General features: G+C 42.7%; 56 protein-coding genes, 1 tRNA gene and 3 pseudogenes (1 of these 60 running past the window's edge). 39 read left to right on the top strand and 21 right to left on the bottom strand.

The genetic code is table 11. From position 1 onward, the window contains the following. Both AC2VE5_RS09570 and AC2VE5_RS09565 read right to left on the bottom strand, forming a co-directional pair. On the bottom strand, positions 1-196 hold the 5' end (the start) of the coding sequence (locus AC2VE5_RS09570) for an FKBP-type peptidyl-prolyl cis-trans isomerase (RefSeq protein WP_486887521.1). The gene continues 323 nt to the left of window position 1, outside the view; 196 of the gene's 519 nt are visible here — the first part of the coding sequence; the start codon lies at positions 194-196; the stop codon falls past the left edge of the window. 100 nt (positions 197-296) lie between these two features. Beyond that, the gene (locus AC2VE5_RS09565; RefSeq protein WP_486887520.1) at positions 297-620 is read right to left on the bottom strand and encodes a phasin family protein; all 324 of its coding nucleotides are present in this window, start codon (positions 618-620) and stop codon (positions 297-299) included. A gap of 227 nt (positions 621-847) precedes the next feature. Here AC2VE5_RS09565 and cpdA point away from each other — a divergent pair, with 227 nt between their 5' ends. The 3 genes from cpdA (at position 848) to AC2VE5_RS09550 (ending at position 2,507) form a co-directional block, all read left to right on the top strand. After that, complete coding sequence (gene cpdA, locus AC2VE5_RS09560) at positions 848-1,792, top strand: 3',5'-cyclic-AMP phosphodiesterase (protein ID WP_486887519.1); 945 nt, start codon at positions 848-850, stop codon at positions 1,790-1,792. A gap of 2 nt (positions 1,793-1,794) precedes the next feature. Then, positions 1,795-2,088, top strand: a complete 294-nt coding sequence (locus AC2VE5_RS09555; RefSeq protein WP_486887518.1) for a TIGR03792 family protein — start codon at positions 1,795-1,797, stop codon at positions 2,086-2,088. A gap of 62 nt (positions 2,089-2,150) precedes the next feature. Continuing rightward, a complete protein-coding gene (locus AC2VE5_RS09550) occupies positions 2,151-2,507 on the top strand; it encodes a hypothetical protein (RefSeq protein WP_486887517.1) in 357 nt (118 codons plus the stop codon). Positions 2,508-2,513: 6 nt separating this feature from the next. On the opposite strand, the gene nblS is transcribed toward AC2VE5_RS09550, so the two are convergent. The 7 genes and pseudogenes from nblS to folK all read right to left on the bottom strand — a co-directional run bounded on the left by nblS (position 2,514) and on the right by folK (position 9,976). Next, positions 2,514-4,466, bottom strand: coding sequence for a two-component system sensor histidine kinase NblS (nblS, locus tag AC2VE5_RS09545; protein ID WP_486887516.1), 1,953 nt, complete (start codon positions 4,464-4,466; stop codon positions 2,514-2,516). 102 nt (positions 4,467-4,568) lie between these two features. Beyond that, the gene (gene purD / locus AC2VE5_RS09540) at positions 4,569-5,846 is read right to left on the bottom strand and encodes a phosphoribosylamine--glycine ligase (RefSeq protein WP_486887515.1); all 1,278 of its coding nucleotides are present in this window, start codon (positions 5,844-5,846) and stop codon (positions 4,569-4,571) included. Between the two features lie 335 nt (positions 5,847-6,181). After that, a pseudogene (locus AC2VE5_RS09535) lies at positions 6,182-6,730 on the bottom strand (IS200/IS605 family accessory protein TnpB-related protein); the annotation flags it as partial. A gap of 45 nt (positions 6,731-6,775) precedes the next feature. Then, the gene (locus AC2VE5_RS09530; protein ID WP_486887514.1) at positions 6,776-8,206 is read right to left on the bottom strand and encodes a cryptochrome/photolyase family protein; all 1,431 of its coding nucleotides are present in this window, start codon (positions 8,204-8,206) and stop codon (positions 6,776-6,778) included. 33 nt (positions 8,207-8,239) lie between these two features. After that, a complete protein-coding gene (locus AC2VE5_RS09525; RefSeq protein ID WP_486887513.1) occupies positions 8,240-8,926 on the bottom strand; it encodes a Uma2 family endonuclease in 687 nt (228 codons plus the stop codon). A 2-nt stretch (positions 8,927-8,928) separates the two neighbouring features. Continuing rightward, complete coding sequence (locus AC2VE5_RS09520; RefSeq protein ID WP_486887512.1) at positions 8,929-9,477, bottom strand: NUDIX hydrolase; 549 nt, start codon at positions 9,475-9,477, stop codon at positions 8,929-8,931. Positions 9,478-9,481: 4 nt separating this feature from the next. Continuing rightward, positions 9,482-9,976: a 2-amino-4-hydroxy-6-hydroxymethyldihydropteridine diphosphokinase gene (gene folK, locus AC2VE5_RS09515; RefSeq protein ID WP_486887511.1), complete on the bottom strand. Its 495-nt coding sequence runs from the start codon at positions 9,974-9,976 to the stop codon at positions 9,482-9,484. 156 nt (positions 9,977-10,132) lie between these two features. Here folK and AC2VE5_RS09510 point away from each other — a divergent pair, with 156 nt between their 5' ends. Next, complete coding sequence (locus AC2VE5_RS09510) at positions 10,133-12,511, top strand: transglycosylase domain-containing protein (RefSeq protein WP_486887510.1); 2,379 nt, start codon at positions 10,133-10,135, stop codon at positions 12,509-12,511. A 104-nt stretch (positions 12,512-12,615) separates the two neighbouring features. Further along, positions 12,616-12,843 carry a photosystem II assembly protein Psb35 gene (psb35, locus tag AC2VE5_RS09505; RefSeq protein WP_486887509.1) on the top strand — a complete coding sequence of 76 codons (228 nt, stop codon included), beginning with the start codon at positions 12,616-12,618 and terminating at the stop codon, positions 12,841-12,843. Positions 12,844-12,859: 16 nt separating this feature from the next. On the opposite strand, the gene AC2VE5_RS09500 is transcribed toward psb35, so the two are convergent. The 3 genes from AC2VE5_RS09500 to AC2VE5_RS09490 all read right to left on the bottom strand — a co-directional run bounded on the left by AC2VE5_RS09500 (position 12,860) and on the right by AC2VE5_RS09490 (position 17,894). Then, positions 12,860-13,285 carry a tellurite resistance TerB family protein gene (locus tag AC2VE5_RS09500; RefSeq protein ID WP_486887508.1) on the bottom strand — a complete coding sequence of 142 codons (426 nt, stop codon included), beginning with the start codon at positions 13,283-13,285 and terminating at the stop codon, positions 12,860-12,862. A gap of 24 nt (positions 13,286-13,309) precedes the next feature. Beyond that, a complete protein-coding gene (locus tag AC2VE5_RS09495) occupies positions 13,310-14,650 on the bottom strand; it encodes a 16S rRNA (cytosine(967)-C(5))-methyltransferase (protein WP_486887507.1) in 1,341 nt (446 codons plus the stop codon). Between the two features lie 154 nt (positions 14,651-14,804). Continuing rightward, a complete protein-coding gene (locus AC2VE5_RS09490; protein ID WP_486887506.1) occupies positions 14,805-17,894 on the bottom strand; it encodes an MFS transporter in 3,090 nt (1,029 codons plus the stop codon). Positions 17,895-18,404: 510 nt separating this feature from the next. Between AC2VE5_RS09490 and ldpA the strand changes: the two genes are divergently transcribed. Further along, positions 18,405-19,502, top strand: a complete 1,098-nt coding sequence (gene ldpA / locus AC2VE5_RS09485; RefSeq protein ID WP_486887505.1) for a circadian clock protein LdpA — start codon at positions 18,405-18,407, stop codon at positions 19,500-19,502. A 56-nt stretch (positions 19,503-19,558) separates the two neighbouring features. Next, positions 19,559-21,289, top strand: coding sequence for a R3H domain-containing nucleic acid-binding protein (locus tag AC2VE5_RS09480; protein ID WP_486887534.1), 1,731 nt, complete (start codon positions 19,559-19,561; stop codon positions 21,287-21,289). Between the two features lie 136 nt (positions 21,290-21,425). Here the strand turns inward: AC2VE5_RS09480 and AC2VE5_RS09475 are convergent, their stop codons facing one another. Beyond that, positions 21,426-22,304 (bottom strand): class I SAM-dependent methyltransferase, encoded by an 879-nt coding sequence (locus tag AC2VE5_RS09475; RefSeq protein ID WP_486887504.1) that lies wholly within the window; start codon positions 22,302-22,304, stop codon positions 21,426-21,428. Positions 22,305-22,441: 137 nt separating this feature from the next. Between AC2VE5_RS09475 and AC2VE5_RS09470 the strand changes: the two genes are divergently transcribed. The 14 genes from AC2VE5_RS09470 to AC2VE5_RS09405 all read left to right on the top strand — a co-directional run bounded on the left by AC2VE5_RS09470 (position 22,442) and on the right by AC2VE5_RS09405 (position 35,382). Then, complete coding sequence (locus tag AC2VE5_RS09470; protein ID WP_486887503.1) at positions 22,442-22,765, top strand: hypothetical protein; 324 nt, start codon at positions 22,442-22,444, stop codon at positions 22,763-22,765. A gap of 465 nt (positions 22,766-23,230) precedes the next feature. After that, positions 23,231-24,490 carry a DUF4912 domain-containing protein gene (locus tag AC2VE5_RS09465; protein ID WP_486887502.1) on the top strand — a complete coding sequence of 420 codons (1,260 nt, stop codon included), beginning with the start codon at positions 23,231-23,233 and terminating at the stop codon, positions 24,488-24,490. 250 nt (positions 24,491-24,740) lie between these two features. Continuing rightward, on the top strand, positions 24,741-25,304 hold the full coding sequence (locus tag AC2VE5_RS09460) for a hypothetical protein (protein ID WP_486887501.1): 564 nt from the start codon (positions 24,741-24,743) through the stop codon (positions 25,302-25,304). A gap of 6 nt (positions 25,305-25,310) precedes the next feature. Further along, on the top strand, positions 25,311-25,697 hold the full coding sequence (locus AC2VE5_RS09455) for a C6orf136 family protein (protein ID WP_486887500.1): 387 nt from the start codon (positions 25,311-25,313) through the stop codon (positions 25,695-25,697). A gap of 454 nt (positions 25,698-26,151) precedes the next feature. Next, positions 26,152-27,387 carry a sedoheptulose 7-phosphate cyclase gene (locus AC2VE5_RS09450; RefSeq protein WP_486887499.1) on the top strand — a complete coding sequence of 412 codons (1,236 nt, stop codon included), beginning with the start codon at positions 26,152-26,154 and terminating at the stop codon, positions 27,385-27,387. Further along, entirely contained in the window at positions 27,380-28,192 is an 813-nt protein-coding gene (locus tag AC2VE5_RS09445; protein WP_486887498.1) for an O-methyltransferase, read from the top strand. Before AC2VE5_RS09450 ends, AC2VE5_RS09445 begins: the two co-directional genes overlap by 8 nt. Before the next feature lie 47 nt (positions 28,193-28,239). After that, the gene (locus AC2VE5_RS09440; protein WP_486887497.1) at positions 28,240-29,568 is read left to right on the top strand and encodes an ATP-grasp domain-containing protein; all 1,329 of its coding nucleotides are present in this window, start codon (positions 28,240-28,242) and stop codon (positions 29,566-29,568) included. A 160-nt stretch (positions 29,569-29,728) separates the two neighbouring features. Then, positions 29,729-30,856, top strand: coding sequence for a family 43 glycosylhydrolase (locus AC2VE5_RS09435; RefSeq protein WP_486887496.1), 1,128 nt, complete (start codon positions 29,729-29,731; stop codon positions 30,854-30,856). Between the two features lie 62 nt (positions 30,857-30,918). Further along, positions 30,919-32,091: a TRC40/GET3/ArsA family transport-energizing ATPase gene (locus tag AC2VE5_RS09430; RefSeq protein ID WP_486887495.1), complete on the top strand. Its 1,173-nt coding sequence runs from the start codon at positions 30,919-30,921 to the stop codon at positions 32,089-32,091. Between the two features lie 226 nt (positions 32,092-32,317). Further along, positions 32,318-32,605, top strand: coding sequence for a hypothetical protein (locus AC2VE5_RS09425; RefSeq protein ID WP_486887494.1), 288 nt, complete (start codon positions 32,318-32,320; stop codon positions 32,603-32,605). Beyond that, complete coding sequence (locus tag AC2VE5_RS09420) at positions 32,605-33,006, top strand: type II toxin-antitoxin system VapC family toxin (protein ID WP_486887493.1); 402 nt, start codon at positions 32,605-32,607, stop codon at positions 33,004-33,006. The genes AC2VE5_RS09425 and AC2VE5_RS09420 overlap by 1 nt, the downstream gene beginning before the upstream one ends. A gap of 242 nt (positions 33,007-33,248) precedes the next feature. Further along, entirely contained in the window at positions 33,249-34,127 is an 879-nt protein-coding gene (locus AC2VE5_RS09415; RefSeq protein ID WP_486887492.1) for a restriction endonuclease, read from the top strand. A 128-nt stretch (positions 34,128-34,255) separates the two neighbouring features. Beyond that, on the top strand, positions 34,256-34,549 hold the full coding sequence (locus tag AC2VE5_RS09410) for a small RNA NsiR4-regulated ssr1528 family protein (RefSeq protein ID WP_486887491.1): 294 nt from the start codon (positions 34,256-34,258) through the stop codon (positions 34,547-34,549). Between the two features lie 86 nt (positions 34,550-34,635). Beyond that, the gene (locus tag AC2VE5_RS09405; protein ID WP_486887533.1) at positions 34,636-35,382 is read left to right on the top strand and encodes a DUF561 domain-containing protein; all 747 of its coding nucleotides are present in this window, start codon (positions 34,636-34,638) and stop codon (positions 35,380-35,382) included. Between the two features lie 29 nt (positions 35,383-35,411). On the opposite strand, the gene AC2VE5_RS09400 is transcribed toward AC2VE5_RS09405, so the two are convergent. After that, positions 35,412-36,533 carry a DegT/DnrJ/EryC1/StrS family aminotransferase gene (locus tag AC2VE5_RS09400; protein ID WP_486887490.1) on the bottom strand — a complete coding sequence of 374 codons (1,122 nt, stop codon included), beginning with the start codon at positions 36,531-36,533 and terminating at the stop codon, positions 35,412-35,414. 116 nt (positions 36,534-36,649) lie between these two features. Here AC2VE5_RS09400 and AC2VE5_RS09395 point away from each other — a divergent pair, with 116 nt between their 5' ends. The 6 genes and pseudogenes from AC2VE5_RS09395 to AC2VE5_RS09370 all read left to right on the top strand — a co-directional run bounded on the left by AC2VE5_RS09395 (position 36,650) and on the right by AC2VE5_RS09370 (position 41,389). Beyond that, entirely contained in the window at positions 36,650-37,426 is a 777-nt protein-coding gene (locus AC2VE5_RS09395; protein WP_486887489.1) for an ABC transporter permease, read from the top strand. A gap of 2 nt (positions 37,427-37,428) precedes the next feature. Beyond that, positions 37,429-38,334: an SDR family oxidoreductase gene (locus tag AC2VE5_RS09390; protein WP_486887488.1), complete on the top strand. Its 906-nt coding sequence runs from the start codon at positions 37,429-37,431 to the stop codon at positions 38,332-38,334. A gap of 78 nt (positions 38,335-38,412) precedes the next feature. Next, positions 38,413-39,588, top strand: a complete 1,176-nt coding sequence (locus AC2VE5_RS09385; RefSeq protein WP_486887487.1) for an ATP-grasp domain-containing protein — start codon at positions 38,413-38,415, stop codon at positions 39,586-39,588. Continuing rightward, positions 39,585-40,472 (top strand): succinate--CoA ligase subunit alpha, encoded by an 888-nt coding sequence (locus AC2VE5_RS09380; protein ID WP_486887486.1) that lies wholly within the window; start codon positions 39,585-39,587, stop codon positions 40,470-40,472. The genes AC2VE5_RS09385 and AC2VE5_RS09380 overlap by 4 nt, the downstream gene beginning before the upstream one ends. Continuing rightward, positions 40,473-41,047: pseudogene (locus AC2VE5_RS09375) on the top strand (alpha/beta hydrolase). It abuts the gene before it with no gap. Between the two features lie 75 nt (positions 41,048-41,122). After that, a complete protein-coding gene (locus AC2VE5_RS09370) occupies positions 41,123-41,389 on the top strand; it encodes an alpha/beta hydrolase family protein (RefSeq protein WP_486887485.1) in 267 nt (88 codons plus the stop codon). A gap of 100 nt (positions 41,390-41,489) precedes the next feature. Here AC2VE5_RS09370 and AC2VE5_RS09365 read toward each other — a convergent pair whose 3' ends face one another. Together AC2VE5_RS09365 and AC2VE5_RS09360 are read right to left on the bottom strand one after the other, a co-directional pair. Further along, the gene (locus tag AC2VE5_RS09365; protein WP_486887484.1) at positions 41,490-41,699 is read right to left on the bottom strand and encodes a beta-ketoacyl synthase N-terminal-like domain-containing protein; all 210 of its coding nucleotides are present in this window, start codon (positions 41,697-41,699) and stop codon (positions 41,490-41,492) included. Then, positions 41,599-42,021, bottom strand: a complete 423-nt coding sequence (locus AC2VE5_RS09360) for a beta-ketoacyl synthase N-terminal-like domain-containing protein (protein ID WP_486887483.1) — start codon at positions 42,019-42,021, stop codon at positions 41,599-41,601. The genes AC2VE5_RS09365 and AC2VE5_RS09360 overlap by 101 nt, the downstream gene beginning before the upstream one ends. Before the next feature lie 132 nt (positions 42,022-42,153). Between AC2VE5_RS09360 and AC2VE5_RS09355 the strand changes: the two genes are divergently transcribed. The 9 genes and pseudogenes from AC2VE5_RS09355 to AC2VE5_RS09315 all read left to right on the top strand — a co-directional run bounded on the left by AC2VE5_RS09355 (position 42,154) and on the right by AC2VE5_RS09315 (position 51,369). Further along, a tRNA-Pro gene (locus AC2VE5_RS09355) sits at positions 42,154-42,227 on the top strand. Positions 42,228-42,582: 355 nt separating this feature from the next. Then, positions 42,583-43,146 carry a Uma2 family endonuclease gene (locus AC2VE5_RS09350; RefSeq protein ID WP_486887482.1) on the top strand — a complete coding sequence of 188 codons (564 nt, stop codon included), beginning with the start codon at positions 42,583-42,585 and terminating at the stop codon, positions 43,144-43,146. Between the two features lie 130 nt (positions 43,147-43,276). Then, complete coding sequence (locus AC2VE5_RS09345; protein ID WP_486887481.1) at positions 43,277-44,251, top strand: cysteine synthase A; 975 nt, start codon at positions 43,277-43,279, stop codon at positions 44,249-44,251. Positions 44,252-44,515: 264 nt separating this feature from the next. Further along, the gene (gene ybiA / locus AC2VE5_RS09340; RefSeq protein ID WP_486887532.1) at positions 44,516-44,965 is read left to right on the top strand and encodes a riboflavin biosynthesis intermediates N-glycosidase; all 450 of its coding nucleotides are present in this window, start codon (positions 44,516-44,518) and stop codon (positions 44,963-44,965) included. A gap of 392 nt (positions 44,966-45,357) precedes the next feature. Continuing rightward, positions 45,358-46,122 (top strand): hypothetical protein, encoded by a 765-nt coding sequence (locus tag AC2VE5_RS09335; RefSeq protein ID WP_486887480.1) that lies wholly within the window; start codon positions 45,358-45,360, stop codon positions 46,120-46,122. Between the two features lie 39 nt (positions 46,123-46,161). Next, complete coding sequence (locus AC2VE5_RS09330) at positions 46,162-46,353, top strand: hypothetical protein (protein ID WP_486887479.1); 192 nt, start codon at positions 46,162-46,164, stop codon at positions 46,351-46,353. Positions 46,354-46,437: 84 nt separating this feature from the next. Beyond that, a pseudogene (locus tag AC2VE5_RS09325) lies at positions 46,438-47,442 on the top strand (substrate-binding domain-containing protein). A 73-nt stretch (positions 47,443-47,515) separates the two neighbouring features. Then, the gene (locus tag AC2VE5_RS09320) at positions 47,516-49,834 is read left to right on the top strand and encodes a putative bifunctional diguanylate cyclase/phosphodiesterase (RefSeq protein ID WP_486887478.1); all 2,319 of its coding nucleotides are present in this window, start codon (positions 47,516-47,518) and stop codon (positions 49,832-49,834) included. A 77-nt stretch (positions 49,835-49,911) separates the two neighbouring features. Beyond that, the gene (locus AC2VE5_RS09315) at positions 49,912-51,369 is read left to right on the top strand and encodes a site-2 protease family protein (protein ID WP_486887477.1); all 1,458 of its coding nucleotides are present in this window, start codon (positions 49,912-49,914) and stop codon (positions 51,367-51,369) included. Positions 51,370-51,372: 3 nt separating this feature from the next. Here the strand turns inward: AC2VE5_RS09315 and AC2VE5_RS09310 are convergent, their stop codons facing one another. Then, on the bottom strand, positions 51,373-51,951 hold the full coding sequence (locus AC2VE5_RS09310; RefSeq protein WP_486887531.1) for a hypothetical protein: 579 nt from the start codon (positions 51,949-51,951) through the stop codon (positions 51,373-51,375). Between the two features lie 151 nt (positions 51,952-52,102). On the opposite strand from AC2VE5_RS09310, the gene AC2VE5_RS09305 reads away from it, so the two are divergent. After that, on the top strand, positions 52,103-52,534 hold the full coding sequence (locus tag AC2VE5_RS09305) for a hypothetical protein (protein WP_486887530.1): 432 nt from the start codon (positions 52,103-52,105) through the stop codon (positions 52,532-52,534). A 76-nt stretch (positions 52,535-52,610) separates the two neighbouring features. Here the strand turns inward: AC2VE5_RS09305 and AC2VE5_RS09300 are convergent, their stop codons facing one another. The 3 genes from AC2VE5_RS09300 to upp all read right to left on the bottom strand — a co-directional run bounded on the left by AC2VE5_RS09300 (position 52,611) and on the right by upp (position 54,049). Next, positions 52,611-52,883 carry a YggT family protein gene (locus AC2VE5_RS09300; RefSeq protein WP_486887476.1) on the bottom strand — a complete coding sequence of 91 codons (273 nt, stop codon included), beginning with the start codon at positions 52,881-52,883 and terminating at the stop codon, positions 52,611-52,613. Between the two features lie 113 nt (positions 52,884-52,996). Beyond that, the gene (locus AC2VE5_RS09295) at positions 52,997-53,338 is read right to left on the bottom strand and encodes a ssl2009 family thylakoid membrane protein (RefSeq protein ID WP_486887475.1); all 342 of its coding nucleotides are present in this window, start codon (positions 53,336-53,338) and stop codon (positions 52,997-52,999) included. Positions 53,339-53,398: 60 nt separating this feature from the next. Then, complete coding sequence (gene upp, locus AC2VE5_RS09290; RefSeq protein ID WP_486887529.1) at positions 53,399-54,049, bottom strand: uracil phosphoribosyltransferase; 651 nt, start codon at positions 54,047-54,049, stop codon at positions 53,399-53,401. A 319-nt stretch (positions 54,050-54,368) separates the two neighbouring features. Between upp and crtH the strand changes: the two genes are divergently transcribed. Both crtH and AC2VE5_RS09280 read left to right on the top strand, forming a co-directional pair. Further along, entirely contained in the window at positions 54,369-55,862 is a 1,494-nt protein-coding gene (gene crtH, locus AC2VE5_RS09285; protein ID WP_486887474.1) for a carotenoid isomerase, read from the top strand. Positions 55,863-55,899: 37 nt separating this feature from the next. Further along, positions 55,900-56,793, top strand: coding sequence for an alpha/beta fold hydrolase (locus tag AC2VE5_RS09280; RefSeq protein WP_486887528.1), 894 nt, complete (start codon positions 55,900-55,902; stop codon positions 56,791-56,793). A gap of 81 nt (positions 56,794-56,874) precedes the next feature. Here AC2VE5_RS09280 and AC2VE5_RS09275 read toward each other — a convergent pair whose 3' ends face one another. After that, positions 56,875-57,498 carry a Crp/Fnr family transcriptional regulator gene (locus tag AC2VE5_RS09275; RefSeq protein WP_486887473.1) on the bottom strand — a complete coding sequence of 208 codons (624 nt, stop codon included), beginning with the start codon at positions 57,496-57,498 and terminating at the stop codon, positions 56,875-56,877. Positions 57,499-57,671: the final 173 nt, after the last annotated feature.

Below are 57,671 nucleotides of genomic sequence, written 5' to 3'. Positions count from 1 at the left end.
AATCGGTAGTTACAGCTTTGTTATCGTCATCAGACATAGTATTACTGGTTGGTTTTTTTTCAGTTACTTGAGCAATCTGTGGTTGGTTTTGCGTAAGTCTATCCGCACTAGCGTTGGGCTGATTTGTAAATTGACTCACAACCAAAACTACAACACAAACTACTATGACACCAAAATTGATGATAATTTCTCTCAAAATTCTTCCTCCTTAAAATTTAAGGAATAGTAGAAAGTGTTACAAACACAACAGATTTTAGTTCACTTGCCCCAAAAAATGCAAATTACTGGCATAAAGTTCAACGCCAGAGCTTATTTTCTAAGTCTCGCACTTGACGCTCTAAACGATCGATCCGTCCCCGCAATTCATCGGTTTCTGACTGACGCGGTACGCCTAATTCTTGCATTACGTTGCGAATTTGCTTTTGCATTTGGGTTTCCCAGTTTCCCTGTTCCGATTTCAATTTATGCATCATGTCATCGACAAAAACCTTGGCTTGCTCTGGGTTTAGCTTGCCATCTTTAACCAATTCGTCGCTTGCTTCGCGTAATTTTTCCGCAACTAAAGATGTTGTCCCCACACCAAGCATTACGAGTTGCTGAAGCCAGTTATTGTTTTCCATGTTTGTACCTTTTTTAATAAACCTTGCAATTAAACTATTCCAATGATGTACGAAGTCTCTTGCTACAATTCTATCAAGCGAAAAGTTTGGGGGATGGATTCTCCATCCCTAAACCTTTTTAAGACAGCGAAAAGTTTGGGGGTAGGTGTATGCTTTCCCTAAACTTTTCCAGAAATAGTCGGTAATACCTACTTGCACTAATTAACTTAACAACTCAACTTTTTGTTATGAATACGGTGTCTTCGTTGCTAGTTGCTCAGATTACTGACACGCATTTATTTGCAGAGGTTGAACCTAAGGTTTTTGGCGTAACAACTCATAACTCATTGCAAGCAGTTGTCGAAAAATTGTGTGCATTGCAACCGCAGCCAGATATTTTGTTACTAACAGGCGATCTTTCTCAAACGGTGTCTTCGTTGCTAGTTGCTCAGATTACTGACACGCATTTATTTGCAGAGGTTGAACCTAAGGTTTTTGGCGTAACAACTCATAACTCATTGCAAGCAGTTGTCGAAAAATTGAGTGCATTGCAACCGCAGCCAGATATTTTGTTACTAACAGGCGATCTTTCTCAAGATGAAAGCAGTCAATCTTACGATTTCTTAACTGGCTTGATTGCACCGCTAAATATTCCTGCTTACTGGCTACCAGGAAATCACGACAATTTACAAGTTATAGAGCAAGCATTACAACAGCCTCCGATTGATGCTACCAAATCTTTTCAAACTGGCGGCTGGAATTTTTTACTTTTAAGCTCTTTAATTCCAGGGTGCGTATATGGGGAGATTTCTAAGCAAAGTTTGGATTGGCTAGAACTTCAACTAGAGCAAATTACTAATCTTCCTACCTTAGTTGCTTTGCACCATCCACCATGCTTAATTGATTCTGAGTGGATGGATAACATTAACTTACGCAACTATGAGGAGTTTTTGGCGGTAGTCGATCGCTATCCACAGGTAAAATTAGTTTTATTCGGTCACATTCACCAAGAGTTTGATACTCAGCGTCAGGGAGTAAGTTATCTAGGTTCTCCATCTACCTGCGTTCAGTTTCAATCCAAAAGTAAAGAATTTACCATTGATAAGCAAGCTCAACCAGGGTTTAGATTGATAAATCTCTTTGTTGATGGCACTTACAATACAGAGATTGTCCGGGCAGAGAGTGCTAAATAATTGTGGTAATCGAGTTACTCAAAGTTGAAGTGGCGGATCGGGAAAAATACCTGCAAAAAGATCGGCAAATTTGGACAAAGGCGATCGCGCAGTTTCCTGGCTTTATAAGTAAAGAAGTTTGGCTAAATCCCCACGTACCTACTGAAGTTGTGTTAATTATTCGTTGGCGCAGTCGCCAGGAATGGAAATCAATCTCCGTACAAGTATTAGAGGAAATTGAGCGCCAGTTTGCCTTAGAAATGGGTAGTAGCAGCTATAAAATTCTGGAATCGGTAGAGTATCAAGTAGCAAAATAGAGGTGCGATCGCCCTTCAAAGCTCGATAAAATTAAATTAGTTCCTTATTTTATCTAGGCGACTTGAAAACTGCCCTTTGTCCACGCTGCCATCAAAGCATTGATTCTCAAGCAGTAGTTTGTCCTTATTGCCGTACTGCAATTAAGGCTTTCGGTCATCCTGGTATGCCTTTGCACCGCGCGGAGGGAACGAGCTTTTTATGCGAAAGTTGTACCTACCATGCCGATGATACCTGCAATTTTCCTCAGCGCCCTTATGCTCAAGAATGTACTTTGTACCAAGATATGAACAAACTTAGCCGCTCTGCAAAACCCCAACTAAATAACTTTAGCTGGAATCTTAAAAGTTGGCTAAGAAGGCATCAAGGGTTATTACTGCTCGTAATTTTGTTATTAATCAGTTTAGCGATCGCTTTATAGAGGCTGTTAAGCCTTGTTTATTACATCCATCAGTGACAGATTATCTGTTGGTAATGGTTGTTCGACAAATACCGCCAAGTCAAACCAAAAAGTTGTCCCAACACCAACCTCGCTAACTAAATGGACGGCGCTGTGATGTTTGTCAACAATGTTGCGGACAATTGACAACCCTAAACCTGTACCTTCTAAAGTATGCACGCGGTTTTCTACCCGAAAAAAGCGCTCGAAGATGGCTTGTTGATCTTCCGCATCGATGCCGATTCCTGTATCCGAAACTTCGATGCGTACTCGTTCGCCTAAAGTATGAGAATGCTCGTTTGTAGCTGCTGTTGGCAGTAAATAAGCCCGGAGTGCTACTTTTCCACCTTGCTGAGTAAATTTAAGCGCATTACCGACTAAATTTGTAAAAACTTGCAAAAGTAAATCGTAATTCCCTACTACGGCGGGTAAATCGGGGGAGATTTCTTGAACTAGCTCAATCCCTTTATCTCTAGCATTTAGCTGATAGATGCGTATAGTTTGCTCCACAGCTTGCGCTAAGTCTACGCCATCAAATTGATAAATTCGGCACGATTCTAGCCGTGACAAGTCCAAAACATCATTGACTAAACGAGCCAGCCTGTCGGTTTCGTGATTAGCAGTCTCCAGAAACTCCCGGCGCTCGGCTTCTGTTAATTCTTCCCCGTAATCGTGCAAAGTTTCAATGTGGGTTTTGATATTAAATAAGGGTGTTCGCAGTTCATGGGAGACATTACTAATAAACTGACTTTTTGCCTCGTTTAGCTCCACTTCGCGGGTAATATCTTGAACAGTAATCGCAATTCCTTTGATACTTTCCCGTTGCTGATTGACAACGGTAGTTAAAAGAATGCGTACCGTGCGAACGCTCGGTTCGGAAAGAGTTAAGCGAAATTCTGCACTATCGCGCTCTCCGGTGGCTATTTGATACAAGGAGCGCGACAAATCTGCTTGTACGGCAGAAGGTAACTGATGGAGTATGTTGGCTCCTACAACTTCCGCATTTTCCCAGCCAAAAATTCGTCGGGCTGTAGGGTTAACTAAAATCACCTGCAAATCGGCATCTAGTAGCACCGCACCATCGGCAATAGTCGAAACCAAAGTTTCTAACTTCGCTTTTTCTGCCGTCAATTCGTCAATATTTTGCTCGTCATAGCTTTCTAGCTTTTCTGCCATTTCATTGAAGCTAAAAATCAATTCTCCCAATTCGCCACTTAGAGGTAAATCTATCCGTTGCTTAAAGTTGCCCGCCGCGATATTTTTTACCCCCGTTGATAACTCTTTAATTGGTTGAGTAATCATCAAAGCATTAGAAACCGCTCCCAGTATCACCATTACCCAAATAGAGACAAACACCGCGATCGTTACATCGCGCGTTAGGTTTGAAGAAGTGACTACCGTTGGATTAGGGTTAGTACCGATCGCTAAAACTCCTAAGTATCTGCCTTCATGCAGCAAAGGAATAAATACATCCGTAACTTCGCCATCGGGGGAGAGATGCTGGCGTACCATTGGGATTTCAGAATTGGCAGCATAATTTTCGGGTAAATTAATTCGTCTGGCAATACTCAAAGAAGTTTGCACTTCTGGTTGCCAAAAAGGAATACCAAAAAATATTTTTCCCGATTCATCCGCGTAAAGCATATAGCGGACGCTAGAAGTATTGCTATAAAAGCGTTGAGAGAATTGGGCAACTTCTGTAAGATTGTTTTCCGCCACTAGCGGCGCAACGTTGGAAGCAAGTAGCAGCCCCAAGTCGCTACCAAAACGGGTATCGCTTAGCCGCGCATCTTGTTGAATCGTATTGACAGCCCAAAAGGTAAGCCCGCTCATAATTAAGGAAACAACCAAAGTTGCCGCCGCCAGCAGCTTTGTCTGGAGCGTAAAATCCGCCCACCAATGGGCGATCGCTTCTCGAAGTGTTTTTAACCAAGTAACCATTTTTTAAATTTATATTAGCTTTTGTAATAAATCCTTACAATTAAAAACTAACAGTTAATTGGTAAATAGGTGGTAAAGAAATTTCAAAATCCATTTTTTTACCTATTTTTGCACTCGATACCCAATATCTCGCCGATAATACATCCCTTCAAAATGGATGCTGTTAAGCGCAGCGTAAGCACGAGAAATTGCTCCAGCAAAATCCGCTCCTATACCTGTCACACCCAAAACTCTGCCGCCATCTGTAACTAATTGGTTATCTAATTGCTTTGTGCCAGCTTGAAACACATAAGTATTTGCCAACCCTTCAGCACCTTTGATGCCCGTAATCGCTTCACCCTGGCGATAATCTCCCGGATAACCGCCAACTGATGCAACTACACAACAAGCTGCTCCAGATTTCCAGGCAATAGCAGGCATTTCTCCTAATCTTTTCTCTACGCAAGCCAGTAGCAATTCTTCTAAAGGTGTTTCTAGTAAAGGTAAAATGGCTTGAGTTTCAGGATCGCCAAACCGACAGTTAAATTCCAAAACTTTAAATTCGCCATCCGGTGACACCATCAAGCCAGCATAAAGTACGCCTCGGTAGTCTATATTGCGTTTGCGTAAAGTTGCGATCGCTTTTTGCAATACTTCTACTTCTATTTTTGCCATCAATTCTGGGGTAACTAAAGGCGCAGGCGCATAAGCTCCCATTCCACCTGTATTAGCTCCCGTATCCCCTTCACCGATGCGTTTGTGATCTTGGGCGGGTAGTAAAGGGCGAATTGTTATCCCATCTGTCAAAGCCAATACAGAGACTTCTTGCCCAGTTAAACATTCTTCTACTAGAACAAATTTACCCGCACTGCCAAATTGCCCTTGAAATATACTATCAATTGCTCTATGGGCTTCCTCAATAGAGGCAGCAACTATAACTCCCTTTCCCGCCGCCAAACCATCAGCTTTGACAACAATAGGCACAGATCCCGCTTCTACATAGCCTCTAGCGGCGGCTGCCTCAGTAAACACAGCAGCTTTGGCGGTAGGAATGTTGGCTTCTGCCATTAAGGCTTTTGCCCACGCCTTGCTTGCCTCAATTTGCGCTCCCGCACGGGATGGTCCAAACACTTTCAGCCCCTTATCCTGGAGGTAGTCAGCAATCCCCAAAGCGAGAGGGATTTCCGGACCAATTACAACCAAATCGATGTTGTTATCTTGAGCAAATTGTCCGATTCCTGCAAAATCATCTACATTCAACGGCAAGTTTTGACAACGTGCGGTTGTGGCTGTACCGCCATTACCAGGAGCGCAGAAAACTTGCTCAACATTGCTCGATTGTAGTAGTTTTAGCGCGATCGCGTGTTCTCTACCCCCGTTACCAACAACCAAAACTTTCACTAATATCCTCGCTCCAAGTACCAATAGTTTTTTATACTTACTGACGATTATGCAACCTTCTAGGGTAGCAAGGAGCAGTTGGATGTTGCTTTTTATGATTTGGGCAGAGGTCCAGCAGTTTGTCTGCTAAAAATATTTTGAATTGACAAATAGATCAAAATTACTAAAGGAGCTACCAAGATAAAAATAATGTACCAAGGCATACCTGCATAACTAAAAGAGTTGTACCAAACATTGATGGTGCTGCTTGCATACTCATTTGCTGGGGAATAACTATTTTCAATTACGATTTCTGGTTTGACACTCCCCGCCTTGAAAGAGCGGGGATTCTTGCATCAGGTAGACCAAAGTCTAATCCGAATGGGCGCTGTCAAAACGCCTCTAGTAAGTCCGCTTAGATCGAAACCAAGCTTTCCCTTTGCTTTTCTCAAAATATTCGCTGCACCGTTACAATCAGCATTTATATAACCAAAGTTTGCAGTGCGAAATAAACCACGTTTTACACGCTTTCCAGTTGATTGCCACTGTTCGGGTTTTTCACCAAATTTAGGTAGCTCATCATTATCTAAAAAACTTGCTTTACTTGTATAATTTTCCTCGGTTTCTACAAACACAATTCCATAATGTTCGCACAAAGACGCTATCCTATCCTTGAGTTTCGCAGTGGGAACCCTTACAAACTTTTGGTTATTAACTCTCCCCATATTTGAACTGTCTTTTTGTCCTTTATTCCATCCAAAAACAATACTACCAATTTTGTTTTTTAAGCAATGATTAATAACAATTCTGGCTGCTTTGTTAACTGCATCTCGCATCTGGCGGTTGCGTTTTTCAGTGATAGCCGCAAGCCTGTTAGACCAAAAACCTTGTGGTTTTTTCTCTTGCCTAAGCCCCAAATAAATACCTCATCGTTGAGTAAATTTAACGTACTAGCTTTTTTGCTGTTGATATAGCTGTTTAAATAAACGCTGCTGAAGCTGATGATCGACAATGGGCAATGGATAGCCGAGCGCGTCGCGTTCAACAGATGAAATATTCCCACTAATTAAAAATTCTGTATCCACAGACCTTAATTCCGGTAGCCATTCTCTGATATATTCACCTTCTGGATCAAATTTTTGCGCTTGACTTGCAGGGTTAAAAATTCTGACTGGTTTGGGGTCCATACCACTAGAGGCGCTCCATTGCCAGCCACCATTATTTGCCGAAAGATCGCCATCTATTAGGCGTTGATAAAAGTATTTTTCTCCTAATTGCGGGTTAATTAATAAGTCTTTAGTCAAAAAACTAGCTACAATCATTCGACAACGGTTGTGCATCCAGCCAAGTTCGTTCATTTGCCGCATTGCCGCATCGACAATCGGATAGCCAGTTTTCCCTTCACACCAAGCTTGGAAATGTTCTTCGTTATTGTTGTAGGGGAAATTTTTAAAAACTTCTCGATACGCGCCAGTTTCCAATTCCGGAAAATTATACATGGCGTGTTGATAAAATTCCCGCCAAGCAAGTTCTTGTTGCCAGCCAATAATGCTGGTATTGGTTTCATCGCTGCGACTATTTTCTAATGCCTCTTTCGTTGCTGCCCATACGGTGCGAATACCAATCACGCCAAACTTTAGCGCCGCGCTCAGTTGAGATGTGCCATTAACTGCGGGAAAATTGCGCTGCTCTTTGTATTCGTTAATCGCCGAATAAGTAAATTCTTCTAGCTTTTCTTGGGCGGCGGCTTCCCCTGGGGCAATTACTAATTCATTTTCCCAATTGAAGCCTAAATTTTTAGCTGTAGGTAAAGCAATAGCTCCAGCAGCAACAGCAAGGTTTTTTTCGTCGGCTGTAAGCCCTGTAACATCTTGTAAGGCTGCTACGGGTTCCGCCTTGGGTTTACTTATCCAGTTGCGCCAAAAAGGGCTGTAGACAGTGTAAGGCTGACCAGAACCTGTGCGGATATCTTCGGGAGAATGGAGTAATTGATCCCAGTGTTTTTCTTTAAACTCAATGCCTTTTTCTTGCAAAGCATCCATTACCGCGCGATCGCGTTCTTGAGAATACGGCTCAACGTCCCAGTTCCAAAACACCCCACGAGCATTCAAAGCACTGGCTAGAGCGGGTATTGCTTGAGTCGGATTACCTTTGATAATTAATAATTCGCTACCTGCTTGGGCGTAGCGCTGTTGTAGGTGCTGCAAACACCCGATCATATAAGTAACTCGCACTGGCGCAACATCGTCGCGTTCTAAAATATTGGGATCGAGGCAAAATACCCCTACGACCTTTCGACTATGCTCCCGTGCGATCGCAAGTCCGGTATTATCAGAGATCCGCAGGTCGCGGCGATGCCAAAATAAGATTAAGTCAGACATTAAATACTGTTTTAGTACAATTGTACTAATATTTTAAGATAAACGATTGGACAAAAGCTCGATAAATTGACCGTGTTCGGGGGAATTTAATCCTAACTGTAAAACTGCGATCGCGTTTACCATTTCTCCCGCCAGTAGTAGGGGTAGAGCTAACCACAAACCAGGAAAAACAAGACTTCGCACTACTCCATTGTCATCGGGCTGTAAAAGCACATATTCACCTGCTTGGAGGCTAAACCAGTCAAGTTTGCGATCGAAAACCTGCCAGACAACGTACTCTTGAACGCCATTACGGCGATATACCTGTTTTTTATCGTACAAATCGTAAGCGGCGCTACTAGCAGCGATTTCTACAATTAATTCCGGCGCACCTTCCAGATAATCATCATCGCTAACAATACTTCGCCCTCCTGAATCGATTCTTAGTAGAGCATCCGGCTGGGGTTCGTTGTCTAAATCTAGGCGCACGGTGCTATTGTCACCAATATCTACTCCTGGCGTGGCAATCCAATAAGCTGACAACAGCGCCATAATTGCCGCGTGAGGCTGACCATGACTTCTAGCTCTTACTGGCGATCCTATGTATACTACTCCCTCAATTAGTTCAGCTTTCTTTACTTTTGGCATCGCTGTATAGCGTCGCTCAAATTCAATTCGCGACAAGCGATCGCCATTTTCTAGAGAGAGGATTTGAGTAGCCGTTTGTGTTGAGGCGTTCATAACTAATTTAAAAACGGTTTAGCTAAAAGAAAGCTAGAAATAGATTTGGCATCTACAGGCTCACCTTCTAAAATAGCTTGTTCTAATTCCTGGGGAGTTAGTAAAACTGTTTCAATGTCTTCGTCGTCATCTTGTACGGGCGGTTTGTCTAAAACTTCCAATTCTTGGGCGAGAAAAGCGTAAATAATTTCATCAGAGTAACCCGGCGCTAAAAAAAATTCACCGAGTTTTTGCCATTTATGAGCGCGATAGCCTGTTTCTTCCTCAATTTCGCGCCGGATTGTCTCGGCGGGGGACTCGTTTAGTTCTACAGTTCCCGCCGGAAACTCTAATAATCTGCCTTGTACCGCAAAGCGATATTGGCGCACTAAAACAAGCTTGCCTTCAGGAGTTACTGGCACGGCTAAAGCGCCCCCTGGATGCCTGATACATTCCCATTCGCCTTCAACTTCGTTGGGTAGACGCAGACGATTGACTTCAAAATCAAATTTGCGCCCTCGGTAATGCAGGCGTTGCTTGAGTAATTGGGGGGGTTCGTTGCCGATTGCCATATAGTTAAATTTTGATAACTCCTGAACAGTCTACCGCTTGCACCAGTTGCGCGATCGCGTTTCCGGAAACTGGTTCAATCCAGTTAGGGGCAATTTCTGCTAAAGGCACGAGGACAAAAGCGCGTTCGTTCATGCGCGGATGAGGTAATTGCAGTTGAGGCGTATCTAAAATTAGCTCGTCGTAGAGCAATAAATCGAGATCGATGGATCTTGCTCCCCATCTTTCTCTCCGCACTCGTCCAAACTTAGCTTCGGTGGCAAGTAAAGTTTTGAGCAATTGCTGGGGTGGTATCATTACTTGCAGCAAGGCACAACCATTGAGGTAATCTGGTTGAGGGATTCCGCCTACGGGCTTTGTTCGATACCAACTAGAGACTTTTTGCATCGCAATGCCTGGCATTGCGCCTAATACTTGCAATGCTGCAGCTAAAATACCTGGAGAATCACCTAAATTACTGCCAAGAGCGATCGCGCATTTTTGGGTTTCACGAATCTGCAAAGCTCTGCCCTTACTCCATTTAAAATCTATTATTTTATAATTTGCTCTAACTTTAAGCTAAAAATTTATAATTCCCGTTTATTAGTAGCGATCCCAACCAAGTAGAATAAACAAAACAATTGTTGGTCAGTAGCGTTATTGAGGAACTAAATAAAAGTGTCCAAATTAATTCCTTGGCTCAAAGAGCGAACAACTAAAGTCCGTGACTCTACGCCAGGGGAAAAGCCAACCGCCGAGAAGCGAACTCTAGTAGAGCAAATCAAAAGCTTGCCCAAATTCGCTGCTGCCAAAATTCCTGGAGGCAAGCCCCCATACCGTTACTATTGGTTTTGGCTATTGCTTTTAGCTGGTGGTGGCACTGTTGCTTTGACAGTTTTTTGGCTGAGTATAGAACGTAGTTTGCCAAAAGCGACGGAACTATACACTTTTATCCGCGATGATACTCTCACCATCAAAGCAGGCGACGGTAGTATTTTGCAACAAAGAGGACCAGCGACTAGAGAACAGTTAAAACTCAGCAAAATCCCCAAGCCACTGGTACAAGCTTTTATTGCCTCGGAAGATCGCCGATTTTATCAGCATCATGGTGTAGATTATCAAGGCATCGTGAGAGCCTTTGTAAATAATCTGCGATCACGTAATTTGGGAGAAGGTGGCAGCACGATTACGCAGCAGTTGGCGCGAATTTTATTTTTAAATCAAGAACGCACGTTAGGGCGCAAGTTTAAAGAAATCAGCTTATCTCAAAAAATTGAACAAAAACTCAACAAAGAGCAAATTTTAGAGCGTTACTTAAACTTAGTGTATTTAGGATCGGGTGCTTACGGTGTTGCCGATGCGTCTTGGGTATACTTTAGTAAACCTGTAGATAAACTAACCTTAGCCGAGATGGCGACCATAGCTGGACTTGCCCCCGCACCTAGCCTTTATTCGCCAGTAGTTAATCCAACGGCTGCAAGGCGACGGCGCAATTTGGTATTGCAGAGGATGCAGGAAGATGGAGTAATTACAATTCAAGCAGCCAAGGCAGCAACTAACGCCCTCACTACCCTCAAACCTAGTTTGCCCAAACGTCTCCAAGTAGAAGCACCTTACTTTACTACTTATATCCAGCAAGAATTACCAAAATATATTTCCCCCGAACGAATCGAAGCTGGGGGCTTAACCATTGAAACTACCCTAAACCCCAAGTGGCAAAAAGCCGCAGAAACGGCAGTAAAAAATACCGTGGCTCAAAATGGTAGAGGGCAACATTTTGAGGAAGCGTCGTTAGTTAGTATTGACCCCCGCAATGGCGAAATTAAGGCAATGGTAGGGGGCAAAAATTTTCAAGTCAATCAGTTTAACCGCGTAACTCAAGCTCAACGCCAGCCAGGGTCTACTTTTAAGGGCTTTGTATACGCCGCCGCGATCGCATCGGGAATGTCGCCTTACAAATCTTACATCGACGCGCCTTATATAGTTGAAGGCTACGAACCTTTGAACTACGATCGCAGTTACCGGGGTTGGATGACTGCAAGTAGCGCCCTGATTTCCTCCATCAACACAATCGCTGTTAAGGTTTTAATTGATGTCGGCTTTGAGCCAACAATCAAACTTGCCCACAATATGGGCATCAAATCTGAACTAAAGCCTACTTATTCTCTAGCTTTAGGTTCTAACGAAGTAAATTTACTCGAACTAACCAGCGCTTACGGTACTTTGGCAACCCAAGGTACGCACATCGAAACTCACGGAATTCGCCGGATATTAAATCGCAGTGGCGAGGTGATTTATACCTCAAAATACAAACCTAAACGAGTGCTAGACCCTGGTAGCGCCTCAATTATGACCTGGATGCTCAAAAGTGTAGTCCAGTCGGGTACAGGTCGCGCTGCTCAGTTAAATCGACAGGTTGCGGGTAAAACTGGCACTTCCGATGAAGCCCGCGATTTGTGGTTTATTGGCTATATTCCCCAAGTAGTGACGGGGGTATGGTTGGGTAATGATAATAACGAACCTACCAGAGGTAGCAGTAGTACGGCGGCTTACACTTGGCATCAATTTATGGCTCAAGCCGTGGAAAAAATGCCTGTAGTAGAATTTCCCTCAAGACCGAAGTTAGAAGGGCGCAAAGGCAGTATTAAGGCGCAGCCACTCAAGCCTAAACGAGTGATTTCTAGGCGCATTCCTGGCAAACGGCTAAACGAGAGCAAACAAAACAATTTACAAGCACTTCCTGAATCTAATCGTCAAAGAAGACGCGATCGCAATCGACGTTACAATGGGCAAAATCCAGAAACTACAACTCAAAGGCGTAATCGGCGCTACAGAAGCGATCGCCCGACTAGAAGATTGCGTAAGCGCCAAGAATCCGCCGCACCACCAGTGCGTCCTCAAACCCAGCCGCCACAGGCTCCTGAAAGGTCTACTCCCCAAGTTGCACCCACAAGGTCTTGGCGAGAGCGGCTAAGACCAGTGGAGCGTCCTTCTAACAACCCACCTCCGGCTGCATCCCCTACTAACCCGGCTCCTGGCTTTGGTAGCGATGGTTAAGATAAGTTCACAACTATTTCCTTCACCCTTGGGGGAGATAGCAAAATAACACAGATTTTTGTATGCTCTTAAAATCAGTAATTGCATAGTAAGAGGAGCATAAAATGAATATATTAATGCAAACCGCAGCCCAAGCCGCCGAAAATGGTCCTCATTTTCCAGTTTCCTTCACTTTAGTATATGTAGTTGGATTTATTGCGGCAGTATCGATTGGCTCTGTTGCTTGGTACAACTCTAAGCGTCCAGTAGGTTGGGAAGACAAAGAGCGTCCTGATGTTGTTCCAGAAGTGAAAAAAGAAGAAACCCCCGGTATCGGCGAACCAAAGGTTTAAATAAGTCACATACTTTTTATTTTTGACCCTCAACCCAACGACGGTAAAGTTTTTGAATTTCTTTCATTACTGCATTATGAGCGGGTTGAGGTGTATTATTTTCTGGATCTAAAGACTGCAACTCGGTCAATAATTTTGCTTCTTCCGTATCTACATCGCTGTCGCTATAAATTAACCCGCTAATAGCTTCAAGTAGGTTTTGGTAATCTACGAGACTCGGAGAGTTGCCTAAATAATCTCTTACCCATTGGTAACATTCGGTGGGCTTCACTTCCCGTAATTCGTGTAGTAAGGGATAAATTTCTGGCTCTTGTGCTACACCTTTTTCTTGAGCTATTTGGTTTAAGTAGGTGCGTTCTTCTGGCTGAATTTTGCCGTCAAGCCAAGCAACTCCAATTAAGATTTTGACTAGCTGTTTGACATTATTTTCCTTATTTAACATTGTTTTTCTCTAATAGTTAGGGTTTTATAGGCTTTTTTTCAGTCGCACCATAAAAAAGCCATCCATTAAATCTTGATATGGTAAAACTTTAATCCAACCTGCGGGTTTTGCAAAGGTAAAACAAGGCGAATCAGTCTGTGGCAGTTCAATTAGCCAATTGGGATTATGCGAAAGAAAATTCTCAATTATACTTTCGTTTTCTTGGGGATGCAGTGTGCAAGTAGCATAAACCATTACGCCGCCTGGCTTGACAAATAAAGCTGCTTGAGAAATTAGCTGTGATTGCAGCAATGAAAGTTCTTGGATACTTTCAGGAGTTTGTCGCCAACGCGCATCGGCGTGACGGTTTAAAGTTCCCAAACCCGAACAAGGGACATCTAGTAACAGGCGATCGCATTTATCTATAAACTGGCTAAGATTGCGGCTATCTCCTACCTGTACTCTAATTGAGTTTAATTGCAGGCGTTTGGTATTTTGTTGGAGTTTTCGCAATCGGGAAGCCGTGTGATCGCACGCCCAAATTGTGCCAATATCACCCATTAATTCAGCAATGTGGGTAGTTTTTCCCCCTGGTGCTGCACACGCATCGATAATAATTTCCCCAGCTTGAGGAGCAAGTAAATGGCTAACTAATTGAGCGCTACTATCTTGCACCGTCCACCAACCATCGTTAAAACCTGGTAAGTTTTGAATTGCTCCGGTACTCCCATTTATTCTCACCGCTTGAGGTACGTGAGAAACGCGGCTTACATCTATACCCGCCGATTGAAAGGCGGTTTCAACTTTTTCAATAGAACTAAGAAGCGGATTTATTCGTAAGTCGAGCTTGGGTGGTTGGTTTAGCCACTGGCAAAGTTGTTCTGTAGCTGCGGTGCCAAATTGCTCTAACCAAACTTCAATTATCCAGTTGGGGTAACTATGCAGAATGCCTAATCGTTCTACAGGGTTTTCTGGTAACTTAAGCGGATCGATTCCAGTATCGTTGATCCGGAGGTATTGGCGCAATAAACCATTGACAAAGCCTGTAAGTCCTGTAAGCCCGTTTTTTTTAGCAAGTTCTACAGTAGTATTAACCGCCGCCGAGGGGGGAATATGGCTCAAATATCGCAGTTGGTACAAGCCTAAATGCAAAATAGGGCGCAAAAGTGGGGGTTGTTTATCGGCTTTTTTGCTGGCTAATTGGTCAATGAGGGTATCAAGCGATCGCATTTGGCGGACGCTACCGTAAACAAGTTCAGTAGCTAAACGGCGATCGTTTGGGGAAAGGTCATTTTTACTTAATATCCGCTCTAAGGCGACATCAGCATAAGCTCCTTTGTGTACGGCACTTAGAGCTATAAAAGCACTTTGGCGAGAATCATCCATAGTTCTAGAATAGACCTATGTGCAAAAGATTTGTTAGTCGGCTTAAGCCGACTTTAGCTATTAGCAAGCGGGTTTTAACCCTAGGTGGGCTAGGATGATTTGCTACAAAAAAAGCCTCCGGTTAGGGAGGCTTTGAAGTTTTTAACTAAGAGTTTTAGCCAATAATATTTCTTACGGCTAGGATTCCTGCGATCGCACTTGCAACTAAAGATGTCAGTGCGGTACTAAATAACCACCAAGCTGCACCAGAAGCTGCTTTTTTAGTTTCGGCAGCTTGCTTTTGCGCTTGCTGTTTGATTGCGTCTAAGCGTCTTTGAGTTTCTTTTTGAATGCGTTCGCCTTGTTGCAATACTTTGTCTCTAGTTCCTTCCACTTGAGCGATGATGCGGTTTGCATCGGCTTCGGAGATGTCTTCGCGAGAACTAAGAAGGGCTACTAAGGTATCGCGGTCAAATTGCGACAATCTTTCACGCAAGGCGCTAAATCCGGCTTGTGGATCGTCAAATACTTTGCTGAAATCTTGCTGCAAACCTTCATAGTTTAGCTCTGGACGTTCTAAGGAATTTAGGTAATTGCGGAGCTTTCCAAACACTCCCTCAATGGCAGAAGTAACAGTTTGCTGGATTTTTTGCGCTTGTTCCACAAGGGAGTTGCGGACTGATTCTACTTGGTCGGCGATGCGGTTTGCTTCTTCTTCGCTAATATCTTCCCGTTGGGATAGTAATGATACTAGGGTAGAACGATCGAACTTAGAAAAGCGATCGCCTATATTTCCCAAACCAGATCGCGGATCGTTGAGCAGTAGTTGCAAATCGCGCTTTATTCCGTCTGGGTTTAGTTCGTCTTTGTTAGTATTTCGCAAATAGCTTTCGAGATTAGCCTCAAAATCGACAACTTGCTGCGTGGCACGACTTGCCAACCGACGCGGCGCTTTGACAATGCTGTTGATTCCGGCTTGCAATCGATCGATTGCTCTATTAACTTGCTCCTCGCTCAAGTCTTGGCGTTGACCAAGGAGTTTTACTAAGGTTTCTCGGTCTACGTGTGATAATCTTTCCCGTAGTGCAGAAGATCCAAGTTTTGGATCTTCAAGCAATTTACTCAAATCTCGCTTAATTCCTTCAGGATCGAGTTCTTCTAAGTTTGTATTGCGAAGATACTCAGCAATTTTACTTGTAGTTTGTTCGTACTGTTCTTGAGCAATTCCGGCTAGTTTCTGCGGCGCTTGCAAAATGTTACTGCGTACTGATTCTATTTGATCGAGAGTTTGGTTAATTTGCTCCTCGCTCAAATCTTGACGCTGGTTGAGAAGTTGTACCAAAGTATCGCGGTCAAATTGCGATAATCTTTCTCTTAGTACGCTAAGTCCAGCTTGCGGATCGGCAAAAAGGGTTTGAAAATCGCGCTTAATACCTTCAGGATTTAGTTCTTCTTTGTTGGTATTGCGGAGATATTCTTCAACTTTAGTCCGTAACTCGGTAGCTTTGGCTTTAGCTTGTTCTTGAACTTCTCTAGCTCGATTGATAACACTATCGCGGGAGTTTTCTAGCTGGCTAACTATCCCTTCTGCTTCCTCGGTGCTAATATCTTGACGCTTGCTAAGAAGTTGGACAAAGGTATCGCGGTCAAATTGCGATAATCTGTCCCGTAGCGCCTCAAACCCGGCTTGCGGATCTTCTAATAGTTTCTGGAAGTTCTGTTTAATCCCTTCAGGATTTAGTTCTTCTTTACCTGTTTTGCTGAGATAATCTTCCACCGATGCGCGGATATCTTTTGTTTCGCCTTGAGGCGCATCTTGCAGACTAGCCAAAACTTCGGTGCGAATGCTCTCTAGTTGTTCGGCTACTTCTTCAATTTTTGCTGGTAGCAAGTCGCCACGAGCAGTTAATTGTTGAGTAAAATACTCCTTATCTATTTGCTCCAAGTGTCTTTTTACTGTTGCTGGATCGGCTTCGGGGTCGTAAATGACATCTTTAAATTCACTTTTGATTGTCTCGCGGTTTAAGTGCCAAGCATAAGAACTTTGCAAGTAGTTATCGACATCGGCTTTGATAGTGTTGAAACCTAATGCAGGTGCTTTTTCAGCTACAGCAGTGCCAACTTTACTGGCTTGTTCTGTTGCTTTACCTGCCAATTGCTGCAATTGACTAGAAATTTTTTCTATATCTAAATCGGACAAGTCTGTTCTTTTCAAGACTGTTCCTAGCAATGTGCTAACACCAAGTTGCATAGCTTGGCTCATCATCCCGCCGTTTTTTTGTCCGTTACTTTGATTACTAGCGACTAACTTCTGGAGTTGTTCGCCTAAATCTTGACTTCGCAATTCGTCAGGAGTCGCAGATTGTAAAAAGTTCTGAATCTGCTTTTGCGCGTCTTGTTGTGGCTGACCAACTACATTTTTCCACGCACCTTCTAGTTGATCTACAACTCGATTGATGTCTTGCTTAGAAAAGTCTGTACGGCTGCTAACGAGATCTACCAAAGTTTGACGGTCAATATTTAAGCCTTCGTTTCCTGCTAGGCTTTGCAAATCTGAGCTACTAAGTATCTTCTCAAATTGGCTGCGAATTTCCTCTACATCTAACTTAGGTAATTGCAGATTGCTTAAAGAACTTTGCAAAGTATCGCGGATGCTGTTGGGGTCAATTCCCGAAGTCAATTCACGGCGCACTGCGGCGGTAACGGCTTCGGCTGTCGAGACTACTTGCGATGAGGCGGCGCTTGCACCCATAGCTGTAGCGGCAGTTCCCATCAATCCTTGAAAGCCTGATGTGGCAGTGCTAACAACAGAACCAATTAAGGAACCTACCGTAGTTGAACCTACCCACACTAGCAGCGAAAAGTAAGTAGACCAAATAACTACTGCTGTAATTGCTCCTAAAACTGCACTACTAACTAAGCTCAGTTTTACTGCCAAAAAACAAGCAATAAATAAGGCAATACTAACAGTGATTAAAGTCCAAAGACCTACCGCCGTTTCTATTTTGCGAATAGTGCTACCTAAGCTTTCTGATTCATCGGAATTAGACGAGCCTCCTAAAGATGAAATGCCAAAGGCAACGGAGAAGTTTGTTAATAATAATTGGAAGGCAAAAGCCATCAAAACACCAGCAATCAATGCTACTAAAAATTGCGGTGCTGAAAATAAAGCTACGGTCTGGGGTATTGCGCTTACTTGCACTTCGGCAACTTTGGCTACTCCTAACTGTTCGCTATATAACGGAATAATTGTACTTAAATTCATAGGTTTCCTTGTTTGTTAAATTAAAGTAATTAGTTTTTGTGGCAAAACAATTTGCGTACCAAGCATCCGGCATTCGTAAAACTTGCATTATTTACAAACGTCAATTACTAACTACTTTTTGGCTACTTATTTGTAGTCCCATTTACTATATGTACTGCTGCCTCTTTGCTCTAACTCCCTCTAAGGTCAGAACCAAGTAACTTTGTTTATATAATTTTGTAAATAGAAAAATGTTTAATAGAGCATAAGTGTGCGCCTCAATTATGCGCAAGCAATCAATAAAGTAAAGCGATCGCTTAATATCCTAAAACCTCAGTAGGCTGTTATATTTTTTACTAACTTTTGTAGCCAGCTAAGTTTTAAATACAAGGAATTTTAGGCGCAGCGAATAAAAATGCGATCGCATAAATGCTGTTTATCTAGCAAGGGTTGGATGATTGAGCAAAAAAAATCTCCAAACTTTGCTGAAAATCGCTGCTATTTTTTTCCTAAGCACACTAGCATATAGAGGTGACTAATTCGTACTATCCCTTACGCTCTCTACAACAAGGTAACTGGCTCAAGCTGATTTGCGGGGCTAGTTTTCAATATCTACCCTCGGTAAGAAATTTAACTTTAGCTTATGCTCTTTCGGGTGTAGATTGTATTGATGTTTCCGCCGATGCGGCGGTAATTACCGCAGCCAAAGCAGCGCTACAAGTAGCACTTTCTCTGAAAAGCGCAGCACAAAATCGGGGCTACGGGATTAAACAGTTACCTTGGTTGATGGTAAGTTTGAATGCCTCTGAAGATCCGCATTTTCGCAAAGCCGCCTTTGACCCCTTAGCTTGTCCTCCAGAGTGTCCGCGTCCTTGCGAACCCATTTGTCCGGCGCAAGCAATTGTATTTGAACGCTTAGAAGATGACTTTTCTGGGGTATTAGAGCCTAATTGTTATGGTTGCGGGCGATGTTTGCCAATTTGCCCCAGTCAATTAATTAGAACTCACTCTTATGTAGTTCCAACAGGCGACTTCGCAAGCGTAGTATTATCTCAAGGAGTTGATGCCGTTGAAATTCATACCCAAGTAGGTCAATACTCGGAATTTGCCAATTTGTGGCGTAGCGTCAAGCCTTGGGTAAGTAAGCTGAAATTAGTAGCAATTAGTTGTCCTGACGGGGAGGGCTTAATTGACTATTTATGGAGTATATACGAACTAATTTCACCCTTAGAGAGTGCGTTAATTTGGCAAACCGACGGGCGACCAATGAGTGGCGATATTGGGGATGGTACAACAATTGCGGCGGTAAAACTAGCTCAGAAAGTTTTAGCTGCTAATTTACCCGGCTACGTGCAGTTAGCCGGAGGAACTAATAGCTATACTGTCCCAAAGTTGCAAAAACTAGGGATGTTGGGCAGTAACTTAGGAGGGGGTCGCATTTCTGGGGTTGCCTATGGTAGCTATGCCCGCGTATTGTTATCGCCCGTACTAGAACGATTAGAACAATTACAAATAAATAAAACCAATGAAGTACCAACTGTTGGCTTAGAACAAGAACCCCAATTACTTTGGGAAGCTGTAGATATGGCTCAAACTCTAGTCTCTCAGCTTAAACCAATTGCTTGCTAAAAGTTTCCGCTCCCTTTGCCCTATCGCTCTACGTTAATAACGTCACTGTAGAAAGAATGCAGATTACAGACGATCTCCAAAAACTAATTGATATTTTGCCGCTAGAAATTCAACAAGCCCTAGAGCAACACGAGTTGCGCGATAGCTTAGTTGAAGTGGTGATGGATTTGGGTCGCCTCCCCGAAGCCCGTTTTCCCAATCGAGCCGAATATTTATCTCAAATTCCAATTTCTCAAGCACAGTTGAATGATTGCATCGAGCGCGTCGGACACTTTGGCGGCGATAATCGCGCGGGAATTGAGCGAACTTTGCACCGCATTAGTGCTATCCGCAATCGCACCGGGAAAATTATTGGTTTGACTTGTCGTGTCGGTCGAGCGGTTTTTGGCACAATTGACATGATCCGCGACCTTGTAGGTACGGGTCAATCAATTTTGATGCTTGGTCGTCCAGGGGTAGGCAAAACTACCGCCCTAAGGGAAATTGCCCGCGTCCTGGCTGACGAACTCAATAAGCGTGTAGTCATTATCGATACTTCCAATGAAATAGCTGGCGATGGCGATATTACGCACCCAGCAATCGGTAGAGCTAGACGAATGCAAGTAGCGCGCCCCGAACTTCAGCATCAAGTAATGATTGAAGCCGTGGAAAACCATATGCCAGAAGCGATCGTTATTGATGAAATTGGTACAGAACTTGAAGCAATGGCAGCCCGTACCATTGCCGAACGAGGCGTACAGCTAGTTGGCACAGCCCACGGCAACCAAATTGAGAATTTGATCAAAAACCCTACTTTGTCCGATTTAGTCGGCGGTATTCAAGCGGTAACGCTGGGAGATGAGGAAGCAAGAAGGCGACGGACGCAAAAAACTGTTCTAGAGCGCAAAGCCCCGCCCACGTTTGAAATTGCGGTAGAAATGCAAGAGCGCCAACGCTGGGTAATCCACGAAAGCGTAGCCGATACCGTAGACAATTTGTTGCGCGGAAAGCAGCCAACGCCTCAAGTCAGAACAGTTGGCGAAGATAATAAGGTCACAATTACTCAAGAACAACCCGTAGTCAAAACTGCACGTTCTAATAGTTCTTGGCAAGGTGGGGAGGAGATATTAGAGTCAAATGTGACTACAATGCGATCACCTGGATGGAGAGAAACAGGTAAAATGGTTCCGATGCCCCAAGTGGCTAAAGAGCGCATTTCTGGGGAAGGAGAGTTTGACCGCTTACTAGAGGAATCTTTTGACCGTTTTGGTTATAGCCCAAGTCCCGGTCCAAATGGCGAAGATTTGCCTTTGCATATTTACCCTTACGGGGTCAGTCGCAGCCAATTAGACCAAATAATTGAAGTGCTGAATTTGCCGATAGTGCTGACAAAAGATATTGATGGGGCAGATGGTATTTTAGCATTGCGATCGCACGTCAAGAGTCATTCTAAGTTGCGTCATATTGCTAGAGTTCGCCAAGTGCCTATTCATATGATTAAAGCTAGTACCATCCCGCAAATTACTCGCTCTTTGCGGCGGCTGCTAAATATGGATGAACCAGGGCTTGGCGACGAGCGAGAAATGAGCTTGTTTAGCCAAAATGGTAGCGAAGATGAAATGGATGCTTTGGAGGAAGCAAGGCTTGCAGTAGAGCAAATTGTTATTCCTAAAGGGCAACCTGTGGAGCTATTACCCCGCTCTCCGAAAGTGCGGAAAATGCAACACGAACTTGTTGAACACTACCGCCTCAAATCTGACAGTTTTGGTGATGAACCCAATCGCCGCTTACGGATCTATCCGGCGTAATAAGTAGGAAAAACCAAGATATGGGGGGTTTGCCCCCCAAACCCCCTGCAAAAGTGTCTTGTCTACGGGTACGCTAGTTCTTGGGCAATAGACCTCTATAAAAGATTTATTAGTCAGCTTAAGCTGAGTTTAGCTATTAGCCTGGGGTTTTAACCCTAGGTGGGCTAGGATGACTTTCTTTCTTGCCTAAAGCAAAAATTGCTGGCACATCTAACCAAATTCCTTTATCTGTCGCCAATTCCCCAACTTCTGCTAAATGCTCTGTTTTAAACTGTTCTAGTTTTTCTGGTTGAATTTGCGACACGGAATGACGAAAGCCTGTATGCCAGACAATATCCCACCACTCGTCTACATTGCGGAGATAGTAACCTAGTTGCTCAGTGCGAATTTCAATATCTTCTATACTCAAGCCTGCTTGCTGCATCAAATCTCGGCATTTTTGAGGAGTACTTAACCTTGGAAACCCTCTAGATGGTGGCAATACAACGCCATAATTATTTTGAATTCGGTTTGCATACATTTCGCGCATCGGATTAAAAGAGGTTTCCCCAAAACTAGAAAAAGCCACTACACCGCCGGGTTTAGTCACGCGCCGCCATTCTTTCAACCCCGCTAGCATATCGGGTAAAAAGAAGATTCCTGAAGCACAAACTACTCTATCAAAACTGCTGTCCTCAAAGCTGAGATTTTCCGCATCTCCTAATTGCAACTCGATATTGTCTAAACCAGCTTTGGTAGTATTTTGCCGCGCAACTTCCAGCATATCGGGAGCAATATCAATGCCAACTACTCTACCTTTCTCACCCACAAGGGTTGAAAGAGCGATCGCACTAGCACCTGTCCCCGTCGCGACATCTAATACAGTTTCTTGATTTTTGATTGTAGTTATTGCTACCAACCTCCTCGCCGTCAAAGCCAAAAACCGCACTGCTTGGCGATCGTAGCCCACCGATGCGAGATTAAACCCTGCCGCTACTTTCTGTTTGTGTTCGCTAGATGTGGAGTTTTGAGTCATAGTTTTTTAGATAAATTTGGTTAGAAGTGCGATCGCAAGTTTTTGTAAAAAATATTGCAGTTTGTAACTATTTTTGTATCGCCATACACTATTCCTTTAGACTGATTGAAATAAAAAATCTTGGGATAATAAGCTATATGCAAATCCTAAACTTGGGTTGGCACAATCTGCTAATGATTTTTTCTTTCGGTGCTTGTATTACTGGTCTTTTACTACTAATAGATACAAAGTCTGACAAAGTAAACGAGTTAGAAGAAAGCGAACAAATCTTATTTAGAATGACTTTTACTTACTGGATGGTTTACTGCGTTTGCGTTGGGCTGCAAAAGCTTGGTTTACCAGAAGGTGAAATTGTCCTGATGAGTGTAAATATTACTGCTGCTTTATCTTACTTTTTAACGTTTGCTTGCGTGTTGTGCTTGCCACTACATCGGTTTTCAGTCAAACAAGTTGAGCAATAGTCGATACATTCACGCATTCAGCGTTAATAAAAAGGGTCAACCAGAGTAATTACTCTGGTTGACCCTTTTTTACGCTCTTAGAGTTTGTCATCAAATCGCAACAAATTGAATGTCAACTAAAAATATGTCATGAAAATATGACATAACGATCCCCAAAAGGGTAATGAATGCGTATATATGCTTAAACTAACTGCTATAAACCTTGATCCCAGCCTAGATTTACTGCTAAATATTGAATAACAGAGCGATCCCCAAGCTCTAAAGAATACATCTTTATAAAATTGCTGGAAATTCAGGTGGATAAGACTTGAATTAATCCAGACAGTAAATAGCAAAGCTGTAACTGTTTAACAAATAGGTGTAACAACTGCATAACTCCTAGTTCTAGACTTATGGCGACATACTGAACAGAGTTTTTGCCCGTAAAGAAAATGATTCACCGCTCAAACTACCGGAGAACACATCATGGCAAAAGAACGCCCCCCCTTAGAGGAGATGACATTGCGTCAACTACGCAAAGTTGCAAGTGAATGTAGCATCTCTCGCTATAGCCGAATGCGTAAATCGCAACTGCTGGCGGCAATTCAACAAGTCCAGCGCCCAAAATCTGTAATCTCATCTCAACCCCTAGAGGCACAAGAAGCCGTGGAAGCAGCAAAATTTGAATTAGGTACTGAAGATCGTATCGGTGGTTCTATTTCTGATATAGATGAAGGACTTGCCGATTTACCTGCTGGCTACGGTGAAAGCCGAATTGTATTGATGCCCCGCGATCCCCAATGGGCTTACACTTACTGGGATATTCCTAATGAGCGCAAAGAAGAAATGCGTCGCCAAGGAGGACAGCAATTAGCATTGCGGATTTACGATGTTACCGACATCACCTTAGAATACCAAAGCCCCCATAGCATTCAAGAATACCCCAGCGACGAACTAGCAAGAGAATGGTACTTGCCAATTCCAGTGAGCGATCGCGATTATGTGGTAGATATTGGCTATCGTTGTGGTGATGGTCGCTGGCTTGTTTTAGCTCGTTCTATTCCCGTCCGCGTTCCGCCTGTTTATCCTAGCGATTGGATTGAAGATCAATTCGTTACTGTTGATTTTGAAGAAGATTTGCGCGGTAAGACCGTACTTGAATTAGTCACCCCTGCTAAACGCATGGCAGATAGCGCTATAGCTAGTCAGCAAGCGGCTACCCCCGGAGCTTATGGCAACCCAATTTATGATGATATTTTTGGGATGGCTCAAGGTGCGGAAGCTCAAAGAGTCGCAGGTTCGCTCTTTGGTTCAATGCAGCAAGCTCCCATACACGAACAAGCTATTAGTTCTTACGTGTTCCCTTCGGGCGTAGGTATGTGGGCAGTTCCTACTGCCTCTGGTTTAACCATGTCTGGCGCTGGAATGTCTGGAATTGGTTTTGGTGCTTCTATGGCTCCAATTCGTCCGCGTCAGTTTTGGTTAGTGGCGGATGCGGAGTTGATTGTCTACGGGGCAACGGAGCCGGATGCTACAGTTACAATTGGCGGTCGTCCGATTAAGCTCAATCCCGACGGTACTTTCCGCTATCAAATGTCTTTCCAAGATGGTTTAGTTGACTACCCAATTATGGCGGTAGCTGTAGATGGAGAGCAAACGCGCTCAATTCATATGAAGTTCAATCGCGAAACTCCATCGCGCCATACCAATACAAAGGAAGAAGCCGTACCAGAATGGCTAAGCTAAAAATTAACCCTTGATAAATAAAAAATCCCTAATAAAGCATTAGGGATTTTTTGTGACTATTGTGCTACTACTTGCGTAGTAGTTATTCAAAAATAATTGCTAATTTTTTAAGTAGAAACCCACCCAGCGATACAAGTAGCTTGTTTGGATATTAATTAATATTAATAATTATTGATCGTTTTTTGGCAGCAAAAGACGTATAAATCATCACTAAATAAATTTCAGATAACTAGCTCCATAAATTAAACCTATGACACCTCAAGAAATCGCCAATACGTTAGTACAACTGTTCGATCAAACAACTGTAACAACGATCGCACCTGGTTCGTGGCAAATAGAAAAAGACAATTTACGCTTATTAGTATTGTTATCGGAAGATCAGTCATGGCTAAGGATTTTGCTACCAATCATCTCCGCCCAAGTAGCCAAGCCATTTATAGAGCAATTTTTGGAATCTAATTTTGATGATACTCAAGAAGTGCGCTATGCGTTGCATCAAGGCGTAGTATGGGGAATATACCAGCATAACCGCGAAAGTTTGCAGCCAAGTGATTTAAGCGCCGCGATCTCGCGATTAGTAACTTTGCATCAAACAGGTTTAACAGGTGTATTTAATCAGCTAGTTGAGAGCCGAATCGGTCAAATTGTCGAAACCGCCAAGCTTCAAGGACAATCTTTAGACACTACTTTGCAAACTCTAGATCGTTTCTATGAAGAAGGAGTATTAGGCGACCTCGAACAAAGTGCAGAGTCACGCGAACAAGTTTTAACCGCTTGGCGACGGCAATTAGAGCGGATGTGGGCAGAAAAATAGATTTTTATGGATATTGTTGAAATACTTACGGACGATTATCGTAGATTTCCAGTCAATCAGACTTTTAGCCTTTATGCCCAAGATGTGTTTTTTCAAGATCCGTTGAATAAATTTCGCGGTATTAAAAAGTACAAGGCAATGATTGGCTTTATCAATACTTTTTTTATTGCCCCAAAGATGGACTTGCAGGCAATTAACCGAGTGGGTGACACAATTAAAATGGAGTGGGTTTTGAGTTGGAATACTCCTCTCCCGTGGAAACCCCGGATTGCTATTCCTGGCTGGAGCGAACTAAAGCTTAATGCTGACGGCTTAATTGCTTCCCATATTGATTATTGGAATTGTTCTCGCCTTGATGTGGTAAAACAACATTTTTCCAAACATTCAAGTTAAATAACTAATAAATACCTGCTTATAGAGACGTTTCATTGGAACGTCTCTATTTTTTAATTGCTGCAGAAAAAAGTATTGATAAAACTGTCTTTAACTCGATTCTCAGTCATAAATAAGCATAAATACGTTAAATCCAATCACAAGAATTCCTTAACGCTCCCTTATCCTAAAAATCCTAACATTTCCTCTTAATCTTATTTCTACCTTTTGGTAGTGTAAAACCTCTCTTAGGATCATTAAATTAAATATGAGATGATTTTGCCCTTTCGTAATTGCTAAAAACGGTGATTTTTGGGATTATACCGTCATTTTTGAGTGAAAAATTTAGAAGGCTCCTAGTTTTCATCAGTTCGCGCTATCAAGCGATGCTTTGGACTCAATAGCAACGTTTTATCACAGGCAACACTAACACTGTTGCATTAGCCGCTATTAACTGTAAGTAAACACAAAACTCATGAGTATTGTTCAAGCAAAATTTGAAGCAACTGAAACTGCCTTTCATGTAGAAGGATACGAAAAAATTGACTTCAGTCTAGTTTTCGTCAACGGAGCTTTCGACATCAAAAACCCAGAATTAGCCGATAGTTACAAAAACTTTGGGCGCTGTTTAGCAGTAGTCGATTGCAATGTAAATCGGCTGTATGGTAGTCAAATAGAGGCATACTTCAAGCACTACAACATTGATTTAACTGTATTTGAACTTGCAATTACCGAACCAACAAAAACTCTAGAAACCTTCGAGACGATTATCGATGCCTTTGCTGACTTTGGTTTAGTTCGCAAAGAGCCTGTTTTGGTAGTAGGTGGTGGATTGACAACCGATGTAGCTGGTTTTGCTTGCGCCTCTTACCGCCGCCGTACCAACTACATTCGCATCCCCACAACGCTAATTGGGTTAGTAGATGCGGGAGTAGCAATTAAAGTTGCAGTCAATCACGGCAAACTCAAAAATCGTTTGGGCGCTTATCACGCACCAAAAAAAGTAATTTTAGACTTCTCTTTTTTACAAACTTTGCCTACTTCAGAAGTACGCAACGGGATGGCAGAATTAGTCAAAATTGCTGTAGTCTCCAACTCCGAAGTATTTGAGCTATTGGCAGAGTATGGCGAAGAATTACTCAATACTCATTTTGGTTACATCGACGCAAGCGAAAAAATTAAACAAGTCGCCCAAGAAGTAACCTATAAATCAATTCAAACCATGCTGGAATTGGAAACACCCAACTTGCATGAATTGGATTTAGACAGGGTAATTGCTTACGGACACACTTGGAGTCCAACTTTAGAATTAGCGCCCTCTGTACCCTTATTACACGGTCATGCTGTAAACATTGACATGGCATTGACTGCAACGATCGCCCAATTACGAGGTTACATCACCATTGAAGAACGCGATCACATTTTGGGCTTGATGAGCAAAATCGGTTTAGCCCTAGATCATCCTTTACTCGAAATCGAGCTACTGTGGTACGCTACGCAGTCCATTACCCAAACTAGAGACGGCTTGCAACGCGCCGCCATGCCCAAACCCATCGGCGAATGCTTCTTTGTTAACGATTTAACCATTGAAGAATTAGAAGCGGCTTTAAGCGAACACAAGCGCCTTTGTACAGCTTATCCCCGTGCTGGGGCGGGAATAGATGGGTATGTAGGTAGCTACCAGCAATTGGTAGGAACTAACAATGTCTAAGGTAGAGCCTCGCCCGGTTACTCCCTTAGGGATTTTGGTAGAACGCTTAGAAACGGCGCTAAAGATGGCGAGAGAAGCTAAAGTAGCAACTCCGGTTATCGAACAAATGGAGAAAGCGCTGAATCTAGCGGCGGGAATAGATCCGTACATAGAAAAATGTACTACTAGCGAATCACCAGAATTGAAAGTAATCGCTTTAAATACCCAAGCCCAAAAATGGAGCGAAAAGTTTTCTAATGGCGCTACTGGGCGAGAGTTAGAACAAGAAATGCTTTCGGGACACTTAGAAGGACAAGCCTTAAAAATGTTTGTTTATATGAGTCGCGCTCAAAGTATTTTGGACATTGGAATGTTTACGGGTTATTCGGCGTTAGCAATGGCGGAAGCATTGCCAGAAAAGGGACGATTGGTAGCTTGCGAAGTAGATGCATATGTTGCCGAATTTGCTCAAAACTTGTTTCAATCTTCTCCCTACGGGGCAAAAATCCAAGTGGAAATAGGTGAAGCGCTAGAAACTTTAGACAAATTAGCAGCTAGAGGAGAGTCTTTCGACTTGGCATTTATTGATGCCGATAAAAAAGAATACGTGCAGTATTACCAAAAATTGCTAGACTCCAACCTGCTATCGCCCCAAGGATTTATCTGCGTAGATAATACCTTGCTGCAAGGGCAACCATACTTATCAGAGCAATCTGCCACTGGAAAAGCGATCGCCGAGTTTAACCAAATAGTGGCAGACGATCCGCGCACGGAGCAAGTATTGTTACCAATTCGTGATGGATTGACGATTATTCGGCGAGTTTAACTTACAAGGGCGCACCTAGCTTGTGCGCCCTCTACAAACTTTTGATTATGGAGCGATCGCACTTGTTAGCATTGTTTCAAAACTTAGGTACTTTAGCCCTACTTGCGATCGCATTTCCCTTTAATTGCATCGTTGTTTTAGTGGCGCTACTAACTTCTAGGCGACTTCCCCAAGCTACGGTTGCTAAGGCTCAAAACATTTTGATTAGTGGCGGTAAAATGACTAAAGCGCTGCAATTAGCGCGATCGTTTTACACGGCGGGACATCGAGTAGTTTTAGTCGAAACTGATAAATATTGGTTGACTGGACATCGGTTTTCTCGCGCTGTCGATGCTTTTTACACTGTCCCCGCACCGCAAAAAGATCCCAATGGTTACATTCAAGCGCTAGTAAGCATTGCGAAAAAAGAAAATATCGATGTATACATTCCTGTTTGTAGTCCAGTTTCTAGCTATTATGACTCCCTAGCCAAACCCGCTTTAGCTGGCTGCTGCGAGGTGTTTCACTTCGATGCTGATATCACAAAAATGCTCGATGATAAGTTTGCTTTTGCCCAAACTGCGCAAAGTTACTCTTTATCTGTCCCCAAGTCCTACAAAATTACTCATCCCCACCAAGTCCTCGACTTTGATTTTTCCAAAGAGCAACACAAATACATTCTTAAAAGCATTCCCTACGACTCTGTTAGGCGTTTAAACTTAACCAAACTTCCCTGCAATACTTGCGCCGAAACTGAGGCATTTGTCAATAGCTTGCCTATCAGCGAAGAAAAGCCCTGGATTATGCAAGAATTTATAACTGGTAAAGAGTATTGCACCCATAGCACCGTTAGAAATGGCGAATTGAGACTGCATTGCTGTTGCGAGTCTTCAGCTTTTCAAGTTAACTACGAAAATGTAGAACAGCCGGAGATTTTGCAGTGGGTAAGCGATTTCGTGAGGCAATTGGGAATTACCGGACAAGCTTCCTTTGATTTTATTAGAGCAGAAGATGGGACTATCTACGCCATTGAATGCAACCCCCGTACACACTCCGCCATCACGATGTTTTACAACCATCCAGGGGTAGCAGAAGCTTATTTGAGCGATCAGCCTTTAAAACCATTACAACCGCTAAGCGACAGCAAGCCGACTTATTGGCTATATCACGAAGTTTGGCGGCTAAACGAAATTAGATCATTTTTGCAATTGCAGACATGGTTTAAAAATATTCGACGCGGGAAAGAGGCAATTTTTGCCCTTAACGACCCGCTACCTTTTCTGATGGTGCATCACTGGCAAATTCCCTTACTTTTACTTGACAATTTGCGCCGACTAGCAGGGTTCGTCAGGATAGATTTTAACATCGGTAAACTTGTAGAGTCCGGGGGAGACTAATAAATAGTGAATGGCACAACCCACTCGCAAGGTAGATTATGCCAAGAAACCTTAAATAATTCTTTTTCTATTATCTCGTACAAGGCGATCGCATTTTCTTAATTTATTCTTAAATGTTTACACAATTTTAATCTCTTTTTGGCTATAAAGACATTTGACCATGCACCTAAATCCTTTACAACAAAAGATTCTCAGCATTATTGAGCCATTACCGCTAAGAAACGCGCTAGTAAAATCAACAAACTTAATCGAGACAAGCCAAGTTGGTTTAGGCGAAACCGTAACAAAAATGTTGCGACTTCTGCGCCGTCGTCAACCGATGAATTGGGACCCTTGGATTTTGAAAGATGGCGATATTTACCGCCTTTACTATCTACGTGGCTTAGAAGGTCAAAATCCTTGGTGGACAGTCAGCAAGCTTTGTGGCGCTATTTCTACCGATTTGCAGCACTGGCAAGATTTAGGTACGCTTCTTGCTCCTGAACCTGCAAATTATTGGGAATCCGGCAGAATATCGGCGGGGTACACTTACAAAAAAAAAGATACTTATTACTTATTTTTTTTTGCTGGGGGCAACGAAGGCATCCACTTAAAAAAAGAAGTAATTGGTTTAGCTACATCCCAAGATGGATTGCATTTTTCCCGGCAAAACTACATATTAAAACCAGAAGACAACGATCCTTGGTACGGGCGCAGTAATTGGACTAATCATTTTCATTGGCGAGATCCTTACATCTTTAAAGATGATAAAACAGGTAAATATTATATGTTTATCTGTGCCAGTTTAAAAACTTCTGGCAATTTCCAAGGCTCAATTGGTCTAGCTGTAGCTGATAAAATTGATGGTGAATACAAAATTTTGACCCCAGTTATAAATATTCCTGAAGACACAGAAAACTGGGCTTATTACCACATGGAAAGACCGCAAGTTATTTATAAAAATGGCAAATACAACTTATTTTTTTCTTGCTTCAAAATGTTGATGAACCCAAAATGGGCGCAACAAAAAAACAATAGAAAAATTACTAATTCATCATTATATTGGTACGTTTCTGACAACATCGAAGGAAATTATCAACCCGTAAATCGGGATAACTTTATAGTTAGCGGTAGTGAAAAAACTGGAATGTATGGAACAAATTTTTTACAAATATCAACCCAACCAGAACAAATTATTGCCTACGGGTGGTATCACAGGCTACATACATTAGGAGTTTCCCCACTGCTGGGCGTAAATTGGGACAACGACAGCAACTCATCAATTAGCATAGGTGGCTTCGCACTTTAGCAATTGCGAGTGATAAAGTAAATAAATATTAAAAATTCTCACGGGTAGGACAAAACTATATCATGCGTGTAATCCTGATGACAGGTAAAGGCGGAGTCGGCAAAACTTCTGTAGCGGCGGCGACAGGACTGCGTTGTGCAGAGCTTGGCTATCGTACTTTGGTATTAAGCACCGATCCCGCGCACTCTTTAGCAGATAGTTTTGACTTAGAATTAGGACACGAAGCGCAACAAATACGTCCCAACCTTTGGGGAGCAGAATTAGACGCTCTGATGGAACTAGAAGGCAACTGGGGAGCGGTAAAGCGCTACATCACCCAAGTCTTGCAAGCGCGTGGTTTAGATGGCATTCAAGCTGAGGAATTAGCAATTTTGCCAGGGATGGATGAAATCTTTGGCTTGGTACGCATGAAACGCCACTACGACGAAGGCGAATTTGATGTATTAATTATCGATTCTGCGCCTACAGGTACAGCTTTGCGGTTATTGAGCTTACCCGAAGTTGGCGGCTGGTATATGCGCCGCTTTTACAAACCATTTCAAAATATCTCTGTAGCCCTCAGACCGCTTGTAGAGCCATTTTTTAAACCAATTGCTGGTTTTTCTTTGCCAAATAAAGAAGTAATGGACGCTCCTTATGAATTTTACGAACAAATCGAGGCATTAGAAAAAGTATTAACAGATAATACGCAGACTTCTGTGCGCTTAGTTACCAACCCCGAAAAAATGGTAATCAAAGAGTCGTTGCGCGCTCATGCTTACTTAAGTTTGTACAATGTAGCAACCGATTTAGTAGTAGCAAATAGAATTATTCCTGCCGAAGTTCAAGATCCATTTTTCAAACGTTGGAAAGAAACTCAAGAACAATATCGCCAAGAAATCCACGAAAATTTCCACCCTTTACCCGTAAAAGAAGTTCCTTTGTATTCCGAGGAGATGTGTGGTTTAGCAGCATTGGAAAGATTGAAAGAAACTTTGTACGACAACGAAGATCCAACGCAAGTTTATTACAAAGAAACTACCTTAAGAGTTGTTAGAGAAGATAATCAATACAGCTTAGAACTTTACTTACCAGGTATTCCTAAAAACCAAGTCCAGCTAAATAAAACGGGTGACGAACTAAATATTACTATTGGCAATCATCGACGTAATTTAGTTTTGCCTCAAGCTTTAGCAGCCCTGCAACCTGCGGGAGCAAAAATGGAAGAAGATTACTTAAAAATTCGTTTTGCTTAAGAATTGTATTTTTTAACTTTTGCGATCGCATTACTTAACCTAAGCATTCGCCGCCTATAAATTGCTAGAGAGTGCGATCGCATTTACTCGGAGAATTTGTCTATAGTTTGACAAAGAGTATTTCTGTCCATTAAGTTTTTCACATCTTTAGCACTCAAGTTTCAGTCAGCCGTTTGATTGTATGGGGCTATAATTTTATTAATATCTAGCCCTAGTGCCTAGCCTTATGAGCCAAATTTTGACTCTAGAGTTAAACGACAAAGTTTTCGCTGCTATTCAAAAGCAGGCACAGAATATTGGTATTCCTCCAGAAAGCCTAGCAGCAAATCTTCTAGAACAGAAGTTTTCCCAGATTGATCATCTTTTGCTGACAGAAACAGAAAAACAGAACAGACGAGCAAAATTTGAGCGCCATTTTGGAACACTCGATTTTGGTTGTACCGTAGATTTAGATAATGAAAGCATTGATGCGGATTTAGCAAAAGAGTATTCTAGTACCCATGAAGAAGGGTAATGTTGCTCGATACTTCTGGTTTGCTTTGCCTACACTACAAAACCGAGCCGCTTCACACTCAAGCTCGTATCAAGTATCAAAAAGCCGTAACTCTCTTGACTCATAGCTATGTTATTGCTGAGTACCTTGCATTAGCAAATGCTCGGCGGTTTCCTCGCTCATCTGTCCTTGGCTTTGTAGTTGATTTGCTAGATAACCCAGACATAAAGACAGTCTGGGTAGATGAGCCTTTGCACCGATACGCAGTTGAGCTATTGACACAGAGGCAGGACAAAACTTACTCTCTGTGCGATTCAGTTAGTTTCGTTTTAATGCGTCAGCGAGGAATTACTGAAGCTTTAACTACTGACCGACACTTTGAGCAAGAAGGTTTTACTCGTTTGCTGCGACCAGCAACCTAACAACCATGTTATGGAAGGAAGCTCGAAAGTCTCTACTTGCCATCGCTAAACACGCACGTTTGTAGGTGCGATCACATTACTCAAAACAAGCATTCGCCGTTATAGAAATTGCTAGAGAGTGTGATCGCGTTTGATCGCTTAGATCCCTACCAAAGCCTATGTTATGTTATCACCAGGTAAAGAGAAAAAGCTATGACTGCTTTAGTACGAAAACTAACAGATACCTTCGTTTGAGACAATCAATGGGCGGTTCAAAATTTGTTCAATTCTTCTCACCTATTATTGAAGTTCTTAAAGAATTAGGTGGTTCTGGTCGCCCATCGGAGGTAAGAAATGTGATCGCTAAACAACTAAATATTTCTGAACAAGATAGAACAGAATTACTTTCAGGGGGCGCACCCCGTTTTGACAATCAAGTTGCGTGGGCAAGATTTTATTTAGTTAAAGCAGATTTAGTCGATTCCTCAAAGCGAGGCGTTTGGAGTCTCAGCGATAAGGGTAGAGAAATCAATGCTTTATCTTTTGATGCTGCAATGACTATTTTTCGACAAATTCGCGTAGAGTTTCAACGTGAAAAAGATACTCAAGAGAAGGGATCTCCCAAAGACGAACCTGATGAAGAAACGATCGCGCCAAATGATACCGCCGTTAGCGATGGCTCCTTATATCGTAAGAACTTACTCGAAGTCTTGATGTCACTGCCGCCATCTGGGTTTGAGCGTCTTTGTCAAAGATTACTTAGGGAGTCAGGGTTTGAGCAAGTAATAGTCACAGGGCGTTCGGGGGATGGGGGAATTGATGGGCAGGGTATCTTACAGATCAATCCCTTCGTTAGCTTCAAAGTGCTGTTTCAATGCAAACGGTATTCAGGTACAGTGTCCGTGTCGCAAGTTAGAGATTTTCGTGGGGCAATGATGGGTCGGGCAGATAAAGGCATTATCCTAACGACTGGAACATTTACATCAGATTCTCAAAAAGAATCAGTACGAGATGGTGTACCACCTATTGAATTGGTCAATGGAGAGAAATTACTCGATATGTTTGAGCATCTAGAACTTGGTTTAGTGCCGCGCACAACATACAATATCGATTTTCATTTCTTCAAAGAGTTTCAATCGTAAAGTTATTATCTTTAACTAATTGGCATAAATACCAACTTCTCAAGTAGTGCCTTAAAGATTTTTAGCCCCTGTAAGGGTTACTCAAGCCTGATAAAATAATCTTTGCCTATATTAATGACTTGAGACAAATGAACCCAGACGCAAAAACCACCACTGGCGCGGATGCAATTGATGTCGCGATCGCATCAGGAACCGATTTTGATGGTTCTCCTATTCCCCAAGCCAAACTAGGGCTGTATCATCAAGTTATGGGGTTGGAATCCGGTAGACAGCGCAGTGGCGTATCTAACACTATGCGATCGCGCATTGTCCGCATTGGTGCAAAGCACATTCCCCAAGCCGAACTTAATCAAATGCTAATAGACGCGGACTTTGCACCTCTAAAAGATAAAGAAATTGCCTTTTACTATAGCGGTAAATAGTTGATTTTGTACCAATTTTGCCAGATGGTATTGGCGATCGCACAATACTATCCAAATTACCCTTACTAATTGCAGGAGCTACATTTATGACAATGGATCGATTATTACAACGCGCTTTTGATTCTTCCGCCGTACTCAAAGTTATTAGCGGCTTAAATAACTTTAATGCCGATCGCGTAGCTGCAACAATTAGAGCCGCCGAACTTGGTGGTGCTACTTTTGTAGATATTGCTGCCGATCCTAATTTAGTTACTTTAGCTAAACAATTGACAAATTTACCTGTTTGTGTGTCTGCTGTAGAACCAGAACTATTTGTGCAAGCAGTAGCCGCAGGCGCAGACTTAATTGAAATTGGTAACTTTGATAGTTTTTACGCTCAAGGGCGGCGCTTTGAGGCTGTAGAAGTATTAGCTCTGACTTATCAAACTCGCAGCCTGTTACCCAGCATTACTTTATCTGTAACCGTTCCCCACATTTTAGCCCTCGACTTGCAAGTCCAACTAGCCGAAGACTTGGTTAAAGCGGGAGCCGATATTATTCAAACTGAAGGCGGAACCAGCACTAGCCCCGTGCATGGCGGGACGTTAGGACTGATAGAAAAAGCCGCACCTACCCTCGCTGCCGCCTATGAAATTTCTCGCGCTGTAAGCGTTCCTGTATTGTGCGCTAGTGGCATATCGAGCGTTACTGCACCCCTGGCGATCGCATCTGGAGCCGCCGGGGTTGGAGTTGGTTCGGCAATTAACCAACTCAACAGCGAAGTTGCGATGATTGCCGCCGTCCGCAGCTTGGTAGAATCAATGGCTGGCGTTCGTAGCCGGACTTTTGCCTAAATTATTAGAGACGTTCCGGCGGAGCGTCTCTACAGCAAACAATCTTTGAGACTATAAACTACCTGTTGTTGCTGCTCTAACGAAAGTTCGGGAAACATCGGTAAAGACAATACTTGCCCTGATGCTTGCTCTGCAACCGGGAATTGTCCATTGCTATAGCCTAAATACTCGTAAACGGGCTGTAAGTGTAAAGGGCGCGGGTAGTAAACCATTGAAGAAACCCCACGCTCTTGCAGCAAGTCGCGCACTTCATCGCGTCCTTTTAGTACCCGAATTGTGTACTGATTCCAAACGGCAATAGATCCAGCTAATTCTTGCGGGGCAACGATTCCGGGAATCGGACTGAGTAATTGCTGATAGTTAGATGCGATCGCGCGCCTTTGAGAGTTCCAAGAGTCAAGATAGCGCAATTTTATCTGCAAAATCGCCGCTTGCAAGGCATCTAGACGGCTATTGATGCCATTTTCGGCGTGAATGTAGCGTTCTTTTTGCCCGTGTTCTCGCAGGCTTTTGATGGTAGATGCGATCGCCGGATCGTTGGTTGTTACCGCTCCCCCATCGCCACAAGCACCAAGATTTTTGGTAGGGAAAAAACTAAAACAGCCCACTCGCCCAATACTACCTACTTTAGAATCTCCCCACTCTGCTCCGGTAGACTGGGCGCAGTCCTCAATTACGGCGATTTGGTGCGTAGATGCAACTTCCATTAGCCCATTCATATCCACAGGTTGCCCAAAGAGGTGAACGGGAATAATTGCTTTAGTTTTAGCTGTAATTGCTGCCGCTACAAGCTCTAAATTGAGGTTAAAAGTGGCTGCATCAATATCGACAAATACAGGAGTTGCGCCTACCGCCGCGATTACTTCGGAAGTAGCGATAAAAGTAAAAGGAGTAGTAATTACTTCGTCGCCTAAACCAATATTTAAAGCTCTAAGGGCTAAGTACAGCGCATCCGTACCTGAATTGCAAGCTACGCAATTTGATACACCAATATAATCAGCAAACTGCTGTTCAAATCCTTCAACTAGAGTTCCACCAATATAACGCCCAGATGCCAATACCTTTGAAACAGCTTCGTTGACTTCCACTTCAATACTTTTATACTGCTGCGTCAAGTCGAGAGGAGGGATAAAATTCACGCTTCGATCCATAAGTTTTAATTTTAATATCAAACCAAATTTTGTTTAGTTAGAAGATGTTATTGATACATTTTTAGCTTTGAGAACGAATAAAGCTAGAAATTGTTTCCCATCCAAGGAGTTAGGTAGTGGAAGGTTTAATTAAGCTAGATTTGCTAGATTTATTTTTAGCACTGGGCATGATGGTATTTGCTATTGGTTTATCGGCTTGGCAGCAATTGGGCTTAGAATGGACGCTGGCGATCGCAACTGGTCGAACAATCCTCCAATTGCTAGTAGTTGGGTATATATTAGCGTTCATCTTTGCTTTAAATAATCCTTGGGCGGTTTTAGCGATTTTGCTTGTTATGCTCTCTATTGCTGCTATTGTCGCCCGTAACCGGATCGGTAAAAAAATTCCTCGCGTTTTACCTTTGGTATGGGGGTCAATTTTTATCAGCACAGCTTTAACTTTAGGTTATACAACGTTGCTAGTGATTCAACCACAAAGTTGGTACGAGCCTCAGTACCTCATTCCCATCGGCGGGATTATTTTTGGTAATTCGATGAATGGCGCGGCGATTACTGGCGAAAGATTAGTTAGCACTATCAACGCCAGTCACTTAGAAATTGAAACTCATCTTAGTTTAGGTGCAACTCCGGGGCAAGCTGTAAATAAATATCGCACCGAAGCCATCAAAGCTGGGCTGATTCCGACTATCAACTCCATGATGGTTGTGGGTATAGTCACCCTACCAGGAATTATCACCGGGCAATTGTTAAGCGGTATCGATCCATTAGATGCCGCATCTTACCAAATACTGGTGATGTTTATGCTGACTTTTGCTAACTTAATAACTGCTCTATTAGTGACTCAGGGGCTATGTCGTCAGTTTTTTAACAGTGCTGCACAGTTAGTAAAGTAACAATGTTTAATCAACCACCAAATTTAGCCGAGCAAATTGTCTTAATTACTGGTGCGTCTACAGGAATTGGAGCCGCTCTAGCCCAAATTTTGGCACAGCAGTTTTTGGGGATTAGATTAGTATTAGCTGCTCGTAATGCCGAAAAGTTAGAAGAAATTGCAACTATTTGCCGCAAAGCTGGAGCGGAGGTATTAGTTGTACCTACCGACTTAGAACAAAGTGAAGCAGTAGAGAATTTAGCAAAAAGTGCGATCGCGCATTTTGGCAAAGTAGATGCTTTAGTAAATAACGCTGGTTATGGGCAAATGGGTCCAATCGAGTTAATTCCCGATCGAGCAGTGCAGCGACAATTTCAAATCAATGTTTTAGCACCTTTAACTTTGATTCGAGCTTTAGTACCCGCGATGCGCGAGGCTGGAGGCGGAAGAATTATTAATATTAGCTCCCTAGGCGGACGCTTGGCATTTCCTTTTGGTGGGATGTATAGCGCCTCAAAGTTTGCTCTTGAAGCTCTCAGCGACTCTTTGCGTATGGAACTAGAACCTTTTAATATCCAAGTAAGCGTCATTGAGCCGGGACCTGTGAGTACAGAATTTTTTATCGCCGCCGCTCAAGCAGTGGAAGAAAATGTAATCAATCCCGAACATACCCCCTACCGTGCAGCCTTCGAGCGGCTAAAAGGACTAGAAGCTCGGACAAAAAGCCGCGCTTGGACATCGGAACGGGTTGCAGAAGTTATTGTAATTGCTTTAGCTAGTCGCCGCCCCAAACCCCGGTATATTGCCGCTACTGGAGGTAGGTTAGTGTTATTTATGATGACAAAAATTTTGCCTACTAAGGTTGTAGACTCTTTTTGGCAGCGCTTTTATGGCATCGATCTTGTCGCCCAAGAATGGAAAAATCGTTAAGCTCGATATTCAAAGCTAGAAAAACTCAGCGATAGGCTGTAGGGTAGGGGAATTGAGATTAAAAACTGAAGACTGAAGATGGATTTATTAGAGTACCAAGCCAAAGAATGGTTCCGCGAAACGGGCATTCCAGTATTACCATCTCAACGCATTGACCGAATTGGCGACCTTAAAGGGTTGAAAATTCCCTATCCAGTGGTACTCAAATCTCAAGTACGTACAGGCGGACGAGGACGGGCGGGGGGAGTACGGATTGTTACAAATACTATAGATGCGATCGCGGCGGCTCAAACTATATTTCATCTGCCCATCTTAGGTGAAGTCCCAGAAGTGCTACTCGCGGAAGCGAAATACAATGCAGATAAAGAATTTTACCTAGCTGTGGTATTGGACAGCGCCACTCGTAGACCCGTACTTTTGGGTTCTTCTCAAGGTGGTATTGATGTGGAATCATCGGAAGAATTACTCCAACAAGTAGTAGTAGATCGAGAATTTTCACCTTTTTATGCCCGCAAATTGACTATTAAAATGGGATTGCAAGGGGCTTTAATTGGGTCAGTGAGCGATATTGTCGAAAAGATGTATCAGCTATTTTTGCAAAAAGACTTAGATTTAGTTGAGATAAATCCTCTAGGCGTAACCGCTACCGGGGAATTGATGGCGTTAGATGGCAAAGTGACTGTTAATAGTCGGGCGATCGCTCGTCACGCGGACATCAGTTTAGTGGCACAAAAAATGGCAAATCGTGCTAACAGTCAAAACTACTTTGATATTTTAAACAATGCCGATTTAATCGACAGGGCGGGCAATATTGGTATCTTAGGCAATGGTGCGGGACTTGTGATGGCAACTTTGGATCTTGTTAGCGATGCGGGAGGAAAAGTAAACACTTGCCTAAATATCGGACATGGCAGTAATTTAGATCCTTCCAAGCCTAGTTTTAGCGATCGCTTAGAACAAGGTTTAGAACTATTGGCGCGAGACAAAAACATTCAAGTTATCCTCGTCAATATCCTTGGCAGCGTTCTTAAAGGGGTAAAAGTAGCAGAATCTGTGAGTAAGTTTGGCGAAAATAGCCCGCCAAAAACCCGTAATGGGTCTTATCCCCGCTTAATTGTTCGTTTTGCTGGATCTGAACTAGACTCAGCCAAAGATCAATTTGCAGCCTTAGCAATTCCTCTAATCGAAAACTTGGATGAAGCCGTTTTGCAAACCGTCCGTCAAGCTAAGTCTTCTCCAACTAGAAAGTCATGAATTTACAGCCTGACAGTAAAATTTTGTTCCAAGGTATCACTGCCGAACTTTCTGCAACTCACGGAGTACAGATGAAAGTTTATGGCACAAATGTAGTTGCTGGCGTTAACCCCGGATTGGGGGGACAATCCTTTGATGATATTCCGGTATTTGACCTAGTAGAACAGGCATTAGCCGAAGTTGGGTCAATTGATACGACTTTAATTTTTGTCCCCGCTTACCAAGCTTTAGACGCGGCACTAGAAGCAATGTCGGCGGGTATTCGGCAAATTATTATTGTCTCCTCTGGAATGCCACCATTAGATATGGTGGATTTGTTGCGTAAAGCTGAAGCCACCGAAACTATCATCGTCGGACCAAATAGTCCCGGAATTATCGTACCGGGAAAATTACTTTTAGGTACGCATAGAAGCGAGTTTTACACTCCCGGAGCGGTGGGAATTGTTAGCCGTAGCAGTACCCTAACCTATGAAATAGCTTTAGAACTAACCAAGGCAAATTTAGGGCAATCTATGGCAGTAAGTATAGGCGGTGATGCGATCGCTGGATCTTCGTTTTTGCAATGGCTGCAAATGTTTGATGAAGATGAAACGACAAATGCGATCGTTTTGGTAGGCGAACTTGGTGGTAATAGCGAAGAAGCCGCCGCTCATTACATTGCTGAAACTATAGACAAGCCTGTAATTGCTTATATTGCAGGGAGAAAAGCCCCCGCCGAGAGACACTGGGGACACACGGGAACTTTAGCCGCCGTTGTCGGTAGAGGTGGCGATGTAGGTACAGCCCAAAGCAAGTTAGCCGCTTTCAAGTCTGCTAAAATTCCGATTGCGGAAAAACCTTCGCAAATTCCCGATTTAGTCAAAAAAGCCTTGAAAAAAGCGTAGATGAGCAAACTGCGAGTTTTGGCGCTGGGGATTTTTTCTACTATCTTGACTGCTTTACCTGTCAGCGCCGCCCAGCGCATTTATGTTAATTATGGTTCTTTGGGCTTTTCGTTTTCGGTTAGTGATTTAGAAACCTTTGCCCAGGAAGAAAAAATCGATCGACAATTAAGTTTTTTCTCAAGGGTTTAAGTCCAAAACAGCAAACTCAATTACGAGATTTTTTGCGCAAACGCTACAATCTTAAGCCTGTAACTATCTCTAGAGTTAGCTATTCCATTACTGGAGAGCGGCTGCTAAAGCGGTTTGGATTGGTAATTAAAACGCAAAGCGGTCAAAATGGTTTTTACGGAATTAGAGCGGCGATAGTTCAATCGGCGGCTACTCCTGAAAGATTTACAGCAATTAATTTTTTACGAAAATTTCCCACAGATATCCGCATTGATATTGGAGAAGTTCTTAAGTTTACTAAGCAAATTTCTAATTTGCTTAAAGATACCGATACTTTGGTTGCTCAACTTGGCGAACAATCTCCAGCAAGTAAAAACAGTAATTACGATCGCTTACCAGACTTATAGCGGTTCGCACTTGAGTGCAGTACACCTTAAGCATGACCTCACAGTAATTAAATCCTAAAGCTGTACTTTATCGGAATGAGAACTGCTGTAAGAAAACCCGGCAACTTTAGTATTTCTAGGCGCACAATCAACTTACACGATGCAAAACGCGATCGCACGGTTGTTGTCAATTTATATATACCTACTGCTTTTAAACAATCCCAAGTTCCGGTAATTGTAATTTCTAATGGTTTAGGCGGACAACGCGATCGCTTTATACTATTAGCTCAACATCTAGCCTCCCAAGGCTTTCTAGTTGTTGTTCCCGATTATCCTGGTAGTAACGATCGAAAACAGCAATAATTCTTTGCTGGATTGTACAAAGAAAATTTTGATGCGGAAGAATATATCAATCGTCCCCTAGATATAACTTATGTTTTGAATGAGTTAGAAAAGCTCAATCCTATTGAGTTTGAGAGCAAGCTAAATTTGCAACAAGTAGGAATTTTTGGCTATTCTTTATTCGGTTTACCCCCGATGCGATCGCTAAATCGCACTCTCGACTTCGTAAACTAGAAGCCGCTAAATTTACCGCCACTAGAGACGACGAGCAAGCGGTATCTACAGATATACTCGATCCAGTCAAGCCCAAAATATAAGACAATCGCCGCATCAAAATCCTGTAAATGAGGGACAAATCCACCGTAACGCGCGTACATTTTGCCCGGAGCATTTGCGTCCAAATCGTAGTAAGCATCAATATCCCAGCGATCGGCGGCAACTTCGGTAATTCCACTTTTGCCATCAATCAACATCTGCCAAAAATCTTCTGAGCGATCGCCCGTTTGGGGAAATCGACAACCTACACCGACAATTGCGATCGGTTCATTTCTTGCCTTTTCCAAAGCTTCTAGCTTGGACTGCATTTGTTTGAGTGCTAGTAAGGCGCGTTTGGTAGGAGATAAGTCTTCTCCCGGTTCTGAGCGATCGATCATTTACTTATTGGATAGAGCGCCAAGTTTTGAACTCCACTATATCTTAATCAATAGTTTACGTACAGCATCTTAGTGTTTGATTTAGTGGGTTTGGTGTAGGATAGAAAGGCGTGAAATGTCAGCATTTCTTCGCGGGATGTAGCGCAGCTTGGTAGCGCACTTCGTTCGGGACGAAGGGGTCGCTGGTTCGAATCCAGTCATCCCGACTTTAATTAGAGTGCGATCGCACTTTAATAGTCGCAACCTTTGATTTGGTTTTGACATAGCTAATTTGACGCTCATAGGGGGCAAAAGATCCCACTTTGCAACAAGTCTACTTACTTGATGCGATTGGCATTGTCGTTGACGATTTGGGGCACAGATCTGCTAAAACTTTGCTAGTGGCAGCATCTATCGTTGCAGTGACTATATAACCACACGATTTAGCGCTCAACGAATCTTTACCAATTGCTCTTACACCTCGTTTCAACTGGCAAATAATTCAGATTCTTAGGAGAAAAAATGCTTAACTTTCTCCACTAATAACCATCAAGCTTATCTAACAGCTATTGCTTAACTACCATGACACAACTAGCACAAAAAATTTATACCCCAGCAGAATATCTGGAATTAGAAGCAGCAGCAGAAATACGTCACGAGTTGATTAATGGCGAGATAATACCAATGGCAGGAGGAACAACTAAGCACAATGAAGTAGTGACAAATTTATGTCTTTTACTTAAACCGCAATTACGTCAGCAAAAAGGAAAAGTTTATACAGAAAACGTGCGGTTATGGATACCAGAATTTAATTTGTTTACTTATCCTGATGTAATGCTAATAGCAAGCGAACCGATTTATTACAGTGAAAGTCAAACAACAGTAACAAATCCCGTCGCTATTGTCGAAGTTTTATCTGATTCGACTAGAGATTACGACCAAGGACGTAAGTTTGGTTTTTATCGCTCTGTAGCCAGCTTACAAGAATACATATTAGTTGAACCCGAAAAACTGTTAGTTATGCTTTATCGTCGGGGAAGTAGGAAAGAATGGTCTTTGCATATATTGGAAGCCCAGACTGATGTAGTACAAATAGAATCGGTGGGAGTAAAGATGCCTTTACAAGGGATTTATGAAGGCGTTTGAGGGCAGTATTTGTACTCCCAGGACATCCCCGCGTAAAATGCGATCGCACTTTAAACTAATTCATCAGATAGAAGCTTTAACACCGATCTAAGCCAAAATCTTTATAGGGGATACATTAGGTGATTTTGGCATGGATATCAAAAATGGATTCATTGATACTGTAGGCAATACGCCACTAATTCGCTTAAATCGCTTTAGTGACGAAACAGGCTGCGAAATTCTGGGGAAAGCTGAATTTCTCAATCCTGGTGGTTCGGTAAAAGATCGCGCGGCATTATATATTATTCGAGATGCGGAAGAAAAAGGCTTGCTCAAGCCTGGTGGTACGGTAGTAGAAGGAACCGCCGGAAATACAGGGATTGGACTTGCTCATATCTGCAATGCCAAAGGCTATAAGTGCCTAATTGTGATTCCCGATACTCAGTCCCAAGAAAAGATTGAAGCCCTAAAAGTTCTAGGTGCAGAAGTTCGCACAGTTCCCGCCGTACCGTACAAGGATCCCAATAACTACGTTAGGCTATCTGGTCGCATCGCCTCCGAGATGGAAAATGCTATTTGGGCAAATCAGTTTGATAATTTGGCAAATAGGCGATCGCACTACGAAACTACAGGTAAAGAAATTTGGGAACAAACTGACGGCAATGTTGATGTTTGGGTAACGGCAACGGGGACGGGAGGGACGCTGGCTGGGGTATCTATGTACTTAAAAGAAAAAAATCCAGCAATCAAAACTGTCTTAGCCGATCCGATGGGTAGCGGGCTTTATAGTTACGTCAAAACGGGCGAACCCCACGCCGAGGGTAGCTCAATTACTGAAGGTATTGGCAATAGTCGTGTTACTGCTAACTTAATTAATGCTCCTATCGATGATGCGATTCAAATTCATGACTCTGAAGCTGTCCGCGTAGTTTACCGCTTGCTTCAAGAAGAAGGGCTATTTCTGGGCGGTTCTACAGGTATTAATGTCGCCGCCGCCGTGCAGTTAGCAAAACAATTAGGATCGGGGCATACCATCGTTACTATCTTGTGCGATAGCGGTACTCGCTACCAGTCGCGGTTGTTTAATCGAGAGTGGTTAGCCCAAAAAGGACTTTTGCCCAATTAACAGTATTACAGCAAAACTATCTTACTCCCTCTCCTAAAAAAGAGGGCTATTTATAATAATTAAATAATAAGTTTTGATTTTAGGATTAAATATAAAAGTTAGCTTATAAATAGAATTAGTGTGTTTTTTAAGTTGTTTTTAACTAAATATTGAATTACCAAGCCAAAGACAAGTAAAAGTAGCTTAATAAAATTTAGCTAAAAGCAATCATTTTTTGCTATTATTTACAATTGATAAAAGTTGGAGTTAACAAGTGCGATCGCAATGACCATTTACTTTTATAAGGTGAATGAACCTTATGGATGCTTTTCCAACTTTTCCCCTCACTGGATTGAGATGCAGGGCGAAAATTGGCAAACTGTAGAGCATTATTATCAAGCGCAAAAGTTTATCGGCACTTTAGACGAAGAACTCACTCCCATAATTAAAGCTGCCCATACACCAGAACAAGCCGCCGTCTTGGGACGCGATTGTAGCCGTCAATTGCGCTCAAATTGGGAACAAATCAAAACTCATGTGATGCGAAAAGCCGTACTGCAAAAGTTTCTTACCCATCAAGATATTCAAGCAATACTATTATCTACCGCCGACTTACTAATAGTAGAAGACTCGCCAAATGACTATTATTGGGGTTGTGGAGAAACCAAAACTGGCGACAACCATTTAGGCAAAATATTGATGAGCGTCCGGGAAGAAATAAAAAGTAAATTTTAGTATCATTTACTAGCTTTTGCGATCGCTAAAATAGTAATCTATTAATTGAAGCTACAAAGCTTTCCTGGCAGATTCAACAGCTAAAGTACACATTAAGTTAAGAGGTAAAAAGCGCTGTTAAACTCTTATCTGTCTCGTCAAAATACAGCAACACCCAGCTTATTTAAAACTGATATTTCCTGAAGTGGTTATCATCGGGGGCGCTGCAACTGAGAACGATATTACTGAGATTTTTAGTACAGTAATTAATTCAGTGCAACCCTAAGTAAAATCGCCCAAGAAAGGAAATTCCTCGGTTACTAGCAAGTTGGGTGTTGTTGTTTGAAAATTTGAACTACAAATATAGGCTCAGTCAATATAATTAAAAGGCAGCCTCAAATAAAATCCGGATCATGGCGATTATTGCCCTAAAAGCTTGGTATTTAAGCAAGTACGAGCCACTTCAAGAATTAGAAAAACGCCAGCACGATTTGAGGTTGAGTAAGAATAGCTTGCTCAAATCGGCGCTAAGAGCAGATTTTTTGGAAGACAGCGCCGAGATCAAAAAATCGGGATGGTTTCAACGCTACCTAGATGGAGAAATAGTCGAATTTTATATTGAAGGTAGCGGCGGCTACACGATCGCAAATATCGATCTAAGCAGCCATGAGATTTATTTTATCAAACAGACAACCGTAGCTCAGATGGAGCCGACAATTTTTTTATGCCATCACGAGTACGGAGATTCTAGCCAAATACTGCGAGAAGCCTTAAATAAGGTACTAGAAAACTTAAATAAGCGATCGCGTTTTCCTATAACTTTAACTGAGTCTCCACGCCCAGGTAATAGCCCCATGCGACTCAGTAGCACCGCTACTCGCAAAATCCGTAAATGCTTGTTATTTATTGCTGATGGTACGCCCATTACTCAAGTTGAGGGCAAAACTGCTCAACTGATTCTCAGTCCGAGCGTATGTGTAGAAATTGGGTATGCTGTTACTAGCAAACGTGCAGAGCAGATTTTAATTGCCCAAAGGTCGCAGCTTCAACTATCGGGGCAATATCCCTTTGAACTACCTAGCTATCAATCTTTACTATTTAATGACAGCGCCGAACTGGATAAAGTATTGCCTCAAGTAATTGAAACGCAGTTAAAGCGGTTTAACTTATTTTCTTAGCTATAGTTGTTCGCTCCTGAACCTGATAGATTTTGATAATTGGTACTTCCACAATCAATTGCGAAAACTTTTGCCCAAATTCCTGAAAAAGCTAGGCATCGCAACTACAATATTTTTGCCATTAATCGGACAACAAATTTCTCAAAATTAGTTAGAGTGCGCTCAAGAATGGGAACTATAGAATTAAGCATTCCAGGCTTGGCAATTAATCTATACACCGTTGCGCTGTAGAACTCTCCGTCAGTGCTAACGCGGCTAGGTATCTATAAATTGACCTATGGATGTGGGGCAAATAACCAACGTGACGGTTGAAAAATGGATAAACACAAGCAGCCGAGTGTTGCGTTCTGGCAACGGCTAACAGACTTCGCCAAAGTGCAAAGAGTCGATGCAGGTTGGTGGTTGATACTGCTAATATTTTTTAGTATCTCAGCACTTACTGGATTAGTATGGCGAAGTCTAGTTCAAGATGAGTTAAGTCAAGTCAATAACAATCTGCAACTAGAAGCTGCACCAATTAAACCGCAGACTGGTTTAGAACCGTCCTCAGTAACCCAACTAACATTTGCTGGAACGGGAGTAAGCTTAGAAGTCACGAGACTCTTGGCAAACCAATTTCAAAAGACTCATCCCCAAATTCACATCGATGTTCCGGCAAGTATTGGTTCGGGCGGTGCAATTCAAGCGGCGGCAGATGGAGCGGTTTCCGTAGGCATGACTTCTAGACCGTTGAAAGAAAAAGAGAAAAAATTGGGGCTTACAGTAATTCCCTTCGCTCAAACGCCCTTAGCTTTTGCCGTTCATCCCTCGGTAGCTGATAATAATATTACTTCAGCCCAGCTAATTGATATTTATCAAGGAAAAAAATCTCAGTGGCTTGATGGTAAAGAGATAATCGTTTTGACGCGGGAACCTAACGATAGTTCGATCTTATTGCTAGAGCAAAAAATTAGTGGATTTAAACAAATCTACGCAGATAGCCAGAAAAATCAGCGCTGGATTACTTTATACAAAGACCAAGAAATGAATCAGTAACTAGAAAAAACACCTTTAGCTCTAGGATTAGCTGATGTAGGGACAATTACATCGGAAAAAAAGCTATCTTCTATCAAATTTCTTAAATTTAATGGTGTTGCTCCAACCACAGAAAATGTAGTTAAGAGCAAATACACTTTAGTCAAAAATTTATATTTTGTTTTTGATCAAGGCAAATTTTCTCCTCACGCTCAAGCGTTTATAGATTTTGTGCAATCTAGCGAAGGAGCAGAGATATTAAAAGCCAATAGCTATTTGACCGTTGGGGAGGAAGACAAAAAGTAGTTTTGAGTTTGGCGACGATACCTTTATTTAGGTCAAAACTTAAACCTATTTTTTGCCCTTTTTCTACAAGCAAATGCTGAAAAGACAGGCAGAAATCGGACTGAAGCGACGCTTTAGCAAACAGTTATATCCATTAGTAGTGCTAGTTTGGCTGTTGATTAGCATTGGTTCCCCAGCAGTTTTCTACTTATTGGAAGTTACAGCCCTAAAAAGGACTGCAAATATCTACGCTCAACACCTAGCCGGAAAATTTGTAGAACTGTTATTACAAGAGCCAAAGTTGTGGAAATATCAAAATCAAAAATACACCCAGCTAATTGCCAATGAACTGAGAGAAAAAGAAGAAGTAAGTCTTAAAATTTTAGACGAGCAAGGGGTTGCGATCGCTCATTACGAACATACTACCCAAAAAGGCAAACTATGGTGGAATAGCTTCAACACTAAAGGTTCTGCACCAATCAAATTTAACAATCACGCTCTAGGAACGATAGAAGTTACTTTATCCCAAGACAACTTAGAAAACATGACTGTGGCATTTTTTACTTTGTCTCTTACCCTAGGTACGGCTCTAGGGACTTTAATCTTCTTTTTTTCCACTCAAGTAGTTGGTAGTATGGAGTGGCAATTACAAAGCTTAATCGAGACGTTACAGGAAGCTAAAGCTCAAAGTGAAGGATCGCAAGCCTTAGCCCAAGCCTCAGAACAAAGATTTCGCGATTTAGTGCATGGACTAGATGCGATCGTTTGGGAAGCAGACGCAACAACGATGCAATTTTCCTTTATTAGCCAACGGGCGGAAGAACTACTAGGGTATGCCGTCAAAAGATGGTTGAATAGCGATAATTTTCAGGAAACTTATATTCACCCCGACGATCTAGCGCAAGTTCAAAGCCGCTATCAAGTGGCTATACTTATGGGGCAAGGAGAAGTAATTGAGTATCGGGCGATCGCTTTTGATGGTCGGGAACTATGGCTGCGCGATTTGATCCAAGTAGTTAAAGATGAAGCCGGAACGAGTCAGCTATTACGGGGCATAATTTTAGATATTACCCATTTTAAGCAAGTTGAGAAGCAATTAGTCTACGATACTTTGCATGATGTGCTTACAGGACTTGCCAATCGGACTTTATTGATGCAGCGTCTGGGCAATTTGTTTGATAAAGCAAAACACCGTCAAGATTATCAGTTTGCCGTATTATTTCTAGATCTCGACCGTTTTAAGTTAGTTAACGATAGCTTGGGACATCGAATTGGCGATCGCTTATTAGTTGAACTTAGCCGTCGTCTAGAAAAATGCGTGCGTAAGAGCGATACTGTTGCGCGGCTTGGCGGTGATGAATTTGCTATTTTGCTAGACAATATCAAAGATGTTAGTTCCGCAACTGAGATTGCCGAGCGGGTAAAAGATGAACTAGCTCTACCATTTAATTTGAGCGGTCATGAAATGTTTGCCGCTACAAGTATTGGGATTGCTATTAGTGGTTCTAGTTACGAGCAACCAGATCATCTCTTGCGTGATGCCGATACAGCTATGTATTACGCCAAGTCTCAAGGCAAAGCAAGACACGAGATTTTTGATAGCAATATGCACTCCCAAGCTGTGGCGGCTTTGCAATTGGAAACAGACTTGCGCCGAGCGATCGAACGCCAAGAATTGCAAATTTATTATCAACCGATCGTGGCGCTAAAAACTGCAAAAATTACTGGATTTGAAGCTTTATTACGCTGGCAGCATCCTCGTTTGGGTTTTGTTTCGCCAATGGAGTTTATCCCTATAGCTGAAGAAACTGGGCTGATTATTCCTTTAGGACAATGGGTAATTGGCGAAGCGTGCAAGCAGTTACATTTATGGCAACTGCAGTTTCCCAGCACAGAAATAACTATGAGCGTGAACTTTTCTAGCAAGCAGTTCGCGCAAACCAATATAGTTGAAGTTATCAAAGCGATTTTGGTTCTAAATAACTTACAGCCAAACCACGTACACTTAGAAATTACAGAAAGCGTACTTGTAGAAAATAGCCAGGAAATTGCCCAAACTCTAAGTCAACTAAAAAGCTTGGGTGTAATTTTGTGTCTAGATGACTTTGGGACGGGCTATTCATCTCTTAGTTATCTCCACCGTTTCCCGATTGATATTTTGAAAATTGACCGTTCTTTTGTGATGGGTATGAGTAGTGGTGATGACGACAATTCTAAAATTAAAATTATCCAAACTATCGTCGCCCTAGCTAAAAATATGGGTATCAATGTAGTTGCCGAAGGTGTAGAAACGAAAGAACAACTGGCAAAACTTAGAGCGCTAAAATGCAAGTACGGGCAGGGGTATTTTTTCTCTAAACCTGTAGATAGTAAAGCGGTGGAGTGTTTATTAGCAGCCCAGTGTCAATGGTAAAATCCTGACTGGTTTTTGGATAGCCTGCGCGGTTAAGGTAGACTTATAGGCTATAGCAAAAAGTAGTTTGATTGAAAATGTACACAGCATCAGAAACCTCTACGATCGCCTTAGTTGTGCTGGTAACTTGCGGTATATTAGGTTGGGGATTTTATCGGGCTAAACCTCTGGGCAAGTTAGGGATTTTAACTTGGTTGCAGTCGGTAGTCTTGATTGCTCCTTGGTTGATATTTTTTGGCTTATTTGCCGCAGGTATCTATATAAATCTTGTGGGTATTTTATTTTTAGTTGTCGCTTCAACCGTGGCGTATATAGCTCTCAACAATCGGCTAAGAATTCAAAAAGCCCAAACTACGATCGCAACTCCACAAGCTCCCGCCGCCGATACCCCTGAGCCAAGCAAACAATCTGAGCCAACAGTAGTCCCAATTCCCTCCGAAGATATGGTGGCAATTAGAGGGATTTTTAGTATTGATACTTATTTTGCTGTAGAGACAATTCCCTATCAAGAAGGAGTAATTGTTAAAGGAAACTTGCGTGGAGAACCCGAAGCCGTACATCAAAAGCTGACTGCAAACTTGCAAGAAAAATTAGCAGAGCGCTATCGGCTATTTTTGGTAGAAAATGCCGACGGGAAACCTGTCGTAATCATCCTTCCCGGTCGTGCGGATGTGCGTCCGGTAACGATAAGTCAGTATATTTTAGCTGTTGGGTTAATCGTTGCTACGATCGCGACAATTTTTGAGACGGCGGGTATACTGCTGGGTTTTGATTTCTTTGCTCACTTAGAGCGCTTTACAGAAGTTTTACCCATTGGGATAGGAATTATTGCCGTTTTAGCCGCTCACGAACTCGCTCATTACTTTGTAGCCAAGCGTTACCAAGTTAAATTGAGTCCGCCTTTTTTCTTACCAACTTTGCAACTAGGTTCTTTTGGGGCAATTACCCGGTTTGCGTCCTTAGTTCCCAACCGCAAAGCTTTGTTTGATATTGCTTTTGCAGGTCCGGCGGCGGGGGGGCTGATTTCTCTATTGTTGCTAATAATCGGTTTATTACTATCGCATCCAGGTAGTTTATTTCAAGTTCCTACAGAGTTTTTTCAAGGCTCAATTTTAGTCGGAACTTTGGCACGGGCGATAATAGGTACGAATCTCCACAATAACTTGGTTGATGTAAATCCGTTGACGGTAATTGGCTGGCTAGGGTTAGTAATTACAGCGCTAAATTTGATGCCCGCCGGAGTTTTGGATGGAGGACGAATTGTCCAAGCAATCTACGGACGCAAGACCGCCGGACGGGCTACTATTGCTACTTTGATTATCTTGGCGATCGCATCATTGGCAAACCCTGTAGCGATGTATTGGGCGATCGCAATTTTGTTTTTACAGCGCGAGTTGGAGCGTCCCAGCCTTAACGAAATTACCGAACCAGACGATACTAGAGCCGCTTTAGGCTTGCTGGCTTTATTTTTGATGATTTCTGTCCTTTTGCCGCTAACCCCAGCTTTGGCGGGGCGTTTGGGCATAGGTGGATAGTTGTTATTCTACCCAGCGCCAATTGTAACGATTCCAGCTATAAATGCCTTGAATTTGGTACTCAGCGCCATTGCTAAAACGGATCGTACAACTTGCTTCATCTACTGAGACTACTGTACAGAGGAACCATTCGCGGCTACAAGGTCCAGTTTCTTGCACCCACTCCCATAACCCGTTTGATACTTCAATGCGATCGCCTATTTTTAGTTTTAAATCTTCTTGGGCGTATTTAGCAATATGTACGGGTTTAATGCGGTTGAGCCATTCAAAGCCGTAAGACTCGCGGATAAACTGCATTTCCCCTGAATCTCGCCCTTGCAGCCAATCATTGAGTAACTGCGCCTTCCAAGAGCGATTTTGTTGTTCTTGAGTTTGAATGTATCGCCAAAAGCTCTGGCGTTGCTCTAGGGAAAGTTCGTCTAAAGGGTTGTTGGACTGCAAGTTGTTGTCAGATGCTGCCACGAGCAACTCCTCTGCTACTTGCAGCATGATTTGTTTTTGCTCCTCGCTTAAAGGGCAAAAACTGTTGTCGCAACGGCTAAAAGCAGCTTTTAATGCGGCTTCAAGGTCGGCTGGTGTCATAGCAAACTTGCGCTTTCGCACCTTTGTCATATTTTTTAATTATGACAAAACTTTTAATATTACTGATTACCCAAAAAGTAGGGTAAATTTTTCCTTTGCGATCGCGTGGTAAGCTGAAAGAATTAATTTTTACTATTTTTTGGTGCAGTGTATGCGGTTGCGATCGCTATTTGTTGTCGCTTTGACTTTGCTGGTGGGGATAATTTCTTGGGTATATACTCCCTCAGCGATGGCGCTAACTCAAATTAAATTAACAGATGTTGGTTATAAAGAGTGTCCGCCGGAATTGGCTCAAGGAGCCGTTACTAGCGGTACAACCAATGTAGCTAATTGCTTTATTGTGACGGGAAAAGCCGAGAATACTTCTGGCAAATCTGTTTATGACGCTGATGTGTTTGGGCGCATTTACGATGCTAATAATGATTCAGTAATGCAAAACCGTACTAGACTCGGCTCGATTGCCGAAATACCTGCGGGTGTAAGCGAATTTAATATGCGAATTTCTGTTCCAGCAAATCAGCCTTTACCCCTGCAACTCAAGCAATTTAAAGCCGCAGGTTTTAGCGGACAAGTGAGAAAATAGAATATCCTTGAACTAAAAATAAACAATAAAACCCGCGTTGTTGCGGGTTTAGAATGAGAGCAAAGGCTAGTTTGTTTTATACAAAGGCTGGGATGCCAGCAACCAAACTACCTAACAACTGAAGAACGATGATTGCCAACATTGGCGAAAAATCCATGCCACCCAAGGGCGGAATAATTGACCGAAACAAGTTGAGGTAAGGGTCGGTAAGTTGAGCTAAAGTAGCAAACGGCTGGTCGTAAAAGCTGATATTGGGAAACCAAGTTAACAAGATGCGAACAAATAATAGACCAGTGTAAATGGTGATAAAAGTAGATAGTGTAGTTGTAAGTAACGCGATTGAAGCCATAAATTAATGAGGGCGAGTAGTAAGTTTTAACAGCGATACAGGTTTGACTTTAATCTAGCCGATTTCTACCGATTTTTGATCGGGAAATAGTGGGATAAATTAAACTAATTGAGCTACTCCTCTAGAGGAGTCCGCTCTAAATTCACTGGCGGTGGATTGCCGTTGACGTTGCCCAAATTTAGGCGTACTTCATCGATGGTTTCATTTAGTTGCGCAATTTTGTCTTCTAAAGAGCGACGCGCTACTTCAATTGTCTGCTCGGACGAAGCTTTGATTGGACGGCGTTTCGAGCGGGAATTATTGCCATCCAAGCTTGTTTTTCGCCTTGGCTCAGTATCGGCAGCAGATTCGTTAACAACTCGTGAAGCAAGCAGCGCGCCGATTACACCGCCGACGACACCGCCTACAACTGTTCCGGCTATAAAGCCGCCTGTAAATCCATCGCGCTGATTCATATACTTACTGCCTTCAAAAACGATCTAAATACAGACTATTTTACCGAAAGTATTGGCGAATCAAGTGCCAAAAGTGCGATCGCCTGCGTCCCCTAATCCTGGCACAATAAAACCGCGATCATTTAGTCCTTCATCAATGGTTGCAGTGTAAATAATTAAACTTGGATAAGCTACGCTAAGCTTTTGCAAGGCTGGGGGAGCCGCTACTACTGAAACAATCCGCACCAAAGATGGATCTATACCTCTATCCGTTAGTTCTGCCATTGCTGCCATAATTGAGCCGCCCGTCGCCAGCATTGGCTCAGGAATCAATACCCTAGTTTCCGGTGCAAACTGCGCGGGTAATTTGTTGAGATAGCAACTAGGTGTAAGGGTTTCTTCATTCCGCACTAATCCTAGATGATAAATTGAGGCTAAAGGTAACAATGTCTGCGCCCCTTCTAGCATCGATAACCCTGCTCTTAAAATTGGCACGACAGCGATGGGAATAGTAAAATCGATTGTTGTCGCTGGGCAAGGAGCTAAAGGAGTTTGCACGATGGTTTCTTCCGTAGGCAACCAGTCGCGGACTGCCTCGTAAGTCAGCCAGCGCCCTAACTCGGTCATTGCACTTCTAAACAAGACTGATGGCGTAGCCTGATCGCGGGCAACTCCTAACCAGTGTTTGATTAAAGGATGGGGTGGAACATAAACACGCAGTTGCAGCGTCATAGTTAGGGGTGGCACTTCTCTAAAGTCTGACTCATCATAATATTCTTGCGACCAATCTGAAAAAAAAGTCAGTTTTGCTGGAGTAGTTTTTACAGCTAGTTGAAAATTATTTGCATTAACTATTGACATATATTCTCAATCAAGCTTATAGTAGCTTTCAGTGTTCTCCTCTCTTTAAGGATCGGCAGATGGGATAGGTCGGCTCAAGCAGCAGACCATCCTATTTTTTTTTGGCAATAATGCTCGGAGCTAAAAAGCGCTAAACTGTATATCCAGCAAAGTACAAGTATTTTTTTTTAACACTCTTAAACATTGACTTATGCCTACCCAAACTTCATTCGATGCGATCGCGATCGGTTCTGGTATTGGAGGCTTAGTTACAGCTACTCAGTTGGCGGCGAAAGGTGCTAAGGTGCTAGTTCTAGAAAGCTATCTGATTCCTGGGGGCAGCGCAGGGTATTTTGAGCGCGAAGGCTACCGTTTTGATGTCGGCGCGTCGATGATTTTTGGTTTTGGCACATCTGGCACTACAAACCTCCTAACTAAGGCGCTAGAGGCGGTAAATGTTAGTTTGGAAACAATACCCGATCCGGTGCAAATTCACTATCACTTGCCAAACAATTTAGAAGTGAAAGTCCATCGCGACTATGAGAAATTTTTGCAAGAACTGACGGCTTATTTTCCTCACGAAAAGCAAGGTATCCGCAAATTTTACGACGAGTGTTGGAAAGTTTTTAACTGTCTCAATCGGATGGATTTACTTTCGTTAGAAGAACCAAGATATTTGACGCGGGTATTTTTTCAGCATCCCTTGGCTTGTTTGGGTTTGGTTAAGTATTTGCCCCAAAATGCAGGCGATGTAGCACGCAAGTATATTAAAGACCCGTTGTTATTGAAGTTTATTGATATAGATTGCTACATATGGTCGGTAGTCCCCGCCGACTTGACACCAATGATTAATGCGGGAATGGTGTTTTCTGACCGTCATTATGGCGGAATTAATTATCCCAAAGGCGGTGTAGGTCAAATTGCCCAAAAATTAGTAGATGGGTTAGAAAAAGCTGGGGGCGAAATTAAGTACCAAGCTAGAGTTACAAAGATTATTATCGAAAATAATCGTGCTGTCGGCGTGCAGTTGGCTTCGGGGGAAGTGTATCGGGCAAAAAGGATTATTTCTAATTCTACGCGCTGGGATACCTTCGAGAAGTTGCTACCCAAAGAGGAAATGCCAGCTTCCGAGAAAAAATGGCAGCAGCGCTATGAAAAATCTCCAAGCTTTTTAAATCTGCACTTGGGCGTAAAGGCGCAATTGTTGCCTGTGGGGACAGAATGTCATCATATTTTGGTGGAAGATTGGGACAAGATGGAAGAAACTATTTTTGTCTCTATTCCTACCTTACTAGACCCCGATTTGGCTCCGGCAGGTCATCATATTATTCATACTTTTACACCTAGCTGGGTAGAAGATTGGCAAGGGCTTAGTCAGAGCGAGTACGAAGCAAAGAAAGAAGCGGCGGCGGGGAAATTAATTAAGCGTTTAGAGCAGATTTTTCCGGGTATAGATGCTGCTTTAGACTACATGGAAATTGGCACGCCTCGCACTCATCGACGGTTTCTAAATCGACAAGATGGTACTTATGGTCCTATACCCCGGCGGAAGTTGATGGGATTATTGGGTATGCCGTTCAACCGCACGTCGATTCCTGGGCTTTATTGCGTGGGCGATAGTACGTTTCCCGGACAGGGATTGAATGCTGTAGCTTTTTCTGGCTTTGCTTGCGCTCATCGCGTTGCGGTAGACTTGGGACTTTAATCTATAATTTATATAGTTACAAATATTAATAAAATTTATTGTGATAACTGAGCAACAGGTAATTGGCAGCTTTTTTGACAAACTGACTTGGGACTGGAAAGGCTACAAGATTGGCTATACAGTCATGGGTACGGGAAAGCCGTTAGTGTTAATTCATGGTTTTGGTGCTTCTATCGGACACTGGCGCAAAAATATTCCTATATTAGCTGCGGCGGGATACCAAGTATTTGCGATAGATTTACTTGGGTTTGGAAGTTCCGATAAGCCGCCATTGGAATACACAATGGAATTGTGGGAAGAATTAGTTAAAGATTTTTGGACGGCGCATATTCAGCAACGGGCAGTATTTGTTGGTAATTCTATCGGCGGCTTATTGAGTTTGATGGTAGTTGCCAATCATCCAGAAATTGCGGCGGGTGCAGTTTTGATTAACTGTGCGGGAGGACTTAGCCACCGTCCCCACGAACTAAATCCGCCTTTGCGGCTAGTAATGGGAGCATTTAATCGCTTGATTCGCTCTAAAATTACTGGCAAAGCTTTATTTAACAGAGTGCGGCAAAAGTCACAAATTAGGCGGAGTTTGATGCAAGTATATCGCGATCGCACGGCTGTTACCGATGAGCTTGTAGACCTGCTTTATCAGCCATCTTGCGACGAAGGGGCGCAACAGGTTTTTGTTTCTATTTTGACTGCACCTCCAGGCCCAACCCCGGCGCAGTTATTGCCCAAAGTTAAGTGTCCGTTATTGGTAATTTGGGGAGAAGCTGACCCCTGGACACCAATTAATGGCGCAAAGATATTTCAAGACTTGAGCGCCAGTGGTCAACCTGTACAAGTAAAGCCGATTGCAAATGCTGGTCACTGTCCCCACGATGAATCCCCAGACAAGGTAAATCCATTAATTATTGATTGGTTAGCCCAAACGGTGTAACGTGGGCTGCCGCCCCAGCATGGGGCGGCAGCAAAACTTGTTGAATGCTCATAAATAGTGCGTTTATTAATAGATTTAACTCTAATTGCCGCCAAGTAAGCGATTAAACTCCGCTTTGACGAGCGAATAACACGCACAAGAGGTATTTTCTAAAGCTTGCCTATTGAGGATAGTAATACTGCCTCGACTGTAGCTAATGAACCCCGCCTTTTGCAGTAGATTGCAAACCTCGCTGACACTTGCTCGTCGCACGCCCAGCATACAAGCGAGGTATTCTTGAGTTAGCGGAAACTGGTCTCCTTCCACGCGATCTTGAGTCATCAGCAGCCAGCGACAACATCGCTTTTCTATCGAATGCAATCCGTTGCAAGTGACCGATTGAAATACTTGGCTAAACAGTGCCTGAGTATAGCGTTGGAGTAGTTTGTACAGGGGGCTATCTGGGGTAATATTATGTTTGAATACATCTGCTCTCATCCTAAGAGCATTGCCTGGAATCTGAGCAACAGCTTGGTTAAAACTGCGATCGCCTGCCAAAAAAACAAAGATGCCTACCATTCCTTCTTTGCCTACTGTACCTACTTCAACACCTGCACCATCTTCCATCAGGTTGATTAAAGACATAACAGCATCGGTGGGAAAATAGACGTATTTGATTGGTTCGTGGGGTTCGTAGACAACTTGCTTGTGCGGCAGATATAGCAATCCTGAATCATATGTGAAAATAGAGGAGTTAAGAATATACTTGAAGATAGATGTTGTTAAAGAACAGTCAAGTGGAAATAACAGCTCTGAGCGATTTCATCGATAGCAAGCGCGATCCCAGAGAACTAAAACGGGCGTTAGCAGTTCAAATGGTGATACAGAAGTATTCCTAT

The organism is Aliterella sp. E5.1, from assembly GCF_057473825.1.
Note: the sequence above shows the minus strand (reverse complement) of the source record. Positions and strands in the feature narration are given on the sequence as shown.

Bases quoted from the DNA above. Each gene is read 5' to 3' on its own strand.
- AC2VE5_RS09480 (WP_486887534.1), top strand. From the start codon at position 19,559: ATGCAGATTACAGACGATCTCCAAAAACTAATTGATATTTTGCCGCTA.
- psb35 (WP_486887509.1), top strand. From the start codon at position 12,616: ATGAATATATTAATGCAAACCGCAGCCCAAGCCGCCGAAAATGGTCCT.
- AC2VE5_RS09445 (WP_486887498.1), top strand. From the start codon at position 27,380: ATGTCTAAGGTAGAGCCTCGCCCGGTTACTCCCTTAGGGATTTTGGTA.
- AC2VE5_RS09430 (WP_486887495.1), top strand. From the start codon at position 30,919: ATGCGTGTAATCCTGATGACAGGTAAAGGCGGAGTCGGCAAAACTTCT.
- AC2VE5_RS09470 (WP_486887503.1), top strand. From the start codon at position 22,442: ATGCAAATCCTAAACTTGGGTTGGCACAATCTGCTAATGATTTTTTCT.
- AC2VE5_RS09405 (WP_486887533.1), top strand. From the start codon at position 34,636: ATGACAATGGATCGATTATTACAACGCGCTTTTGATTCTTCCGCCGTA.
- AC2VE5_RS09460 (WP_486887501.1), top strand. From the start codon at position 24,741: ATGACACCTCAAGAAATCGCCAATACGTTAGTACAACTGTTCGATCAA.
- AC2VE5_RS09385 (WP_486887487.1), top strand. From the start codon at position 38,413: ATGGATTTATTAGAGTACCAAGCCAAAGAATGGTTCCGCGAAACGGGC.
- AC2VE5_RS09345 (WP_486887481.1), top strand. From the start codon at position 43,277: ATGGATATCAAAAATGGATTCATTGATACTGTAGGCAATACGCCACTA.
- AC2VE5_RS09300 (WP_486887476.1), bottom strand. From the start codon at position 52,883: ATGGCTTCAATCGCGTTACTTACAACTACACTATCTACTTTTATCACC.
- AC2VE5_RS09530 (WP_486887514.1), bottom strand. From the start codon at position 8,206: ATGTCTGACTTAATCTTATTTTGGCATCGCCGCGACCTGCGGATCTCT.
- AC2VE5_RS09500 (WP_486887508.1), bottom strand. From the start codon at position 13,285: ATGTTAAATAAGGAAAATAATGTCAAACAGCTAGTCAAAATCTTAATT.
- ybiA (WP_486887532.1), top strand. From the start codon at position 44,516: ATGACCATTTACTTTTATAAGGTGAATGAACCTTATGGATGCTTTTCC.
- AC2VE5_RS09455 (WP_486887500.1), top strand. From the start codon at position 25,311: ATGGATATTGTTGAAATACTTACGGACGATTATCGTAGATTTCCAGTC.
- crtH (WP_486887474.1), top strand. From the start codon at position 54,369: ATGCCTACCCAAACTTCATTCGATGCGATCGCGATCGGTTCTGGTATT.
- AC2VE5_RS09335 (WP_486887480.1), top strand. From the start codon at position 45,358: ATGGCGATTATTGCCCTAAAAGCTTGGTATTTAAGCAAGTACGAGCCA.
- AC2VE5_RS09365 (WP_486887484.1), bottom strand. From the start codon at position 41,699: ATGCGGCGATTGTCTTATATTTTGGGCTTGACTGGATCGAGTATATCT.
- AC2VE5_RS09360 (WP_486887483.1), bottom strand. From the start codon at position 42,021: ATGATCGATCGCTCAGAACCGGGAGAAGACTTATCTCCTACCAAACGC.
- AC2VE5_RS09415 (WP_486887492.1), top strand. From the start codon at position 33,249: ATGGGCGGTTCAAAATTTGTTCAATTCTTCTCACCTATTATTGAAGTT.
- AC2VE5_RS09520 (WP_486887512.1), bottom strand. From the start codon at position 9,477: ATGGCAATCGGCAACGAACCCCCCCAATTACTCAAGCAACGCCTGCAT.
- AC2VE5_RS09435 (WP_486887496.1), top strand. From the start codon at position 29,729: ATGCACCTAAATCCTTTACAACAAAAGATTCTCAGCATTATTGAGCCA.
- AC2VE5_RS09320 (WP_486887478.1), top strand. From the start codon at position 47,516: ATGCTGAAAAGACAGGCAGAAATCGGACTGAAGCGACGCTTTAGCAAA.
- AC2VE5_RS09450 (WP_486887499.1), top strand. From the start codon at position 26,152: ATGAGTATTGTTCAAGCAAAATTTGAAGCAACTGAAACTGCCTTTCAT.
- AC2VE5_RS09495 (WP_486887507.1), bottom strand. From the start codon at position 14,650: ATGGATGATTCTCGCCAAAGTGCTTTTATAGCTCTAAGTGCCGTACAC.
- AC2VE5_RS09490 (WP_486887506.1), bottom strand. From the start codon at position 17,894: ATGAATTTAAGTACAATTATTCCGTTATATAGCGAACAGTTAGGAGTA.
- AC2VE5_RS09420 (WP_486887493.1), top strand. From the start codon at position 32,605: ATGTTGCTCGATACTTCTGGTTTGCTTTGCCTACACTACAAAACCGAG.
- AC2VE5_RS09305 (WP_486887530.1), top strand. From the start codon at position 52,103: ATGCGGTTGCGATCGCTATTTGTTGTCGCTTTGACTTTGCTGGTGGGG.
- AC2VE5_RS09525 (WP_486887513.1), bottom strand. From the start codon at position 8,926: ATGAACGCCTCAACACAAACGGCTACTCAAATCCTCTCTCTAGAAAAT.
- AC2VE5_RS09390 (WP_486887488.1), top strand. From the start codon at position 37,429: ATGTTTAATCAACCACCAAATTTAGCCGAGCAAATTGTCTTAATTACT.
- AC2VE5_RS09315 (WP_486887477.1), top strand. From the start codon at position 49,912: ATGTACACAGCATCAGAAACCTCTACGATCGCCTTAGTTGTGCTGGTA.
- cpdA (WP_486887519.1), top strand. From the start codon at position 848: ATGAATACGGTGTCTTCGTTGCTAGTTGCTCAGATTACTGACACGCAT.
- AC2VE5_RS09425 (WP_486887494.1), top strand. From the start codon at position 32,318: ATGAGCCAAATTTTGACTCTAGAGTTAAACGACAAAGTTTTCGCTGCT.
- AC2VE5_RS09565 (WP_486887520.1), bottom strand. From the start codon at position 620: ATGGAAAACAATAACTGGCTTCAGCAACTCGTAATGCTTGGTGTGGGG.
- AC2VE5_RS09370 (WP_486887485.1), top strand. From the start codon at position 41,123: ATGAGAACTGCTGTAAGAAAACCCGGCAACTTTAGTATTTCTAGGCGC.
- AC2VE5_RS09310 (WP_486887531.1), bottom strand. From the start codon at position 51,951: ATGACACCAGCCGACCTTGAAGCCGCATTAAAAGCTGCTTTTAGCCGT.
- AC2VE5_RS09440 (WP_486887497.1), top strand. From the start codon at position 28,240: ATGGAGCGATCGCACTTGTTAGCATTGTTTCAAAACTTAGGTACTTTA.
- upp (WP_486887529.1), bottom strand. From the start codon at position 54,049: ATGACGCTGCAACTGCGTGTTTATGTTCCACCCCATCCTTTAATCAAA.
- AC2VE5_RS09410 (WP_486887491.1), top strand. From the start codon at position 34,256: ATGAACCCAGACGCAAAAACCACCACTGGCGCGGATGCAATTGATGTC.
- AC2VE5_RS09465 (WP_486887502.1), top strand. From the start codon at position 23,231: ATGGCAAAAGAACGCCCCCCCTTAGAGGAGATGACATTGCGTCAACTA.
- AC2VE5_RS09380 (WP_486887486.1), top strand. From the start codon at position 39,585: ATGAATTTACAGCCTGACAGTAAAATTTTGTTCCAAGGTATCACTGCC.
- AC2VE5_RS09350 (WP_486887482.1), top strand. From the start codon at position 42,583: ATGACACAACTAGCACAAAAAATTTATACCCCAGCAGAATATCTGGAA.
- nblS (WP_486887516.1), bottom strand. From the start codon at position 4,466: ATGGTTACTTGGTTAAAAACACTTCGAGAAGCGATCGCCCATTGGTGG.
- AC2VE5_RS09475 (WP_486887504.1), bottom strand. From the start codon at position 22,304: ATGACTCAAAACTCCACATCTAGCGAACACAAACAGAAAGTAGCGGCA.
- AC2VE5_RS09400 (WP_486887490.1), bottom strand. From the start codon at position 36,533: ATGGATCGAAGCGTGAATTTTATCCCTCCTCTCGACTTGACGCAGCAG.
- AC2VE5_RS09295 (WP_486887475.1), bottom strand. From the start codon at position 53,338: ATGAATCAGCGCGATGGATTTACAGGCGGCTTTATAGCCGGAACAGTT.